At 72.5% G+C, this 49,370-nt stretch carries 52 protein-coding genes and 3 pseudogenes (1 of these 55 cut by a window edge); 36 read left to right on the top strand and 19 right to left on the bottom strand.

Going from position 1 to position 49,370, the window contains the following annotated elements; translation table 11 throughout:
• Nucleotides 1–263 (bottom strand): annotated as a pseudogene (locus ABT057_RS36360) (IS5/IS1182 family transposase); the annotation flags it as partial.
• Between ABT057_RS36360 and ABT057_RS36355 the strand changes: the two are divergent.
• The 4 genes and pseudogenes from ABT057_RS36355 to ABT057_RS36340 form a co-directional block, all read left to right on the top strand.
• Nucleotides 244–698 (top strand): annotated as a pseudogene (locus ABT057_RS36355) (IS1634 family transposase); the annotation flags it as partial. The pseudogenes ABT057_RS36360 and ABT057_RS36355 overlap by 20 nt on opposite strands.
• A gap of 608 nt (nucleotides 699–1,306) precedes the next feature.
• Nucleotides 1,307–1,750 carry an SRPBCC family protein gene (locus ABT057_RS36350; protein ID WP_352348151.1) on the top strand — a complete coding sequence of 148 codons (444 nt, stop codon included), beginning with the start codon at nucleotides 1,307–1,309 and terminating at the stop codon, nucleotides 1,748–1,750.
• 446 nt (nucleotides 1,751–2,196) lie between these two features.
• A complete protein-coding gene (locus tag ABT057_RS36345; protein ID WP_352348150.1) occupies nucleotides 2,197–4,716 on the top strand; it encodes a SpoIIE family protein phosphatase in 2,520 nt (839 codons plus the stop codon).
• A gap of 157 nt (nucleotides 4,717–4,873) precedes the next feature.
• Nucleotides 4,874–5,599 carry a methyltransferase domain-containing protein gene (locus tag ABT057_RS36340; RefSeq protein WP_352348149.1) on the top strand — a complete coding sequence of 242 codons (726 nt, stop codon included), beginning with the start codon at nucleotides 4,874–4,876 and terminating at the stop codon, nucleotides 5,597–5,599.
• Nucleotides 5,600–5,608: 9 nt separating this feature from the next.
• Here ABT057_RS36340 and ABT057_RS36335 read toward each other — a convergent pair whose 3' ends face one another.
• Complete coding sequence (locus tag ABT057_RS36335; protein ID WP_352348148.1) at nucleotides 5,609–6,193, bottom strand: rhodanese-like domain-containing protein; 585 nt, start codon at nucleotides 6,191–6,193, stop codon at nucleotides 5,609–5,611.
• Nucleotides 6,194–6,376: 183 nt separating this feature from the next.
• Here ABT057_RS36335 and ABT057_RS36330 point away from each other — a divergent pair, with 183 nt between their 5' ends.
• Nucleotides 6,377–6,655, top strand: coding sequence for a metal-sensitive transcriptional regulator (locus tag ABT057_RS36330; protein WP_352348147.1), 279 nt, complete (start codon nucleotides 6,377–6,379; stop codon nucleotides 6,653–6,655).
• A gap of 18 nt (nucleotides 6,656–6,673) precedes the next feature.
• Here ABT057_RS36330 and ABT057_RS36325 read toward each other — a convergent pair whose 3' ends face one another.
• The 3 genes from ABT057_RS36325 to ABT057_RS36315 are packed head-to-tail and all read right to left on the bottom strand — an operon-like array spanning nucleotide 6,674 to nucleotide 9,196.
• Nucleotides 6,674–7,417 (bottom strand): sulfite exporter TauE/SafE family protein, encoded by a 744-nt coding sequence (locus ABT057_RS36325; protein ID WP_352348146.1) that lies wholly within the window; start codon nucleotides 7,415–7,417, stop codon nucleotides 6,674–6,676.
• The gene (locus ABT057_RS36320; protein WP_352348145.1) at nucleotides 7,414–7,752 is read right to left on the bottom strand and encodes a rhodanese-like domain-containing protein; all 339 of its coding nucleotides are present in this window, start codon (nucleotides 7,750–7,752) and stop codon (nucleotides 7,414–7,416) included. The genes ABT057_RS36325 and ABT057_RS36320 overlap by 4 nt, the downstream gene beginning before the upstream one ends.
• Nucleotides 7,753–7,792: 40 nt before the next feature.
• Nucleotides 7,793–9,196 carry a rhodanese-like domain-containing protein gene (locus tag ABT057_RS36315; protein WP_352348144.1) on the bottom strand — a complete coding sequence of 468 codons (1,404 nt, stop codon included), beginning with the start codon at nucleotides 9,194–9,196 and terminating at the stop codon, nucleotides 7,793–7,795.
• A 122-nt stretch (nucleotides 9,197–9,318) separates the two neighbouring features.
• Here ABT057_RS36315 and ABT057_RS36310 point away from each other — a divergent pair, with 122 nt between their 5' ends.
• The 7 genes from ABT057_RS36310 to ABT057_RS36280 are packed head-to-tail and all read left to right on the top strand — an operon-like array spanning nucleotide 9,319 to nucleotide 16,426.
• Nucleotides 9,319–10,344, top strand: a complete 1,026-nt coding sequence (locus ABT057_RS36310) for an Lrp/AsnC family transcriptional regulator (protein WP_352348143.1) — start codon at nucleotides 9,319–9,321, stop codon at nucleotides 10,342–10,344.
• A gap of 44 nt (nucleotides 10,345–10,388) precedes the next feature.
• Nucleotides 10,389–11,222 (top strand): M55 family metallopeptidase, encoded by an 834-nt coding sequence (locus ABT057_RS36305; RefSeq protein ID WP_352348142.1) that lies wholly within the window; start codon nucleotides 10,389–10,391, stop codon nucleotides 11,220–11,222.
• 26 nt (nucleotides 11,223–11,248) lie between these two features.
• Nucleotides 11,249–12,562 carry a M20/M25/M40 family metallo-hydrolase gene (locus ABT057_RS36300; protein ID WP_352348141.1) on the top strand — a complete coding sequence of 438 codons (1,314 nt, stop codon included), beginning with the start codon at nucleotides 11,249–11,251 and terminating at the stop codon, nucleotides 12,560–12,562.
• Nucleotides 12,563–12,577: 15 nt separating this feature from the next.
• A complete protein-coding gene (locus ABT057_RS36295; protein ID WP_352348140.1) occupies nucleotides 12,578–14,617 on the top strand; it encodes a S9 family peptidase in 2,040 nt (679 codons plus the stop codon).
• Nucleotides 14,614–15,543 (top strand): S66 peptidase family protein, encoded by a 930-nt coding sequence (locus ABT057_RS36290; protein ID WP_352348139.1) that lies wholly within the window; start codon nucleotides 14,614–14,616, stop codon nucleotides 15,541–15,543. The genes ABT057_RS36295 and ABT057_RS36290 overlap by 4 nt, the downstream gene beginning before the upstream one ends.
• Nucleotides 15,544–15,579: 36 nt before the next feature.
• On the top strand, nucleotides 15,580–15,840 hold the full coding sequence (locus ABT057_RS36285; RefSeq protein ID WP_352348138.1) for a LapA family protein: 261 nt from the start codon (nucleotides 15,580–15,582) through the stop codon (nucleotides 15,838–15,840).
• A gap of 19 nt (nucleotides 15,841–15,859) precedes the next feature.
• Nucleotides 15,860–16,426 carry a GNAT family N-acetyltransferase gene (locus ABT057_RS36280; protein ID WP_352348137.1) on the top strand — a complete coding sequence of 189 codons (567 nt, stop codon included), beginning with the start codon at nucleotides 15,860–15,862 and terminating at the stop codon, nucleotides 16,424–16,426.
• Here the strand turns inward: ABT057_RS36280 and ABT057_RS36275 are convergent.
• Nucleotides 16,383–16,745: a DUF6204 family protein gene (locus ABT057_RS36275; RefSeq protein WP_352348136.1), complete on the bottom strand. Its 363-nt coding sequence runs from the start codon at nucleotides 16,743–16,745 to the stop codon at nucleotides 16,383–16,385. The genes ABT057_RS36280 and ABT057_RS36275 overlap by 44 nt on opposite strands.
• A gap of 126 nt (nucleotides 16,746–16,871) precedes the next feature.
• A complete protein-coding gene (locus tag ABT057_RS36270; RefSeq protein WP_352348135.1) occupies nucleotides 16,872–17,222 on the bottom strand; it encodes a VOC family protein in 351 nt (116 codons plus the stop codon).
• 123 nt (nucleotides 17,223–17,345) lie between these two features.
• Here ABT057_RS36270 and ABT057_RS36265 point away from each other — a divergent pair, with 123 nt between their 5' ends.
• The 14 genes from ABT057_RS36265 (at nucleotide 17,346) to ABT057_RS36200 (ending at nucleotide 27,957) form a co-directional block, all read left to right on the top strand.
• Nucleotides 17,346–17,864, top strand: coding sequence for a phage holin family protein (locus ABT057_RS36265; protein WP_352348134.1), 519 nt, complete (start codon nucleotides 17,346–17,348; stop codon nucleotides 17,862–17,864).
• 149 nt (nucleotides 17,865–18,013) lie between these two features.
• Entirely contained in the window at nucleotides 18,014–19,561 is a 1,548-nt protein-coding gene (locus tag ABT057_RS36260) for an NAD(P)/FAD-dependent oxidoreductase (protein ID WP_352348133.1), read from the top strand.
• Nucleotides 19,562–19,565: 4 nt separating this feature from the next.
• Nucleotides 19,566–21,419, top strand: a complete 1,854-nt coding sequence (locus ABT057_RS36255) for a transketolase (RefSeq protein WP_352348132.1) — start codon at nucleotides 19,566–19,568, stop codon at nucleotides 21,417–21,419.
• A complete protein-coding gene (gene ligD / locus ABT057_RS36250) occupies nucleotides 21,416–22,366 on the top strand; it encodes a non-homologous end-joining DNA ligase (RefSeq protein ID WP_352348131.1) in 951 nt (316 codons plus the stop codon). Before ABT057_RS36255 ends, ligD begins: the two co-directional genes overlap by 4 nt.
• Nucleotides 22,367–22,566: 200 nt before the next feature.
• Nucleotides 22,567–22,854: a gas vesicle protein GvpO gene (locus ABT057_RS36245; protein WP_352348130.1), complete on the top strand. Its 288-nt coding sequence runs from the start codon at nucleotides 22,567–22,569 to the stop codon at nucleotides 22,852–22,854.
• Nucleotides 22,855–22,909: 55 nt separating this feature from the next.
• Nucleotides 22,910–23,350 carry a gas vesicle structural protein GvpA gene (locus ABT057_RS36240; RefSeq protein WP_352348129.1) on the top strand — a complete coding sequence of 147 codons (441 nt, stop codon included), beginning with the start codon at nucleotides 22,910–22,912 and terminating at the stop codon, nucleotides 23,348–23,350.
• Nucleotides 23,347–24,114 carry a GvpL/GvpF family gas vesicle protein gene (locus ABT057_RS36235; protein ID WP_352348128.1) on the top strand — a complete coding sequence of 256 codons (768 nt, stop codon included), beginning with the start codon at nucleotides 23,347–23,349 and terminating at the stop codon, nucleotides 24,112–24,114. Before ABT057_RS36240 ends, ABT057_RS36235 begins: the two co-directional genes overlap by 4 nt.
• Nucleotides 24,115–24,117: 3 nt before the next feature.
• Nucleotides 24,118–24,381 (top strand): gas vesicle protein GvpG, encoded by a 264-nt coding sequence (locus ABT057_RS36230; protein WP_352348127.1) that lies wholly within the window; start codon nucleotides 24,118–24,120, stop codon nucleotides 24,379–24,381.
• Nucleotides 24,378–25,136: a DNA primase gene (locus tag ABT057_RS36225; RefSeq protein WP_352348126.1), complete on the top strand. Its 759-nt coding sequence runs from the start codon at nucleotides 24,378–24,380 to the stop codon at nucleotides 25,134–25,136. The genes ABT057_RS36230 and ABT057_RS36225 overlap by 4 nt, the downstream gene beginning before the upstream one ends.
• Nucleotides 25,133–26,335, top strand: a complete 1,203-nt coding sequence (locus ABT057_RS36220) for an SRPBCC family protein (protein WP_352348125.1) — start codon at nucleotides 25,133–25,135, stop codon at nucleotides 26,333–26,335. The genes ABT057_RS36225 and ABT057_RS36220 overlap by 4 nt, the downstream gene beginning before the upstream one ends.
• A complete protein-coding gene (locus ABT057_RS36215; RefSeq protein WP_352348124.1) occupies nucleotides 26,332–26,700 on the top strand; it encodes a gas vesicle protein in 369 nt (122 codons plus the stop codon). Before ABT057_RS36220 ends, ABT057_RS36215 begins: the two co-directional genes overlap by 4 nt.
• Nucleotides 26,697–27,491, top strand: a complete 795-nt coding sequence (locus ABT057_RS36210; protein ID WP_352348123.1) for a GvpL/GvpF family gas vesicle protein — start codon at nucleotides 26,697–26,699, stop codon at nucleotides 27,489–27,491. Before ABT057_RS36215 ends, ABT057_RS36210 begins: the two co-directional genes overlap by 4 nt.
• On the top strand, nucleotides 27,488–27,676 hold the full coding sequence (locus ABT057_RS36205) for a gas vesicle protein (protein WP_352348122.1): 189 nt from the start codon (nucleotides 27,488–27,490) through the stop codon (nucleotides 27,674–27,676). The genes ABT057_RS36210 and ABT057_RS36205 overlap by 4 nt, the downstream gene beginning before the upstream one ends.
• Complete coding sequence (locus ABT057_RS36200) at nucleotides 27,673–27,957, top strand: gas vesicle protein K (protein WP_352348121.1); 285 nt, start codon at nucleotides 27,673–27,675, stop codon at nucleotides 27,955–27,957. Before ABT057_RS36205 ends, ABT057_RS36200 begins: the two co-directional genes overlap by 4 nt.
• 114 nt (nucleotides 27,958–28,071) lie before the next feature.
• Here the strand turns inward: ABT057_RS36200 and ABT057_RS36195 are convergent, their stop codons facing one another.
• Together ABT057_RS36195 and ABT057_RS36190 are read right to left on the bottom strand one after the other, a co-directional pair.
• The gene (locus ABT057_RS36195; RefSeq protein WP_133913849.1) at nucleotides 28,072–28,242 is read right to left on the bottom strand and encodes a hydrophobic protein; all 171 of its coding nucleotides are present in this window, start codon (nucleotides 28,240–28,242) and stop codon (nucleotides 28,072–28,074) included.
• 53 nt (nucleotides 28,243–28,295) lie between these two features.
• Nucleotides 28,296–29,117 carry a class I SAM-dependent methyltransferase gene (locus tag ABT057_RS36190; RefSeq protein ID WP_352348120.1) on the bottom strand — a complete coding sequence of 274 codons (822 nt, stop codon included), beginning with the start codon at nucleotides 29,115–29,117 and terminating at the stop codon, nucleotides 28,296–28,298.
• Nucleotides 29,118–29,326: 209 nt separating this feature from the next.
• On the opposite strand from ABT057_RS36190, the gene ABT057_RS36185 reads away from it, so the two are divergent.
• Together ABT057_RS36185 and ABT057_RS36180 are read left to right on the top strand one after the other, a co-directional pair.
• Nucleotides 29,327–29,983: a histidine phosphatase family protein gene (locus tag ABT057_RS36185; protein ID WP_352348119.1), complete on the top strand. Its 657-nt coding sequence runs from the start codon at nucleotides 29,327–29,329 to the stop codon at nucleotides 29,981–29,983.
• A gap of 116 nt (nucleotides 29,984–30,099) precedes the next feature.
• Nucleotides 30,100–31,719, top strand: a complete 1,620-nt coding sequence (locus ABT057_RS36180; RefSeq protein WP_352348118.1) for an ABC-F family ATP-binding cassette domain-containing protein — start codon at nucleotides 30,100–30,102, stop codon at nucleotides 31,717–31,719.
• Between the two features lie 109 nt (nucleotides 31,720–31,828).
• Here ABT057_RS36180 and ABT057_RS36175 read toward each other — a convergent pair whose 3' ends face one another.
• A complete protein-coding gene (locus tag ABT057_RS36175; protein ID WP_352348117.1) occupies nucleotides 31,829–32,197 on the bottom strand; it encodes a VOC family protein in 369 nt (122 codons plus the stop codon).
• Nucleotides 32,198–32,260: 63 nt separating this feature from the next.
• Between ABT057_RS36175 and ABT057_RS36170 the strand changes: the two genes are divergently transcribed.
• Nucleotides 32,261–32,719 (top strand): MarR family winged helix-turn-helix transcriptional regulator, encoded by a 459-nt coding sequence (locus ABT057_RS36170; RefSeq protein WP_352348116.1) that lies wholly within the window; start codon nucleotides 32,261–32,263, stop codon nucleotides 32,717–32,719.
• Nucleotides 32,720–32,872: 153 nt separating this feature from the next.
• Here ABT057_RS36170 and ABT057_RS36165 read toward each other — a convergent pair whose 3' ends face one another.
• Nucleotides 32,873–33,982, bottom strand: a complete 1,110-nt coding sequence (locus ABT057_RS36165; protein ID WP_352348115.1) for a baeRF2 domain-containing protein — start codon at nucleotides 33,980–33,982, stop codon at nucleotides 32,873–32,875.
• 65 nt (nucleotides 33,983–34,047) lie between these two features.
• On the opposite strand from ABT057_RS36165, the pseudogene ABT057_RS36160 reads away from it, so the two are divergent.
• A pseudogene (locus ABT057_RS36160) lies at nucleotides 34,048–34,308 on the top strand (DUF6158 family protein); the annotation flags it as partial.
• A gap of 231 nt (nucleotides 34,309–34,539) precedes the next feature.
• On the opposite strand, the gene ABT057_RS36155 reads toward ABT057_RS36160, so the two are convergent.
• On the bottom strand, nucleotides 34,540–35,238 hold the full coding sequence (locus ABT057_RS36155; RefSeq protein WP_352348114.1) for an SDR family NAD(P)-dependent oxidoreductase: 699 nt from the start codon (nucleotides 35,236–35,238) through the stop codon (nucleotides 34,540–34,542).
• A gap of 87 nt (nucleotides 35,239–35,325) precedes the next feature.
• On the opposite strand from ABT057_RS36155, the gene ABT057_RS36150 reads away from it, so the two are divergent.
• The gene (locus ABT057_RS36150) at nucleotides 35,326–36,261 is read left to right on the top strand and encodes a helix-turn-helix transcriptional regulator (protein ID WP_352348155.1); all 936 of its coding nucleotides are present in this window, start codon (nucleotides 35,326–35,328) and stop codon (nucleotides 36,259–36,261) included.
• Between the two features lie 30 nt (nucleotides 36,262–36,291).
• Here the strand turns inward: ABT057_RS36150 and ABT057_RS36145 are convergent, their stop codons facing one another.
• From ABT057_RS36145 to ABT057_RS36125, 5 genes are all read right to left on the bottom strand, one after another.
• Nucleotides 36,292–38,397, bottom strand: a complete 2,106-nt coding sequence (locus ABT057_RS36145; RefSeq protein WP_352348113.1) for a catalase — start codon at nucleotides 38,395–38,397, stop codon at nucleotides 36,292–36,294.
• Nucleotides 38,394–38,939 (bottom strand): type 1 glutamine amidotransferase domain-containing protein, encoded by a 546-nt coding sequence (locus ABT057_RS36140; protein WP_352348112.1) that lies wholly within the window; start codon nucleotides 38,937–38,939, stop codon nucleotides 38,394–38,396. The genes ABT057_RS36145 and ABT057_RS36140 overlap by 4 nt, the downstream gene beginning before the upstream one ends.
• A 6-nt stretch (nucleotides 38,940–38,945) precedes the next feature.
• A complete protein-coding gene (locus ABT057_RS36135; RefSeq protein ID WP_352348111.1) occupies nucleotides 38,946–39,614 on the bottom strand; it encodes a diguanylate cyclase in 669 nt (222 codons plus the stop codon).
• The gene (locus ABT057_RS36130) at nucleotides 39,611–39,991 is read right to left on the bottom strand and encodes a DUF2795 domain-containing protein (RefSeq protein ID WP_352348110.1); all 381 of its coding nucleotides are present in this window, start codon (nucleotides 39,989–39,991) and stop codon (nucleotides 39,611–39,613) included. Before ABT057_RS36130 ends, ABT057_RS36135 begins: the two co-directional genes overlap by 4 nt.
• Nucleotides 39,992–40,157: 166 nt before the next feature.
• Complete coding sequence (locus ABT057_RS36125) at nucleotides 40,158–41,948, bottom strand: thiamine pyrophosphate-requiring protein (RefSeq protein ID WP_352348109.1); 1,791 nt, start codon at nucleotides 41,946–41,948, stop codon at nucleotides 40,158–40,160.
• 327 nt (nucleotides 41,949–42,275) lie between these two features.
• Between ABT057_RS36125 and ABT057_RS36120 the strand changes: the two genes are divergently transcribed.
• The 3 genes from ABT057_RS36120 (at nucleotide 42,276) to ABT057_RS36110 (ending at nucleotide 45,640) form a co-directional block, all read left to right on the top strand.
• Nucleotides 42,276–43,058 carry a hypothetical protein gene (locus ABT057_RS36120; RefSeq protein ID WP_352348108.1) on the top strand — a complete coding sequence of 261 codons (783 nt, stop codon included), beginning with the start codon at nucleotides 42,276–42,278 and terminating at the stop codon, nucleotides 43,056–43,058.
• Between the two features lie 243 nt (nucleotides 43,059–43,301).
• Nucleotides 43,302–44,549, top strand: coding sequence for an aminotransferase class I/II-fold pyridoxal phosphate-dependent enzyme (locus ABT057_RS36115; protein WP_352348107.1), 1,248 nt, complete (start codon nucleotides 43,302–43,304; stop codon nucleotides 44,547–44,549).
• Nucleotides 44,546–45,640 (top strand): MBL fold metallo-hydrolase, encoded by a 1,095-nt coding sequence (locus ABT057_RS36110; RefSeq protein WP_352348106.1) that lies wholly within the window; start codon nucleotides 44,546–44,548, stop codon nucleotides 45,638–45,640. The genes ABT057_RS36115 and ABT057_RS36110 overlap by 4 nt, the downstream gene beginning before the upstream one ends.
• A gap of 12 nt (nucleotides 45,641–45,652) precedes the next feature.
• On the opposite strand, the gene ABT057_RS36105 is transcribed toward ABT057_RS36110, so the two are convergent.
• Nucleotides 45,653–46,294: a DedA family protein gene (locus tag ABT057_RS36105; protein WP_352348105.1), complete on the bottom strand. Its 642-nt coding sequence runs from the start codon at nucleotides 46,292–46,294 to the stop codon at nucleotides 45,653–45,655.
• Nucleotides 46,291–47,064 (bottom strand): MBL fold metallo-hydrolase, encoded by a 774-nt coding sequence (locus ABT057_RS36100; protein WP_352348104.1) that lies wholly within the window; start codon nucleotides 47,062–47,064, stop codon nucleotides 46,291–46,293. The genes ABT057_RS36105 and ABT057_RS36100 overlap by 4 nt, the downstream gene beginning before the upstream one ends.
• Nucleotides 47,065–47,148: 84 nt before the next feature.
• Here ABT057_RS36100 and ABT057_RS36095 point away from each other — a divergent pair, with 84 nt between their 5' ends.
• Both ABT057_RS36095 and ABT057_RS36090 read left to right on the top strand, forming a co-directional pair.
• The gene (locus ABT057_RS36095; RefSeq protein ID WP_352348103.1) at nucleotides 47,149–47,550 is read left to right on the top strand and encodes a hypothetical protein; all 402 of its coding nucleotides are present in this window, start codon (nucleotides 47,149–47,151) and stop codon (nucleotides 47,548–47,550) included.
• Between the two features lie 134 nt (nucleotides 47,551–47,684).
• Nucleotides 47,685–49,370: the 5' portion of a phage holin family protein gene (locus ABT057_RS36090; protein WP_352348154.1), read on the top strand. It continues 342 nt past the right edge of the window; the window shows 1,686 of its 2,028 coding nt (coding positions 1–1,686); it begins with the start codon at nucleotides 47,685–47,687; the stop codon falls past the right edge of the window.

Raw genomic sequence — 49,370 nt, 5'->3', positions numbered from 1 at the left:
CAGGGGCAGTCCGTTCGCGTCCGACAGGATGTGCATCCTGGAACCCGGCCTGCCCCGGTCCACGGGGCTCGGACCTGTGTGTTCGCCCCTTTTTTAGCCCGCACGTGGGCGGTGTCGAGGACGACGCGGGTGACGTCGATGAGGCCGGCGTCGTCGAGCCGGTGCAGGACGGCCTCGTGCAGACGGCCCCAGACGCCGGCTCGGGACCGGATCAGGAACCGGCGATGGGCGGTGGACTTCGATATCCCGAAGCAGGGCGGCAAGAACAAGTCCGGCACGGTCCGGTACCCGCATCTGGCCCACAACGAGTGGGATCCGGTGAAGGGGCGGGCGGTGCCGGGTGCTGTTCTCCTTCGGCCGCGAGGACGACCTGGACCGTGAGGCGATCCGGCGCTTGGTCGCGTCTGTATCGAGGCTGCTGGAGCCGGGTGACGCGCTGGCCGCGACCGCCACGTCGGATCTGGAGTTCACCTCCTCGGTGCCGTACGGCGGCGCCTACATGCTCGACCACCTGTGGCGCCGGCTGCGGATCGACCAGATCGTGGGCCGGGTCGGGCAGCCCAAGCGAGGCCGCCGCCGGGACATGACCGCGACCGAAGCGGGTGCTGTTCGCCCTGGTCGCCAACCGCGCGCTCGCCCCTTCCTCGAAACTCGCGGCGGCGGACTGGATCACCAACGACGTGCACGTCCATGGCCTGGCCTCCATCGGCGAACAGTGTGGCTGCTGCTGGTGCGTCGGTTACGGGCGCTTCGCTGTGCGGTCGCGCAGCAGCAGCCACTGACTCGCGTCGGCGCCGTCTGAGCGCGCGGCCGGTCCATGCAGCAGCACGGCGTAAGCCGTCCTCTCCGCCTTGCTCGGGGCGGCATACTGGCCTGGCGCCTCCGGGGTCGGGAATGACCTCGTCATGCCTTTCCAGGCCTTGTCCGCGTTCGGAGTGCTGAGCATCGGCCCTCCCGGGCTCAATAGGGTCAAGCAGTGAAGTACACGCACGCGTGCGTGCAGCCGCGGTAGGGCGCGTCCGCGCCGAACAGCGCGGTGTCCGCCGCCCGGTCGTGGCGGGACTCCAGGGCGAGGTTCTCCCAGCGCATGACGCCTCCTCGGTAGCAGTGCCCATGCACTGCGCCCACAATAGAACATGTGTTCCCATGATCGTGCGACCGCGCGTTCCGGGTGGCATTCCGATCGTCCGGCGACCGCTTTCGAGCCCCCGATTTGGGCGGCCGTGGAGCGGGGTGGTTGGCTTGCCCCTCCTGAGCAACCTGAGCAACCTGAGCAACCTGAGCAACACGGACCTGGAGGAACTTCATGGCGCAGGTCGAGGCCACCACCGAGCGGGTCGTCGCGGCGGACCCCGAGAAGGTGTTCGACACGCTCGCCGACTACAGCGGCACGCGCGCGAACCTGCTGCCCGAGCACTTCAGCGAGTACGAGGTGCGCGAGGGCGGCGACGGCGAGGGCACCCTCGTCCACTGGAAGCTCCAGGCCACCAGCAAGCGCGTCCGCGACTGCCTCCTGGAGGTCACCGAGCCCACCGACGGCGAGCTCGTCGAGAAGGACCGCAACTCCTCGATGGTCACCGTCTGGCGCGTCACCCCGGCCGGCGAGGGCAGGTCGCGGGTCGTCATCACCACCACCTGGCAGGGCGCCGGCGGCATCGGCGGCTTCTTCGAGAAGACCTTCGCCCCCAAGGGCCTCGGCCGCATCTACGACCTGATCCTCGACAAGCTCGCCACCGAGGTCGAGAAGTAACAACCTCCGGGCGCCGCCCGCCCGTTGCCCCCCTCGCGGGCCAGGTTCCCCGGTTCGAGCGGCCCCCTTCCGCGGCCCGCGCGGCGCCGTGGCTCGTCGCGCCTGCCCGGAGTCGTCTCTTCACGCGGTGACCGCTCGGCAGGTGCGACGAGGGAGCGGCCCGTGCACGGGACCACACGGTGCGGTACGGCCGGGGTGGTGTGCCGCACCGGCGAGGCCTGGTGAGGGCGCCGCGAGCGTCCGGGGCGGCCGGATGGCGGGAGGCGGACGGGGATCACCGAGGGTGACCGGGGTGGTGCGGCCGGTCGCCGGAAAAGGGGCGGCGTACCCCGGCGCGCCCGGGTGAAACCAATTCCAGCATTGCCGCACATCCCGACCGGCGTGCGCCGTACGGTTGTTGCGGCGGACAGATCTTGCAACAGCTCTGGGGAGAGAGGGCCTGGGCCATGGACCGTGGCACCGAGAGGGGCGCACCTCCCAGCCGCGGAGCGGGCAACACGACGGCGGACGCCGCCGCCGAGGCCGGGCGCATCCCGCTGGCCGTGGTCGTCGTCGACCGCGCCGGCCTCGTCTCCCACTGGAGCTCCGGCGCACGCCGGCTCTTCGGTGTCGCCAAGGAGGAGGCGATCGGCGAACCGGCCATCGATCTGCTGCCCGTCTCCGGCGCCCTCCCCGAGCCCGACGACGATCACCTCCCCTACGGCGACTTCGGGGACTACGACGGCTTCGGCGACTACGGCGCCCACGACGGCCCGGGGCCCGGACTGGAGTCCTCCCTCGGCCGCGGACTGGGCTACCCCGCCGCCGGACGCGCCCGCCTCACCGTGCCCGGACAGGGCCGCGCCGACGTCCTGTGGTGGGCCTACCCGCTCGTCGGACCCGGCAGTGGACGCCTCCTCGTGCTCGCCGCCGACGCGGCCGGACTCCACCGGGAACCGCCCGGGAGCACGGCCGACGCCCACATGGTGGAACGCATCGCACCCGGCTTCGCCCTGCACACCGACTTCCCCGGCGCCGAGGAACTCGCCCGCCGACTGCCCGAGATCCTCCCCAGCATGAGCGTCGGCGAAAGCGCCCGCATCGTCGCCCAGGTCCTCGAACTCGGCTACCCCGTACTGGAGTTCAGCCAGAACGACCGGGTGCCGGTCACCCCCGACTGGGGCGTCACCCGGCGCACCGAACGCAGAGCCCGCCGGGAACGCGCCGCCCGCGCCGCCGCCGAGGGCAGCCCGATGCCGCGGGACCTCCTCGACGAGCGCGAGGACCTCGAGTACGCCGCCGTCCGCGAGCGCCTGGAGTTCCTCAACGAGGTCAGCGGAAGGATCGGCACCTCCCTCGACCTGTCCCGCACCATCGTCGAGGTCAGCAAGGCCGTCGTCCCCCGCTTCACCGACGTCGCCGGCACCTATCTGCGCGAACAGGTCGTCGCCGGCGAGGGGTTTCCCGAGGGTGTGCCCGACACCCGGACCATGTGGCACCGGGTGGCCATCGAGCACACCGACGAACCCGGCCGCTGGGACGACGTCGTCCCCGTCGGCGAGGCCATGCCCTTCCCGGCGCACACCCCGTTCTTCCAGTGCATGACCACCGGCGAGCCCGTCCTCGTGCCGCGCATCAGCGAGCAGATGGGCCACGCCATCGCCTCGCAGTTCGAGAAACGCGACATCAGGCCCCTCATCACCGGCCGCTCGATGCTCGTCGTTCCGCTCAAGGCCCGAAACGTCGTCCTCGGCTTCATGATCCTGCTGCGCCACCCCGAGCGCGTCGAGTTCAACGACATGGACCGCGTCACCGGCGCCGAACTCGCCGCCCGCGCGGGCCTCGTGCTCGACAACGCCCGCATGTACACCTACCAGGAGTCCGTCGCCGAGACCCTCCAGGACAGCATGCTGCCGCACATCCCGCCGCGCATGGCGGGCTGCGACATCGCCACCCGATATCTGCCGGGCACCCTGCTGGGCCGGGTCGGCGGCGACTGGTTCGACTCCGTGAAACTCCCCGGCGCCCGCACCGCCCTCGTCGTCGGCGACGTCATGGGACACGGCCTCAACTCGGCAGCCATGATGGGCCAGTTGCGCACCGCAGTGCAGACCATGGCCGCCCTCGACCTGCCGCCCGCCCAACTCCTGCGCAACCTCGACGACCTGGCGCAGCGCCTCGGCGACACCTACCTCGCCACCTGCCTGTACGCGGTCTACGACCCCATCGCGAGCGAACTGCACCTCGCCAACGCGGGCCACATCCCGCCGGTGCTGGTGCGGGCGGCCGACGGCCGCAGCGAGCTGCTCGACCTGCCCACCGGCGCCCCGATCGGCGTCGGCGGGGTGCCCTTCGAGGCGGTACGCGTACGTGTGGAGCCCGGCGACCGGCTCGTGATGTGCACCGACGGCCTGGTGGAGGTGCGCGGCGAGGACATCGGTGTGGGCCTGGCGACGCTGTGCGAGTCCGCCGCCCACCCGGCCGCCTCCATGGACGACGCCTGCGACACCATCATCCGTGCCCTCGCCGTGACGTTCTCGAAAGCGGGCCGGGGCGGCCGCAAGGACGACGTGGCGCTGCTCATGGCCCGCCTCGGCGGCATCGAGCCCGACGACGTCGCCGAGTGGCGCTTCGCCCTCGACCCGGCCGAGGTCGCCCGGGCCCGCGCCGCGGTCCGCGAACAGCTCCACGAATGGGGGCTGGCGAAACTGGCGTACAACGCCGGACTGATGGTCAGCGAGCTGGTCACCAATGCCGTACGGCACTCCCGCCGACGGCCCGTCGCCCTGCGGCTGGTACGCGGCGACACCCTGCTGTGCGAAGTGGACGACGACGACCACGAACTGCCGACCCTGCTGAGCGCCGGCCCCGCCGACGAGGCCGGACGCGGACTGCGTGTCGTCAGCACCCTGGCCCGCGAATGGGGCACCAGCCGCACGGCCGCGGGGAAGTCGGTGTGGTTCGAACTGACGCTGCCCAGACGGTGAAGCCGGGTTTCGTCATGCCTGGTCTCCTCCCGCCGGGGTTTCCCTCGAACGCGGCGTGAAGGATTCGCCCGGCCCGCTTGTAGCCGCGACCCGGGAGCGATAAACCGTACTCGCCCGTCACTCACGGCGGATCGGCGTCGCACCCTGGGGAGCGTGCATGAGCGTGACGATGCGGTACCGGGAGGCCTGGGAGGGCTTCTGGCGCGAGGCCCCCGACGACCCGGGCGCGGTGTTCTGGGACGCGGACCCCAAGGTGACCGCGGCCCTCCATCTCGCCCTCTTCGAACCCCATGTCGTCGACTTCGGGCTGCCGTTGGTGGACCTCGGCTGCGGCAACGGCACCCAGACCCGCTTCCTCGCCGACCGCTTCCGGCACGTCCTCGGCGTCGACCTGGCGGCCGCCGCCCTCGACCACGCCCGCCGCGCCGACCCCGCGGGGCAGGCGTCGTACCGGCTGCTGGACGCGGCCGAGAAGGGCGCCGCCGAGACCCTGCACGCCGAACTCGGCGACACCAACCTCTATATGAGGGGTGTCCTGCACCAGTGCGAGCCGGCCGACCGGCAGCCGCTGGTCGACGGGATAGCCGCGCTCCTGGGGGAGCGGGGCCGGGTCTTCCTCGTCGAACTGTCCGAGGCGGCCCGCCCGGTCCTCGGCGGCCTCGCTCAGGACCCGGCCGGGCCGCCCCCCAAGCTCGCACCCATCCTCCGCCATGGCATCGCCCCCGGCGAGGTCGCCGACGAGGCGGTGCCGGAGTATCTGCGCGCCGCCGGTCTCACCGTCCTCGCCGCCGGCGAACTCCCGCTCACCACCACCGAGTCGGCCCCGAACGGCGCCAGGATCGAGCTGCCGTCGAAGTGGCTGGTGGCGGGTCGGGCCGGGTGATCCGAGCGGTCAGGCGGTGAGCCGCGCCAGCGTCTCCTCGAACGAAACAGCGTCCACGGGCGGCCGGTTGTGCGGCAGCCGGGACAACAGGGTCGCCATGCCGCAGGTGTTGGTGGCGCCGGAGAACACCAGACCGGCGCCGATCAGCCCGGACAGCCGGTGCGCGGGCCGCCAGGCCAGACCGGCGGCGAAGCCGGCGACGACCAACGAGCCTGCGGCCAGCCGCACCTGACGGTCCATCGGCCACACGGAGCGGGCGCCGGCCGGGCGCTCGACGGCGTGCCCGGCCGCAGCCCAGGCACTCGTGCCGCCCTCCAGCGTCGCCGCCAGGATCCCGAGGGCCGCGAGGCGCTCGCAGCCCCGGGCGGACCGGGCTCCCGAGGCGCACACGATCAGCAGGGGGCGCCGCGCCGCTGCCGCCCGCAATGCCGGTGCGGCCTCGTCGAGCCGGTCCAGCGGCACGTTGTGCGCGCCCGGCAGCCGGCCCGCGGCGTACTCGCCGGGCGAGCGCACGTCCACGACGGTGAACCCGCCGGGCCGGACGGCCGCCTCGGCCGGGGTGAGAAGGGAAGGGGTGGTCTGGCGACCGGTCACGGAACAGAACCTTTCGGTGGGGTGTTGTCCCCTACGGGTACGATACCCGTGGGGGTATGGATCGGGCGGGAATGCCCGGTTCGGGTCCGCCCGGTCGAAGAGATCCACGACTTCGACGATGTCCATGAGGTCCATGAGATCCATGAGATCCATAAGGTCCATAAGGTCCACGAGGAGAGAAACGTGCAGCTCGACATGTCGGCCGAGGAGCTGAAGTCGGCGCTCAACCGGCTGCGCCGCGCCCAGGGCCAGCTCGCGGGCGTGATCCGGATGATCGAGGAGGGCCGGGACTGCGAGGACGTGGTCACCCAGCTCGCCGCGGTCTCCCGCGCCCTGGACCGGGCCGGCTTCGCGATCATCGCCACGGGGCTGGAACAGTGCATGACCAGCGAGGACGCCGAGGTCCGGGACTCCGCGCAGATGCGGGCCCGCCTGGAGAAGCTCTTCCTGTCGCTGGCCTGACCCGCCCCGCCGCCCGGGTCACAGCAGGACCGTCAGGCCCATGCCCGCGGCGACGGCCAGCAGGACGGCGCCGAAGACCCGCTGCAGCGTTCCGGCGGACACCCTCGCGGCCAGCCGCCGGCCGTCCCACGCCCCCAGCACGGCGGTCGCCAGGAACGGCATGATCAGGGCCCAGTCGAGACCGGGCGCCGTGTACGCGCGGGCCCCGAGGGCCACCAGCGCGTTGGCGACGATCACCAGCAGGCTGGTGCCCACCGCCGCGCCCATCGGCACGCCCAGCACGCCCACCAGCGCCGGTACGGCGAGGAAGCCGCCGCCGACCCCGAGGAACCCCGTCACCGCGCCCAGGCCCGCCCCGGCGCCCATCGCGCGCATCCCCGAGACCCGGCCGTCCCCCCGCGGCTCCCGGCGGCGCAGCAGCCGCAGGGCGGCCGCGGCGGCCAGGCCCGCGAACATCAGCGTCAGCACCGTCTGGGGGATCCGGGCGGACAGGACACCGGCCGCCGCGGCGGGCAGCGTTCCGGCCGCCGCGAACAACAGCCCTGCCCGCCAGCGCACCGCCCCCACGCGCGCGTGGGCGACCAGCGCGGTCACCGAGGTGACGATCACGATGACCAGACTCGCGGTGGTCGCCGAGGCCGGGGCGAAACCCAGCAGATAGATAAGGGCCGGCACGGTCAGGATGCTGCCGCCCGCCCCCAGCGCGCCGAGAGCCACCCCGACCAGTGCGCCGGCCGGCAGCGCGAGGGCGACCGCGGTCATACGACGGTCCCGGCGGCGCCACGCGCGTCCACGACCGGCAGCCCGCGGGCCGCCCAGTCGAGCAGCCCGCCGATCACGTCCGGCACGGTCACGCCCCGCGCGGCCAGCAGTCCGGCCGCCTGCCGGGAGCGGTTGCCGGAGCGGCAGATCAGGACCGCCTCCCGCCCGGCGGGGAGGACGGCCGTGCCGTCGGCCAGCCGGGACAGGGGCAGGTGCAGCGCGCCCGGCGCGTGACCGGCCGCGAACTCGTCCGGCTCGCGGACATCGACCAGGACGGCCGTACCGTCCCCGACCAGGAGGTGGGCCTCGGTGGCCGTGATGCGGGAGATGGACATCGTGTGAGTTCCTCGGGTCGGAACGGACGGTGGGGCACGGTCAGTTGAGGGTGGCGGGGCGGCTGGGGGCGACATCGCGGCCGGGGACGACGAGGCGAACGCCCGCATCGGATGCCGCGGCGAAGGAGTCGTCGACGGCGACCACGGCGCGGCCGGCGGCGTCGAGCAGGGACGCGGCGATCGCCGCGCGCATCCCGCCCGCGCAGTGCACCCACACCGTGCCCGGCGGCACCTCGGCCAGCCGTCGGCGGAGCTGGTGGAGCGGAATGTGCGTACCGCCCTCGATCCAGCCGGCCGCGTGCTCGACGTCCCGGCGCACATCGAGCACCACCACGTCGTCGCGGCGCTCCCGGGCGGCGGCCAGGCCGGCGAACGTGCCCCGCGGGAACGACGCGGGCACCGCCCCCCGCGGGAGCCAGTCGGCCGGGGAGCCGACCGCCGCCGCGGCCGGGCGGTCGATGCCGACCCTGGCCAGCTCCCGCTGGGCCCGCGCCACGTCCTCCGCGCGCTCGGCGAGCAGTGTCACCGGCCTGCCCCACGGGACCAGCCAGGCCAGATGGGTGGCGAGCTGCCCCTCGACCTCGAAGTTCAACGCACCCGCCACATGGCCGGCGGCGAACGCCACCCGGCCGCGCAGGTCCACCACCCACTCCCCGGCCGCCAGCCGCCGCGCGATCTCGGCCGCGTCGGCCCGCCGGGGCGCAGTCAGGTCCAGCGGAGCCGGGCCGCCCGCGTTCACCGGACCCATGTGCGCGTAGTAGGCGGGCACGTCGTCGAGCCCCGCCAGCAGCTCCTTCGCGAACGTGTCCACGTCCTGCAGCAGCGCCGGGTTGGACGCCTTCTCCGCACCGATCGTGCTGTCCGAGCCCCCGGCCCGGGAGGAGGAGCAGAAACTGCCGAAGCCGTGGGTCGGCAGGACCGCCACCTCGTCCGTCAGACCGGCCGCGAGCCGGTGCGCGGACGCGTGCTGCGCGCGGGCCAGCCCCTCGGTCAGCCGGGGCTCCACCAGATCGGGCCGGCCCACACCCCCGATCAGCAGCGAACCGCCGGTGAACACGGCGACCGCACGGCCGGACTCCTCCAGGACGTAGGAGGTGTGGTGCGGGGTGTGCCCGGGAGTGGCCACCGCGCGCAGCGTCAGCCCCTCGTCGACCAGCTCCACGTCCCCGTCGGCGACCGGCACGCGCGCGTACGCCACCTCCGCCCCGGCCGGCACCAGACAGCGCGCCCCCGTCAGCCGGGCCAGCTCCAGGCCCCCGGTCACATAGTCGTTGTGGACATGGGTCTCGGCGACGGCCACGATCCGCACGCCGCGCCGGGCCGCCGCCGCGATCACCCGGTCGACGTCCCTCGGCGGGTCGACGACCACCGCCGCACGGGCCCCGCCCGCCACGTAACCGCGGTTGCCCAGCCCTTCGGTCTCCAGGATGTCGGCAAAGAACACGGCACTCTCCCTCGCAGAAAAATTACCCCCGGGGGTATCTGATGTCCACCGTAACAGAGATACCCCAGGGGGTATTCCGGTGGCTGTGTTCCGACGGCCGCCGCGCGCAGGAGAATGACCTCGTGAACGATCAGCCGAAGGACAAGCAGGGACCGGGCGCCCTCGACGCCCTCGACCTGAAGCTGCTCCAGGCACTGCAGTTCGACGGACGCGCGCCGTTCAGCCGGATCGCCCAGGTGCTGGGGATCTCCGACCAGACCGTCGCCCGCCGCCTGCGCCGTCTGCGCACCACCGCCGGCCTGCGCGTCCTCGGCATGACCGACGACATCCGGCTCGGCCGCAGCAACTGGATCGTCCGCCTGAGCTGCACCCCCGACGTCGCCGACCGGCTCGCCGGAGCACTCGCCCGCCGCCCCGACACCCTGTACGTCGCCCTGGTCTCCGGCGGCACCGAGGTGATCTGCGCGATGCACCCCCGCAGCCGCCAGGACCGCGACGACCTGCTCCTCGGCCACCTCCGGCGCACCCCGCGCGTCACCTCGGTCAGCGCCCACTGCATCCTGCACTACTTCTACGGCGGCTCCCTCAGCTGGCTCACCAAGATCGACGCGCTCACCGCCGACGAGGCGGCCGCCCTGCGACCGGCCCACCGCGAGCCGGCCGCCGGACCCGTGGCCCTCGACGCGGACGACGAACGCCTGCTCGTCCTGCTCCGCGAGGACGGGCGCGCCGCGCTCACCGAACTCCAGGCCGCCACCGGCCTGACCGAGTCCGTGGTCAAACGCCGCCTCGAGCGCCTGCAGAACACCGGAGTGCTCTACTACGACGTCCAGCACGACTTCGAACCCCTCGGCCAGGAGGTCGAGGCGATGCTCTGGCTGACCGTGGAGCCCGCCGCCCTCGCCGCCGCCGGCCACGCGCTCGCCGCCCACCCCGAGGTCCGCTTCGCCGCCGCGACCACCGGTCCGGCCAACCTCGTCGCCGCCACCCTGCACACCGGACCCGGCGGCCTGTACGGCTACCTCAGCGAGCGGATCGGCGCCCTGGAGGGTGTGCGCAGCGTCGAAACGGTACTGACGCTCCGTCAAGTCAAACAGCTGGCGTACGAACAGAGTCGCTCGCCGGGGAACCGGGGGCACACGTCCTAGGCTCGGGATCCCTGCGGCGAGGCTGGAGAGGACGGGGAGCGGACATGAAGATCCTGATCAGCGCCGACATGGAGGGCGCCACCGGCGTCACCTGGCCGGCCGACGTGCTGCCCGGGACCCCGCAGTGGGAACGCTGCCGGTCGCTGTTCACCTCCGACGTCAACGCGGCCGTCCTCGGCTTCTTCGACGGCGGCGCCGACGACGTCCTCATCAACGAGGCCCACTGGTCGATGCGCAACCTCCTCCTCGAACGGCTCGACGACCGGGCCGAGATGCTCACCGGCAAACACAAGTCCCTGTCCATGGTGGAAGGCGTCCAGCACGGCGACGTCGACGGCATCGCCTTCGTCGGCTACCACGCCGGCGCCGGCATGGAGGGCGTCCTCGCCCACACCTACCTCGCCAACTCGATCACCGGCGTCCGGCTGAACGGGGTGCGCGCCAGCGAAGGCCTGCTCAACGCGCACGTCGCCGCCGAGTACGGCGTCCCGGTCGTGCTGGTCACCGGCGACGACGTGGCCTGCGAGGACGCCCTCGGCTACGCGCCCGAGGCACTGAAGGTCGCCGTCAAGGACCACGTCTCGCGCTATGCCGCCGTATGCCGGACCCCGGCCCGCACCGCGGCCGACATCCGCGCGGCCGCGAAACAGGCGGCCTCACTTGCGGGAAGACGGGATCCGGTCGACGGTGGACCGTATACAGTCGACGTCGAGTTCGATGCCGAACACCTCGCCCTGGCGGCCACCGTAGTCCCCGGCGTGGTCCGTGCGGGCGAACGTAGGATCGCCTACACCAGCGGCACCATGTACGAGGGCATCCGTACCTTCAAGGCGGTCACCACGATCGCCTCGGCCGCGATCGAGGAGCAGTATGGCTGAGCAGCACAGGCGGCGGCGGGGCCGGGATGGCTGACGCCACGGCTCACGACGAGGTCGTCCGCTTCACCTCCGACCTCATCCGCATCGACACCACCAACCGGGGCGGCGGTGACTGCCGCGAACGGCCCGCCGCCGAGTACGCGGCCGCGCTGCTGTCCGACGCGGGCATCGAACCCACCCTCCTCGAACGCACCCCCGGCCGCACCAACGTCGTCGCCCGCATCGAGGGCACCGACCCCGCCGCGGACGCGCTGCTCGTCCACGGCCACCTGGACGTCGTTCCCGCCGAGGCCGCCGACTGGAGCGTGCACCCGTTCTCCGGGGAGGTGCGGGACGGCGTCGTCTGGGGGCGCGGCGCGGTCGACATGAAGAACATGGACGCGATGATCCTCGCCGTCGTGCGCGCCTGGGCACGCCAGGGCGTACGGCCCCGCCGCGACCTCGTCCTCGCGTTCACCGCCGACGAGGAGGCGAGCGCCGAGGACGGCGCCGGTTTCCTCGCCGACCGGCACGCCGCACTCTTCGAGGGCTGCACGGAAGCCGTCGGCGAGTCCGGAGCCTTCACCTTCCACGACGGCGCCGGCCGCGAGATCTACCCGATCGCGGCGGGCGAGCGCGGCACCGCCTGGCTGAAGCTCACCGCACGCGGCCGCGCCGGACACGGCTCCAAGGTCAACCACGAGAACGCGGTCACGCGCCTCGCCGCCGCCGTCACCAGGATCGGCGAACACACCTGGCCGCTGCGCCTCACCCCCACCGTCCGCGCCGCGCTCACCCGGCTCGCCGCGCTCTACGGTCTCGAGGCCGACCTCGACGACCCGGCGCGGGTGGACGCGCTGCTGGAGAAGCTCGGCCCGGCCGCCTCCCTGGTCGAGTCGACGGTCCGCAACAGCGCCAACCCGACCATGCTGGAAGCCGGTTACAAGCTCAACGTGATCCCCGGCGAGGCCGTCGCCCACGTCGACGGACGGTATCTCTGGGGCGCCGAGGACGAGTTCCGCGCCACCCTCGACGAACTCACCGGGCCCGACGTCGACTGGGAGCTGTGCCACCACTCGGTCGCCCTCCAGGCGCCGGTGGACGTCCCCCTGTACGCCCGCATGCGGGCCGCCGTCGAGGAGTTCGCACCCGGGGGGCACGTGGTGCCGTACTGCATGTCCGGCGGCACCGACGCCAAGCAGTTCTCCCGACTCGGTGTCACCGCCTACGGCTTCGCCCCTCTGAAGCTGCCCCAAGGCCTCGATCACCAGGCCCTCTTCCACGGTGTCGACGAACGCGTCCCCGTCGACGCGCTGCGGTTCGGCGTCCGCGTCCTCGACCGTTTCCTGCGCACGGCCTAGACGGGCGGGGACAACGTGCAGATCCTGCCGTACGGTTCCTGGCCCTCACCCATCGACGCCCACCTCACCGCCACGCACGACGGACGCCCCGAGTACGTCGGCTTCGTCGGCGACGAGGTCTGGTGGACGGCGCCGCGCCCCACCGAGGACGGCCGCCGCACCCTGGTCCGCCGGACCGCGGACGGCACCGAGGAACCGGTCCTCCCGCCGCCCTGGAACGTCCGCAGCCGGGTCCTCGAGTACGGCGGACGGCCCTGGGCGGGCGCGCTGCGCGAGGACGGGCCGCTGATTGTCTTCGTGCACTTCCCCGACCAGCGGCTCTACGCCCGCGAACCCGGCGGCGAGCCCCGGCCGCTGACCCCGGTGTCGACGGTCGGCGGCGGACTGCGCTGGGCGGAACCGCAGTTGATCCTCGAACGGGGCGAAGTATGGTGCGTCCTCGAGGAGTTCACCGGCGACGGCCCCACCGACGTACGTCGCGTACTGGCCGCCGTACCCCTGGACGGCTCGGCCGCCGAGGACCGGGCCGCCGTACGCGAACTCACCGACGACAGCCGCCGGTTCGTCACCGGCCCCCGCCTCTCACCCGACGGCCGCCACGCCGCCTGGCTGGCCTGGGACCACCCCGGCATGCCGTGGGACGGGACAGAGGTGATCGTCGCCGAGGTCGCACCGGGCGGCACGCTGAGCGGGGCGCGGGTGGTGGCGGGCGGACCGGACGAGTCGATCGCACAGGTGGACTGGCTGCGGCCGACCGGCGGCGGTATGCAATCCGCAGGCGACGGTGTGCGGTCCACGGGCAGCGGTCTGCTGTATGTGAGCGACCGGTCCGGTTGGTGGAACCTCTACCGTGACCACGAGCCCGTCTGCCCGCGCGAGGAGGAGTTCGGCGGCGCGCTCTGGAAGCTCGGGCACCGCTGGTTCGCGCCGCTCGACAACGGGCTCGTCGCCGTCGTGCACGGCCGGGGCGCGACCGCCCTCGGGATCCTCGATCCGGAGACCGGGGAGCTGGTCGACGCGGCCGGGCCGTGGACCGAGTTCGCCGCCACCCTCGCCGTGCGCGGCGAGCGCAGCGAGAGGGGGGTCGCCCCGCCCGGAGGGTGGGGGAGAGTGGTCACCGTCGCCGCAAGTCCGCGCAGCGCGTACGAGGTGGTGGAGCTGGACGCGCGGACCGGCCGGGCCCGGGTGATCGGGGCCGCGCACGACGACGCCGTGGACCCGGCCCACTATCCGGAGCCGCAGATCCGCACCTTCGCGGGGCCCGACGGCCGTGAGATCCACGCCCATGTGTACCCGCCCCACCATCCGGCCTGCGCGGCCCCCGGCCATGAGCTGCCGCCCTACGTCATCTGGGCGCACGGCGGGCCCACCGACCGGGCACCGCTCGTGCTGGACCTGGAGATCGCCTACTTCACCTCCCGCGGCATCGGGGTCGCCGAGGTCAACTACGGCGGTTCGACCGGATACGGGCGGGAGTACCGCAGCCGGCTGCGGGAGCAGTGGGGTGTGGTCGACGTCGAGGACTGCGCGGCCGTGGCCCTGGCCCTCGCCGACGAGGGCACGGCCGACCGCGGGCGGCTGGCGATCCGGGGCGGCAGCGCGGGCGGCTGGACCGCCGCCGCCTCGCTGACCGGCACCGACGTGTACGCCTGCGGCACGATCCGCTACCCCGTCCTGGACCTGGTGGGCTGGGCGAGCGGCGGGACCCACGACTTCGAGTCGCGCTACCCGGACTCCCTCGTCGGACCGCTCGCCGAGGTACCCGCCCGGTACGCGGAACGCTCACCCGTGGAACACGCCGACCGGATCCGTGTGCCGTTCCTGCTTCTGCAGGGCCTGGACGACGTGATCTGCCCGCCCGCCCAGTGCGAACGGTTCCTGGCCGGGCGGGCCGGGCGGCGGGTGCCGTACGCGTACCTCACCTTCGAGGGGGAGGGGCACGGCTTCCGGCGGGCGGAGACCACCGTGCGCGCCCTGGAGGCAGAACTGTCGTTGTACGCTCAGGTGTTCGGGCTTCATCCGCCCGGCATCCCCACCCTGGAGCTCACGCGGTGAAGGAACTCATGCGGCCGGCGCGGCTGGCCCCCGGCGCCCGGGTGGCCGTCGTCGCCCCCAGCGGACCGGTGGCGGAGGAACGGCTGCAGGCCGGGCTCGACCTGCTGCGCGGCTGGGACCTCGACCCCGTCGTCGCACCGCACGCCCTTGACCGCGACGAGCGCCTCGGCCACCTCGCGGGCACCGACGCCGACCGGGCCGCCGACCTCCAGCGGGCCTGGTGCGACCCGTCCGTCGACGCCGTGCTGTGTGCCCGCGGCGGCTACGGCGCCCAGCGCATGGTCGATCTGCTCGACTGGGAGGCGATGCGGGCGGCCGGACCGAAGGTGTTCGTCGGCTTCAGCGACAGCACCACGCTCCACGAGGCGTTCGCCGTCCGCCTCGGCCTGGTCACGCTGTACGGGCCGGTGGCCGCCGGGATCGACTTCGTCAAGAACGCCCGCGCCCAGGACCACCTCAGGGCCACCCTCTTCGCCCCCGAGACCGTCCGCACCCTCACCTCCACCGGCTCGGGCACGCCCCTCGCCCCCGGGCGCGCGCGAGGCGTCACCCTCGGCGGCTGCCTCGCCCTGCTCGCCACCGGATACGGCACCCCGCACACCCGGACCGGCGCGCGCGGCGGACTGCTGCTGATCGAGGACGTCGGCGAACGACCGTATGCGGTAGACCGTGCGCTCACCCAGCTGCTGCGCACCGGCTGGCTGGACGGCGTCGCCGGGATCGCGCTCGGCTCCTGGGACAGGTGCGGGCCCTACGACGAACTGCGGCCGGTGTTCGTGGACCGCCTGGGCGGGCTCGGCGTGCCCGTCGTCGAGGAACTCGGCTTCGGGCACTGCGAGGGCGCCCTGACCGTTCCCTTCGGGGTGAGCGCGGAACTCGACGCGGACTCGGGCACGCTCACCCTGGACGGGCCCGCCCTGCGCTGACGTGCGGGACAACGGTTTGCGGCCCACCCTGGACGTATGAGCCCGAAGACCTCGAAGTCCTCGAAGAGCTCCGGGGCCCGCCACAGGTCCGGTGGCTGGCGCCAGGCGATGACGCCGGGACGGGTCACCGTTCTGGTGCTCGCCGTGCTCACCCTGATCTTCATCTTCGAGAACACGCAGAAAACCAGGATCAGACTGTTGATCCCCGAAGTGACCATGCCGCTGTGGGCGGCCCTGCTCGCCACGGGGATCGTCGGCGCGCTCTTCGGGGCGTATTTCATGGGCCGCCGTCGCTGACCGGTCGTAGGCTGGCCGGATGCCGCACTCCGCCTCCCCCTACCTCGCCGACGGCCCCCGCGTCGGGATACGCCACTTCACCTACGCCGACGGGGACGAGTTCACCGCCCGGGTCCGCGAGAGCAAGGACCTGCACCACCCGTGGCTGTTCCCGCCGGCCACCCCGGAGGCGTACACCGCCTACGCGGGACGGCTGATCGAGGACTCCACCAAGGCGGGATTCCTGGTCTGCGAGCAGGAACACGGGGCGATCGCCGGGTTCGTCAACATCAACAACATCGTGCACGGCGGGTTCCAGTGCGGAGCGCTGGGCTACGGCGCGTTCGCGCACGCCGCCGGGCGCGGGCTGATGCGCGAGGGGCTCGATCTCGTGGTGGGGTACGCGTTCGGGCCGATGCGGCTGCACCGGCTGGAGATCAACGCGCAGCCCGGCAACGCCGCCTCGATCGGCCTGGCCCGTGCCTGCGGGTTCCGCCTGGAGGGCTTCTCCCCGAAGATGATCCACATCGACGGCGAGTGGCGCGACCACGAGCGGTGGGCGCTCACCGCCGAGATGCGGAGCCCCGGGCGGCCTGCTTCCGGTTGACCTTCATGGTGTCGAGGTCGGTGACCGTCGACCGCAGCCCCGTGAAGCCGTGGCCCAGTTCCCGCAGCGCCGTCTCGGCCCGCTCCTCGGCGAGCGCGCCCGCCATCTCCTCGCCGTCCGCGGCGTCCGACACCACCACGAAGCGCATGGAGAAGTGCTTCAGCGGCGACGGCTCGTACGACAGCGTCCCCTCCTCGGTGAAGCGCATGCTGCTCAGACCGTGGTCGGCCGACTCGGCGAGCAGCCTGGTACGGGCCTCCTGGGTGAGTCCGTCCCACGTGCCCCGGACGATCACCCGGTAGGTGTGCTGCTCACTCACGCTCGCTCCCTCGGTCCTGCGCGTCGCGCTCTTCGCCGGACGGTCGGCCGCATGCCGACGACGATATGCGGACGACGGTTCATCGCATACGGAATTTCGTCGCCCGGACTCCGCCGCCCACCGGTCCTACGCGCGCCGGCGGTCCACGTACTCGTAGACCGAACCGTCCGGGTGACGGGCGATCAGGTTGCGGCCGACCGGAGTCGCCACCGGGCCCGCGATGACGTCGGCGCCCAGTTCGGTGAGGGACTTGTGGGCCTCGTCGACATCGCTGACGGCTATCGTCGCCGCGACTTTGCGCAGCACCTCCAACTCGGCCTCCGGTCCGCTCATCAGCAGGAAGCAGCCGACGGCGGCCACCTGCACGCCGGCGCGTTCGAAGCGCAGTGCTCTGGTGCCCGCGAGCCGTTCGTAGAAGGAGACCGAGGCCTCCAGATCATCGACGCAGACCCGCAGAGTGGCTCCCAGAATGTCCATGCGGCGAGCCTAGTTGGGCCCGGCGGGAGGTGGGGATCCCTTCACCCGATCCTCCCTCCGGCCATGCGCGGCCCGTGCCGTATCGAGGAGTTACGGGTCCCTGACGGCGGGTACCCGGCGGCCATGGATCGCAAGGAACATCTGGATCATCTGGAGCACCTGGACAAGCACCTGGTCGACGAACTGGCTCAGGTGGCCCGCGAGACGATCCGCGACGAGCTGCGCGAACAGACCCGCAGGCAGCGGCGGAAGGCCACGCTGTACGCGGCGTCCGGCGCCGTCGCCCTCTACGCGGGCGCGGCCGTCGCACTCGCCGTGGGCCTGGCCCTCGACATCGGCCTGCCCGGCTGGGCCGCCGCGCTGATCACCGCGGTGATCCTCGGGGTGGCGGCGTACGCCCTGCGCGGCGCCGCCCGGCCGCACGCGTCCACCCGGCCCGAGCACGGGGCAGGGATGAGCCACGCCGCTCAGCACGCCGGGCACGGTCCTGCGGCGGGCGGTATGCCGCCCGCAGGACCGGCCGCCGGTCTCGGCACCCCCTACCCGCCCGTGCCCCCGGCCCCGCCGGCGCAGCCCGGCGGGGCCCGCCCCGCCCAGGGTGTCGCCCCGGAGCCCCCGCAGCCCCCGAACGACCGGGACTGACACCCGGCCGCGACGCCCGTCCTGACCTGTGCCGGACCACCCGGCCGGGTGCCGGGCGCAGGTTTGGCCGTCCTCCCCGGGGGGACGCGGAAGCCCCCGGGGCCCTTCCGTACCGCCCCGCAGACGACCCACCCCGCCGGAGGCGCACCGTGAGCCGACCCCGCATCGTGATCGTCGGAGCCGGCTTCGCCGGGTACCGGGCGGCCCGCACGGTCGCCCGGGCCGCCCGCGGCCGGGCCGACATCACCGTGCTCAACCCCACCGACTACTTCCTCTATGTGCCCCTGCTGCCCCAGGTGGCCGCCGGCATCCTCGAACCGCGCCGGGTCACCGTCTCCCTGGCCGACACCCTGCAACAGACCCGCCTGGTGCTCGGCGAGGCCGGCCGGATCGACCTGGACGCGCGCACCGTCCACTACGACGACCCCGAGGGCAACTCGGGGACCCTGCCCTACGACCGGCTGGTCCTCACCGTCGGCAGTGTCAACAAGCTGCTGCCCATTCCCGGAGTCGCCGAGCACGCGCACGGCTTCCGCGGTCTGCCCGAGGCCCTCTACCTGCGCGACCACATCACCCGTCAGATCGAGTTGGCGGCCTCCGCCGACAACGCGGCGGAATGCGAGGCGCGTTGTACGTTCGTGGTGGTGGGCGCCGGATACACCGGCACCGAGGTCGCCGCACAGGGGCAGCTGTTCACCGACGCGCTGGTGCGCGCCCACCCGCTGCGCACGGGCATGCGGCCGCGCTGGCTGCTGCTCGACGTCGCCGAGCGGGTTCTGCCCGAACTGGACGAACGGCTCTCCCGCACCGCCGGCGGTGTGCTGCGCGAGCGGGGCGTCGAGGTGCGCATGGGGACCTCCGTGCGGGAGGCCACGCACGACGGAGTGGTGCTGACGGACGGCGAGTCCGTCGCCACCCGCACCCTGGCGTGGTGCGTGGGCGTACGGCCGGATCCGCTCACCGAGTCCCTCGGACTGCCCCTGGAACGCGGGCGGCTCGTCGTCGAGCCCAGTCTCCAGGTACCCGGCCGGCCCGAGGTGTTCGCGTGCGGTGACATGGCCGCCGTGCCCGATCTGGAGGACCCCGGGCAGTACACGCCGATGACCGCCCAGCACGCGTGGCGGCAGGGCAGGGTGGCCGGGGACAACGTGGCCGCCTCGCTGAGCCGCGGTGAACTGCGGCCCTACCGGCACAGGGACCTGGGGTTCGTCGTCGACCTGGGCGGGGTGAAGGGCGCCGCGAACCCGCTGGGTGTGCCCCTGTCCGGGCTGCCGGCGGGCCTGGTCACCCGCGGCTACCATCTCGCCGCCATGCCCGGCAACCGCGTCCGGGTGGCCGCCGACTGGCTGCTGGACGCCGTACTGCCGCGTCAGGCCGTCCAGTTGGGCCTCGTACGGTCCTGGTCGGTGCCGCTGGACACGGCGTCGCCGGAGTTGGCCCGGGTGCCGGACGGACGCGAGCCGCAGCCCGTGTCCGGACCAGGGACGGCCGACGCGGGGACGAATCCAGCGGGGACGGACCCGTCGGACACGAATCCCCCGACCCCCGGCCCCACCAGGAAGCACGAGAAGCAGCCGAAGCAGCCGAAGCAGTCGAATCATCCGAAGCAGTCGAAGCAGTCGAAACGGTCGACGCAGCCGGGCGGTGAGCCCGCGCGGCGCGCCGGCCCGGACAACCGCTCCGAAGGAGGTCACTGACCCGATGGACACCGCCGAACTCACCGAACTGGGACAGCAGTTGCGCGTGGACAGCGTGCGCGCCTCCGCAGCCGCGGGCTCCGGGCACCCGACGTCCTCGATGTCGGCCGCGGATCTCATGGCGGTGCTGCTGGCCAACCATCTCCGCTACGACTTCGACCGGCCCGCCCACCCCGCGGCCGACCGTTTCGTCCTCTCCAAGGGCCACGCCTCCCCCCTCCTCTACGCCGCCTACAAGGCGGCCGGCGCGATCGACGACGCCGAACTGCTGACCTTCCGCGAGCTGGGCAGCAGGCTCGAGGGGCATCCCACGCCCCAGCGCCTGCCGTGGGTCGAGACGGCCACCGGTTCGCTCGGCCAGGGCCTGCCCGTCGGCGTCGGCATCGCCCTCGCGGGCAAGCGGCTGGACCGCATCGGGTACCGCGTGTGGGTGGTGTGCGGGGACAGCGAGCTGGCCGAGGGGTCGGTGTGGGAGGCCGCCGAGCACGCGGCGTACGAGCATCTGGACAACCTCACCGCGATCGTCGACGTCAACCGGCTCGGCCAGCGCGGCCCGACCAGGCACGGTCACGACCTCGATGCCTACGCCCGCCGCTTCCAGGCCTTCGGCTGGCACACCGTGGAGATCGACGGACACGACGTGGACGCCGTCGACCGGGCGTACGGCGAGGCGGCTTCCACCAGGGGGCAGCCCACCGTGATCCTCGCCCGCACCCTCAAGGGCAAGGGCGTGGCGAGCGTCCAGGACCGCGAGGGCCTGCACGGCAAGCCGCTGCCCGACGCCGACGAGGCGATCGAGGAGCTGGGCGGGGTCCGTGACCTGCGGGTGACGGTGCACGAGCCGCCCGCCACGCGCATGCTGCACTCCGTCCCGAACGGCCACCTGGACCTGCCCCGCTGGGAGCGGGGCGGCGACAAGGCGGTCGCCACCCGTGACGCCTACGGCCAGGCCCTCGCCGCCCTCGGCACCGCCCGGCCCGACGTCGTCGCGCTCGACGGCGAGGTGAGCGACTCCACGCGCGCCGAGTTCTTCGCCAAGGAACACCCCGACCGGTTCTTCGAGTGCTACATCGCCGAGCAGCAGCTCGTCGCCGCCGCGGTCGGGCTCGCGACACGCGGCTGGGTGCCGTACGCCTCCACGTTCGCGGCCTTCCTGACCCGCGCCCACGACTTCGTACGGATGGCGGCGGTCAGCGGTGCCGGGATCAACCTGGTCGGCTCGCACGCGGGGGTCGCCATCGGGCAGGACGGGCCCTCGCAGATGGGCCTGGAGGACCTGGGGATGTTCCGGTCCGTGCACGGCTCCACCGTGCTCTATCCGTGCGACCCGAACCAGACCGCCCAGCTGGTCGCCGCGATGGCCGGGCTGGACGGCGTGCGCTATCTGCGTACCTCGCGCGGTGGCGGTCCGCCGCTCTACGGGCCCGACGAGGAGTTTCCCGTCGGCGGCAGCAAGGTGCTGCGCGCCTCCGACCGCGACCGGCTGACGATCGTCGCGGCGGGCGTCACCGTCCACGAGGCGCTCGAGGCCGCCGACGCGCTGGCCGGGGAGGGCATCGCCGTCCGCGTCCTCGACCTGTACTCGGTCAAGCCCGTCGACCGCGTCACCCTGCGCCGGGCGGCGGAGGAGACCGGCTGCCTCATGACCGTGGAGGACCACCACCCGGAGGGCGGCCTCGGCGACGCCGTCCTGGAGGCGTTCCTGGACGGGCGGCCCGTACCCCGCCTGGTGCGCCTCGCGGTCCGTACGATGCCGGGTTCCGCGTCGCCGGACGAGCAGCTGCACGCCGCGGGCATCGACGCCGAGTCGATCGCCACGTCGGCCCGGCTGCTGGTGGAGACGGCGGTCGTGCCGTGAGCGGCGGCCAGGTCCGCACGGTTCGCGCGGGACGCCGCAGTGTCGAGGTGCACCGGCCGGGCAAGGTGCTCTTCCCCGACGGCGGCGAGGGCGCGCGGTACACCAAGGAGGACCTGGTCGAGTACTACCGGTCGGTCGCCGTGTTCATGCTGCCGTACCTGCGCGGCCGGCCGCTGATGCTGGAGCGGCACCCCGACGGTGTGGACGGGCCGCGGTTCATGCAGAAGAACACACCCGCGCACTATCCGGAGTGGATCACCCGGGTGGAGGTGGCGAAGGAGGACGGGACCGTCCGCCACACGGTGTGCGACGACTCGGCCACCCTCGCCTTCCTCGCCGACCAGGCCTGTCTCCCCCTGCACCGCTGGCTCTCGCGGACCGGTCGGCTCGACCGGCCGGACCTGATGATCTTCGACCTGGATCCGGCCGATCGCCCGGCCGACGGTTTCGGCGGCGGTTTCGCCGTGGTGCGCGAGGCGGCCCGCAGGGTCCGCGGGCTGCTCGACGAGCTGCGCCTGCCCTCCGCTGCGATGACCACCGGCTCGCGCGGACTGCACGTCGTCGTCCCGCTCGACGGGCGCCACGACTTCGACGAGGTGCGCGCCTTCGCCCGGGACGCCGCCGACGTCCTCGTCGCCGAACATCCCGACCGGTACACCACGGCAGCCCGCAGACAGGACCGCGGCGACCGGCTCTACCTCGACATCGGCCGCAACGCCTACGCGCAGACCGCCGTCGCCCCGTTCACCGTGCGCGCCCTGCCCGGCGCGCCCGTCGCCGTGCCGATCACCTGGGACCAGCTCGACGACCCGGACCTCGGCCCCCGCCGCTGGACGATCGAGAACGCCCTCGGCCAGGCCCGCACCCGCCCCTGGTCCGGGGCGCTCGGCCGCGGCCGCGCTCTGGGGCCCGCCAGGCGCCGGCTCGACGCCCTGCGCGGCGTCTGACGCGGCGCCCGCGGCCAGGGCTGACCGGCGACGGCCGACAGGTTCGTTCGTGAAGGTTTGGCCAAGAGGCTTCAGGCCACCCGGAAGAGGTGGCCAGGTCCGACACGAGCAACACACGGCGAACACGGCCTTCACACGACCCACCGAGTCCGGACGCGCAGGGTCCGGACCGACAGAGTTCGAAGGGCAAGGACGACACCATGGCGGACGACGGGCGGCCGAGCCCCATGGACGTGCTGAACCAGGCACGCGCCCAGCTCTCGGAGCTGACCGGCATGCCGGCCGAGAGCGTCTCGTCCTTCGAGCAGACGGAGGACGGCTGGTCCGTCGAGGTGGAGGTCCTCGAACTCGCCAGGGTGCCCGACACCATGAGCCTGATGGGGAGCTATCAGGTCGACCTCGACCCGCAGGGACAGCTCACCGGCTACCGGCGCGTTCGCCGCTACGAACGCGGGCGGGCCGACGCGCGTCGGCCCGGCGACCGCTAGGTCGCCCGAACATTCATCCGATTATTCATCGCGATACGAAGGAGGCACGGTCGACATGACCGTTGTCCCGGCACAACAGACCGGCGGTGGAGGCGGCAGCAGCGGTCTCTACGACGTGCTGGAACTCGTCCTCGACAGGGGTCTCGTCATCGACGCGTTCATTCGGGTCTCCCTGGTCGGCATCGAGATCCTCAAGATCGACATACGGGTCGTCGTGGCCAGCGTCGACACCTATCTGCGGTTCGCCGAGGCCTGCAACCGCCTCGACCTGGAGGCGGGGCCGCGCAAGGACCCCGGCCTGCCCGACCTGGTCGGCGAGATGACCGAGTCCGGCGCGCGCGGCAAGTCCAAGGGCGCGCTGTCGGGCGCCGCGGAGACCATCTCCGACGCGTTCAAGCAGGCCCGTGACGAGGGCTCCCCGAAGGAGGAGGAGCGTGCGTCCAGGCCGCGGCCGCGCAAGAGCACGACGGCCCGCCGGAAGGAGGAAGAGGCGTGAGCACGTACGTCTACGCCATCACGGCCCGCTCGCACTCCGCCCTCCCCGAAGGCCTGACCGGGGTCGGGGAGCCGCCCCGCCCTGTGCGCGTGCTGGAGGAGGGCGAACTCGCGGCCCTCGTCAGTGACGCGCCCGAGCAACTGCGCCCCAAGCGCCGGGAGTTGCTCGCCCACCAGAACGTGCTCGCCGAGACCGGCGCCACCGGCTGTGTGCTGCCCATGCGGTTCGGCAGCGTCGCCCCCGACGACAAGACGGTCACCGGCGTCCTCGCCGAGCGCGCCGACCACTATCGCGAGCGCCTCGAGGCACTCGAGGGCAAGGTCGAGTACAACGTCAAGGCCTCCCACGTCGAGGAGGCCGTCCTGCACCACGTGATGGCCACCAGCCCCGAACTGCGGGCCCTGGCCGAGGCCAACCGGCAGGCGGGCGGCGGTACTTACGAGCAGCGGCTGCAGCTCGGCGAGATGGTCGCCGCCGCGGTCAAGGCCCGCGAGGCCGAGGACGCGGCCTACATCCAGCAGACCCTGCAGCCGCTGGCCGCCGCCACCAGTGTGGGGCCCGAGTCCACCGGCTGGTTGGCCAACGTCTCCTTCCTGGTGGAACGGGACTCGGCCGCCGGCTTCCTGGAGACGGCCGAGCGGCTGCGCGAGGACCGGCCGCACCTCGACGTGCGCGTCAACGGCCCGCTGCCGCCGTACAGCTTCGTCGAGCCCGGCCCGGCCGCACCCGCGGGCGCGGCCGAGGAGAAGCAAAGGAGCGGATGAGCCGTGGGACTGATCTCGGAGGTACTCATGCTGCCCTTCGCGCCCGTGCGCGGCAGCGCCTGGGTGATCGGAGAGGTGCTGCGGGAAGCGGAGCGCATCTACTACGACCCCGCCACGGTGCGGGCCGAACTCGCCCGGCTGGAAGAGCGGTTGGAGGCCGGCGAGATCACGGAGGACGAGTTCGACCGGATGGAGGACGAGCTTCTCGACCGGTTGGAGATCGCGATGCGCCAAGGCGCGGGAACGAGTGACGGGACAACGCGATGAACCGTATGGGACTGGGCCTCGCCATCGGGGCCGGATATCTCCTCGGACGGACGAGGAAACTGAAACTCGCGCTCGCCGTCGGGTCGTTGGTGGCCGGCAAGAAGCTGAACCTGACCCCGCGCGGCGTCGCGGAGCTGCTGTCGCAGCAGTTGAAGGACAACCCGCAGTTCAAGGAGATCGGCGACGAACTCCGCCAGGACCTGCGGGGTGTGGGCAAGGCCGCCTCCGGCGCCCTGGTCGAACGGCAGATCGGAGCACTCGCCGACCGGCTGCACGGCCGTACCGCCGAGGTGCGTGACCAACTGGCCGGCGGGGTGCCCGGGGGCGCCGACGAGGAGGACACCGCGTCCGACGAGCTCGACGAGTCCGAGGAGGCCGAGGAGGCCGAGGAGGCTGCCGGGACCGACGAGGAGGACGAGGGGCACGAGGACCGGAACGGCGCCGAGCAGGAGGGCGACGGCGAGGAGGCCGAGGGCCGCGACCAGGACGAGGAGCGCGACGAGGACGAGGGCCGCGACCAGGACGAGGAGCGCGCCGAGGCCCCGAGGAAGAAGGCGGCCCGCAAGGCGCCCGCGAAGAAGACGGCCAAGAAGGCGCCCGCGAAGAAGGCACCCGCCAAGAAGACGGCGGCCCGCAGGACGTCGGCCTCCAAGCAGACCGGCGGCGCCCGCAAGCCCGCGCCCCGCACGGCCTCCCGGGCCGGCGGACGCGGTGGCGGCGGTGCCGGAGGACGGAAGGGAGGCGGTGAGCGATGACCGAGAACCTGGGATCCGCCACCTCCGCGGCCCGTGGCGCGACCTCCAAGGCCACGGGCACCGCCGGCAAGGCGGCCGGCGGTGCGACGAACGCGGCGACGGACGGCGGGAACCCTCTCGCCGACCTCGCCCACAGCGAGGCCGCCGACCGCCTGAAGGAAGAGATCCAGGACTACCTCTCCGCGCAGGCCCAGCGGATGCTGACCGGCGTCGGGCGCAAGCTCGGTGAGACGACCGGCAAGCTCAACGACATCGCCGAGGGCAACAGCCCCGGCTTCGCAAAGCTGGCCCTGGACGGCGGACGCAAGCTCGCGGAAGGAAAGGGCCCGCTGCGCTCCGCCCTGGAGCTCGGCGCCACACGGGCCAAGGACAACGTCATGGGCGCTCTGAAGAACCTCGGCGGCAAGGGCAAAGGCAAGGGCAAGGGCCGCTCGGGCGCGAAGCCGACGGTCATCATCGAGCAGATCGACGTCGGCGTGCCGCTGCGCACGGCCTACGACCAGTGGACGCAGTACCAGGACTTCAGCACCTTCGCCAAGGGCGTCAAGAGCGCGAGTCGCGCCGACGACACCCAGTCGGACTGGCAGCTGAAGGTCTTCTGGTCCAACCGCAGCTGGAAGGCGAAGACCGTCGAACAGGTGCCCGACGACAGGATCTCCTGGACGTCGGAGGGTGCCAAGGGCACCACGAAGGGTGTCGTCTCCTTCCACTACATCGCCGACAACCTCACCCGCGTCCTGCTCCTCATCGAGTACTACCCGTCGGGTTTCTTCGAGAAGACCGGCAACATCTGGCGCGCCCAGGGCCGCCGCGCCCGGCTCGACCTGAAGAACTTCGCCCGCTTCATCACCATCAAGGGAGAGGCCGAGGACGGCTGGCGCGGCGAGATCCGCGACGGCGAGCTCGTCATGTCCCACGAGGACGGGGTCGCGCAGGACGAGGGCCCGGAGGACGATGAGGAGGAGTACGAGGAGGACGGCCCGGACGCCGAGGCCGAGGAAGAAGGAGAAGCAAGGGACGAGCCCGAAGGCGAGGAGGAGCCCGCGACCGAGTCCGAGGACGCCTATGAGGACGAGGGCGAGTACGAGGACGAGGAAGAGGAGCCCGAGGGCGAGTACGAGGAGGAACCCGAGGAACCCGAGGAATCCGAGGAATCCGAGGAAGAGGAGGCGTACGACGAGGCCGGGAGCCGGCGATGAGCATGTCGAGCCGGATGCCGGAGCCGTACGGCCAGAGTGGCGGCGCCAACCTCGCCGACATCCTGGAGCGTGTCCTCGACAAGGGCATCGTCATCGCCGGCGACATCCGGATCAATCTGCTCGACATCGAACTGCTCACCATCAAGCTGCGGCTCATCGTCGCCTCCGTCGACAAGGCCAAGGAGATGGGCATCGACTGGTGGGAGGACGACCCGGCCCTCTCCACCCGGGCCCGCCGCGACGTTCTCACGCGGGAGAACGCCGAGTTGCGCGAGCGGCTGGCCCGGCTGGAGGAACTGGAGCCGGGCCGTGCCCACCACGACCGGGAGAACACTCCGCAGGACGTCCGTGAGGAGTCCCCGTGACCGGACTGCGTTACGTATACGCCGTGTGCCGGCCGCTCGGCGCACCGCTGCAGGCGGATCTGACGGGCATCGCCGGCGATCCGCCCAGACTGCTCAGCCACCACGGCCTGATCGCCGTGGTCAGCCATGTGCCGGAGGGGGACTTCGCCGAGGAGCCCCTCCACCGTCATCTGGAGGACCTGGACTGGCTGGCCGCGACCGCCCGCGCCCACCAGCAGGTCGTCGACGCGCTCACGGCCGTCACCACGCCGCTGCCGCTCCGGCTCGCCACCGTGTTCCGGGACGACAGCGGCGTCCGCGTGATGATGGAGCGGCGCGAGGAGTACTTCCTGAGCACCCTCGACCGCCTGGCCGGGCGGGTCGAGTGGGGGGTGAAGGTCTACGTCGAGCCGGAGCCCGAACCGGCCGAGACCGCGCCGCCGGCGGCGAAGCCCGCCTCCGGACGGGACTACCTGCGCCGGCGGCGCAGGCAGGCACAGGAGCACGAGAACACCTGGCAGCGGGCCGAACGGTTCGCGGCCCGGCTGCACACCACGTTGTGCGGACGCGCCGAGGACTCCCGGCTCCACCCGCCGCAGAATTCCACCCTTTCCGCGGCCGCAGGACAGAACGTGCTGAACGCCGCGTATCTCGTCCCTCGCGCACAGTCCGAGGAATTCGTGGAGATCGTGGACAGCACGAAGGGCGAGGAGCCCGGAATACGCGTCGAACTCACCGGCCCGTGGGCCGCCTATTCCTTCGTCGGCGTGGACGTGACGGAAGGCGAGGAAACGGAGGGGTACACAACATGACCGTCGTGGAGCGCCGGGAGGTCGCCCTCGTGGACCTGCTCGACCGGCTGCTGGCCGGCGGGGTCGTCATCACGGGGGACATCACCCTGCGCATCGCGGACGTCGACCTCGTCCGCATCGACCTGAACGCACTGATCAGCTCCGTCAACGAACAGGTGCCGTCGCCCTGGGGTGATGCGCTGTGACCGACCGCCGCAACCGGCTGGACCTCGAGCCCGACACCGTCGAGCGCGATCTCGTCAAACTCGTGCTCACCGTGGTCGAGCTGCTGCGCCAGCTGATGGAACGGCAGGCGTTGCGCCGCTTCGACCAGGGGGACCTGGAGGAGGAGCAGGAGGAACGCATCGGGCTCACCCTGATGCTGCTCGACGACCGTATGGCAGAGCTGTGCGATCGCTACGGACTGCGGCCCGAGGACCTCAATCTGGACCTCGGGCCGCTCGGACCGCTGCTTCCCCGGGAATGACCCGGAACCCCCGCTTTTCGCCCGGACGTTTTTTCGCCCGGTACGGCTCGGGAATTCCCGAGCCGTACCGGGCGAAGGGTTTTAGAACGGACCTTGCGCGGAAACGGGGTTAATTCACCACCTGTACCAGCGGCCCCTGCCTCCCGCCGCAGAAGTCCCGCGGAAGAGGAAGCCCAGGAGCCAGACGACGAGAACCGCGAGCGCGATCCACCACAGCAACTTCACCGCGAACCCGGCGCCGAAAAGAATCAGCACCAGAAGCAGTACCAGCAGAATGGGAACCATAGTGTCAACCTCCTGGAATCCGGGTGTCCCGGATTCCGGGAAATATCCTCGACTCAGGCTTCCTTTCGGCACAGGATCTCCCCGTGCAGCACGGCGAACCAGCCGTCCTCCTGCCGCCCCCACTCCCGCCAGGCCTCCGACACCGCCGCCAGCTGCTCCCCGGTGGCGTGTCCTCCTTCCGTGGCGCGTTCCGCGTACGCGGAGGCCACCGTGCGGTCGGCCCACAGCCCGCTCCACCACGCCCGCTCCTCCGCGGTGGCGAAGGTCCAGCAGGCGGAGGTCGCCGTGACGTCCGTGAATCCCGCCGCCAGTGCCCAGGACCTCAGCCGGCGTCCGGCGTCCGGCTCGCCGCCGTTCGCCCGCGCCACCCTGCGGTACAGGTCCAGCCAATCGTCCATCCCGGCCGATGCGGGATACCAGGTCATCGCCCCGTAGTCGGAGTCCCGCACCGCGACGTACCCGCGCGGCCTGGTCACCCTCCGCATCTCGCGCAGCGCCTGCACCGGATCCCCCACGTGCTGGAGCACCTGGTGGGCGTGGACCACGCAGAACGTGTCGTCCGGGTACTCCAGGGCGTGGACGTCCGCGACCGCGAAGTCGATGTTGCTCAGGCCCCGTCCGGCCGCGGTGGCCCGGGCCTGGTCCAGGATCCCGGGCGCGTGGTCGACGCCGGTGACGTGCCCGTCGGGGACCAGGGCCGCCAGGTCGGCGGTGATGGTGCCCGGCCCGCAGCCGATGTCCAGGATCTTCATATGGGGCTTCAGCGAGCCGAGCAGATAGGCCGCGGAGTTGGCGGCGGTCCGCCAGGTGTGCGAACGCAGCACCGACTCGTGGTGTCCGTGCGTGTAGACGGCGGTCTCCTGCGCTTTCGGCATGGCTCAGCCCCTTCTCGACGAACCGGCCCCCGGGCTCCCGCGAGACCGGGGCGATGCCCGCAACGGTACGCGGAGGACCGTATGCCGAGACAGTATGTTCTGAAATATGGACTGACGGACCGTCAGATGTGGCGGGCGGGCGTCCGGGTACCCTGAGGTGGTCGTCGTCTCCGCACCCGAACGGCATCCGCGACCAGGAGGGTCACCGCATGCGTCTGCTGCTCGTCCGCCACGGCCAGACCCCGGCCAACGTGGACAGCCTCCTGGACACCGCCGTCCCCGGCCCCGGCCTGACGGAACTCGGCGAGCGGCAGGCCGCCGCCCTCCCCGCGGCCCTCGCCGACGAGGACATCGGCGCCCTCTACGTCTCCACCCTCCTGCGCACCAGACTCACCGCCGAGCCGCTGGCCGCCGCCCGAGGACTCGAGATCCGCGTCCGCGACGGCATCCGCGAGATCTTCGCCGGCGACCTGGAGATGCTGCCCGGCGACTCCGAACACGGCGCGCTCTACATGCGCACGGTCTTCGCCTGGGCCGCGGGCGACACGGAACCGCGCATCCCGGGCGGAGAGAACGGCACCGAGTTCCTCGCCCGCTACGACGCCGTGATCGCCGAGGCGGCCGGAAGCGGCGCCGGCACGGTCGCCCTGATCAGCCATGGCGCCGCCATCCGCACCTGGTGCGCCGCCCGCGCCCACAACGTCGACGTCCCCTTCGCGGCCGCCCACCGCCTCGCCAACACCGGCACGGTGATCCTGGAAGGCTCACCGGACGACGGCTGGAAGGCCCTGACCTGGGCGGGCGCCACGGTCGCGCCGACCGGGGAACCCGGACCGACGGGACAGCCGCTGACCGGGAGCGGGTGACGTCGGCCGCGGCCGCCCCAGGCTGCCGCCCCGCCCGGCCGTCCTCGCCGACGATCCGGACGCACAACGGATAACGGTTTGGCGCATCGTGCGGGCGGCCCGCAGAATGCGTCCTCATGGGACATCTGGAAGCCGCACACCTCGAGTACTACCTCCCCGACGGGAGGGCCTTGCTCGGCGACGTGTCCTTCCGGGTGGGCGAAGGAGCCGCGGTCGCCCTCGTCGGACCCAACGGCGCCGGCAAGACCACCCTCCTGCGCCTGATCTCCGGCGAGCTGAAGCCGCACGGCGGCACGGTCACCGTCAGCGGCGGCCTCGGCGTGATGCGCCAGTTCGTGGGCTCCGTACGGGACGAGACGACGGTACGCGACCTGCTCGTGTCCGTGTCCTCGCCCCGCATCCAGGAGGTCGCGAAGGCCGTCGACGAGGCCGAGCACGCGATCATGACCGTCGACGACGAGGCCGCGCAGCTCCAGTACGCGCAGGCACTCTCCGACTGGGCCGAGGTCCGCGGCTACGAGGCCGAGACACTGTGGGACATGTGCACCACGGCCGCGCTCGGGATGCCGTACGACAAGGCGCAGTTCCGGCTCGTACGGACCCTCTCGGGCGGTGAGCAGAAGCGGCTGGTGCTGGAGGCGCTGCTGCGCGGCACCGACGAGGTCCTGCTCCTCGACGAGCCCGACAACTACCTCGACGTACCCGGCAAGCGGTGGCTGGAGGAGCGGCTGAAGGAGACCCGCAAGACCATCCTCTTCGTCTCCCACGACCGCGAACTCCTCTCCCGCGCCGCCGAGAAGATCGTCTCCGTCGAGCCCTCGCCCACCGGCGCCGACGCCTGGGTGCACGGCGGCGGCTTCGCCACCTACCACGAGGCCCGCCGTGAACGCTTCGCCCGCTTCGAGGAGTTGCGCCGCCGCTGGGACGAGAAACACGCCCAGCTGAAGAAACTCGTCCTGAACCTCCGTCAGGCCGCCTCCATCAGCCATGAGCTGGCCTCCCGCTACCAGGCCGCCCAGACCAGGCTGCGCAAGTTCGAGGAAGCCGGCCCGCCGCCTGAGCCGCCGCGCGAGCAGGACATCAAAATGCGGCTGAAGGGCGGCCGGACCGGTGTAAGGGCAGTCACCTGCAAGGGACTTGAGCTGACCGGCCTGATGAAACCCTTCGACCTGGAGGTCTTCTACGGCGAGCGGGTCGCCGTCCTCGGCTCCAACGGCTCCGGCAAATCGCACTTCCTGCGCCTGCTCGCCGGCGAAGACGTGACGCACACCGGGGAGTTCAAGCTCGGCGCACGCGTGGTGCCCGGCCACTTCGCCCAGACCCACGCCCACCCCGAACTCCGGGGCCGCATCCTCCTCGACATCCTGTGGCAGGAACACTCCCAGGACCGGGGTGCCGCCATGTCCCGGCTGCGCCGCTACGAGCTCACCCAGCAGGCCGAGCAGACCTTCGACAAGCTCTCCGGCGGCCAGCAGGCCCGCTTCCAGATCCTGCTGCTGGAACTGGAGGGCGTGACGGCCCTGCTCCTCGACGAGCCGACCGACAACCTCGACCTGGAGTCCGCCGAGGCTCTCCAGGAGGGTCTGGAGGCCTTCGACGGCACGGTCCTCGCCGTCACCCACGACCGCTGGTTCGCCCGCTCCTTCGACCGCTACCTGGTCTTCGGCAGCGACGGCCGGGTCCGCGAGACCCCGGACCCGGTGTGGGACGAGCGACGGGTGGAACGGGCGAGGTAGGGCCGCAGGGCACAGGCCACTGGGCGCAGGGCGCATGGCAGGGCGCGGGGCCCGCAGGACGCGGTGCTCCAGGTGCGCCGGGCGGTGATCGTCGGTGGCGACCGGCTTGTCAGCCGCGGTCGTGGAGAGTGACCTGGTAGCCGTCGGGGTCGGCGAAGGTGAAGGTCCGGCCGAAGGGGCCGTCGATCGGTGCGGAGACGATGGTGTGACCGTCGGCGACGAGCGCGTCGTGGATGGCCTGGACCTCGGTGGCGTGGAGCCAGATCGCGACACCGATGCCGGGCTGAGCGACGGATGCGAGGTCGGTGCCGGGAATGACCTCGCGGAGTGCGAACGCGATCGGCTTCGTCTCGAAGACGACGGCGTGCGGAGGTCCGGCCTGCGAGCGGACGAGGCCGAGGTACTGCTCGTAGAACGCCTGCGAAGCGTCGAGGTCGCGCGCCTGGAGCGAGATGAAGTCGGGGCCGGTGGCGGGCATGATGATGCTCCTTCTCTTCGTGTCAGATTCCTGACACGAGGCAATGTATGTCAGACTTCTGACATGAGTCAAAACGGTGTCGGCGTCGACCTGGACAAATCACTGGGCTACCTGCTGAAAGAGGCTTCGAGCGCCCTGCGCACAGCCATGGAGGAGGTGCTGCGGCCACTCGGGATGAGCGTGACGCAGTACTCCTGCCTGGAGTTGCTGGCCCAACGGCCGGGCTTGTCGAACTCCGAGCTCGCGCGGGGCGCGTTCGTGACACGGCAGTCGATGAACGTGCTGCTCCAGGCCCTGGAACGAGAGGGCTACGTGACCAGGCCCGCGGAGGCGCCCGTGGGGAAGGTTCTTCCCGCGCGGCTCACGCCTCGCGGCCGACGGAGCCTGGAGAAGGCGACCGTGGCGGTCCGGTCCGTCGAGGTCAGAATGCTGGCCGGCATCACCGAGACCGACCAGTCGGCCGCGTTCCGGATCCTGCAGAGCATGATTCATTCCCTGCGCGCCGGCAGCGACGGTGCATAGCTCGTTCCTCGGCGCACGTCTCGCCGCGCCCGGACAGGAGGAGCGGGAGTTGTCGAACCGGGCCCGGTCGACGAGCATCCGGGTGGTGGCGTCCCGCACGGCCGTCCGGGGGCCGTCCGTCCGGGCGAGGGCCTGCGACTGCTGCCCCAGGGGTCACTTCCAGCGCAGCAGCGCGCCGAGCCCCCCGACCGGTGCCTCCTCCGCCGCCTCCGGCGGTACGACCAGCGCGCCGGCGTCCGTGGCGACCGCCGACCGGATCAGCGCGTCGTCCGCGCGCGCCGCCCACGAGCGCTGCTCACCGAGCGTCTTCAGCTCCGTACGGCGTACCGCCACCTGGTCCGCTTCCTCGCCTGTCCACACCTCGCGATGTGCGTCCGGCCCGTCCGGCCGGATCAGCAGTTCGTCGATACGGTGCTCACGCGCCGCCTCCACCAGCGCCGGCACGCCCTCCACGGCCCCGGCGCGCCCCTCGGGATCCGGGACGCGGGCGCTGAGGAAACGTTCAAGCTCGGCTTCGGTGCGCCGCCGGACATGCTCGGCGCGGGCCCTCTCCACGTCCTCGTCCAGCAGCCGGCTGCCCGGGCCGTGCTGCAGTTCGGTCACCCGGTCCTGCAGCCGTCGCGGCAAACGCTCGTGCACGGCCCGCCGCTCCCGGTCGTCCCCGACCAGCACCAGCAGATCGGCCCGGGTCTCCTCCTGGCAGACGGTGAGCGCGTCGGCGATCTCCGCCGCGTTGTGCTCCCAGGTGTTCTCCACCTTCAGCTGGAAGTGCCGCTCGGACCAGTCCGCCGTCGATGTGCGGTGGACCGGATACTGCCGACCGGAGACCGTGTCCACCCGCTCGCGCGCCAACGGCGTCCGCAGCTCGAAGTCCGCGCCCTTGCGGTCGATGTACGCCACCACGCACACCGGGTCCTGGTCCGCCAGGTCCAGCAGCGGCGCGACCCGCGGCAGCGGCGCCCACTCGGCCCGGTCCCCCTGCGGGGGCCGCGCGGCCAGCGGCGGATCGAGAACCACTTCGCCGGCCCGGGCGAACAGCGCCCGTCCATGTGGTTCCGGGGAGTGGCCCAACTCCTCCACCGCGCGTTGCACCGCGCGGCAGGTGCTCTCGTCGGCCCCTTGCCGGTCCAGCTCACGGGCCATCGCGGCGGCCGTCAGGAGACGCTCGTGGGGCGTGTTCTCCGTGTGCCGGGAGGTGTCGACGTACACGGAGGCCCAAGGGCCGGATTGTTCGTACAGTGGATGCAGAAAGGCGAGATCCATGGCTCCCTCCCGGATGCCGCTCGGGGATCGTGCCGACAGTGCTCCCGGGCGGGTACCCGAACCGTATGGACGAACACGACGAGCGGGGCACCACCATGACCGGAGTCGACCCGGACCGGCTGGACGACCAGCAGCTGATGAGAGAGCTGGAGACGATCCACCGCACACGCCACGACACCCTGCTGTACGGCTCGAACGACGCCCTGCGCGCCCACAACGACCGCATGGCCCAGCTCGAGGGCGAGTACCTGCGCCGCAACCCCCGCCGCTTCGTCGCTCCGGGCCGCACCCGTGACGGCGCCCGGGAGCGTGCCGACGCGGAGAACGGCGGTCGCGGCACCCGTCCACGTCGGACCCCGGCCGGTGCGGCGACCGCGGAGCCGCCGGTGGGGAAGTGGGGGCCGGGGGAGCCGGGCGGCGGGGGCAGCGGGGTCTGAACTCGTCGGCGGTCGGCGGTCTGCAGTCGTCGGTCGACTGTCTACTGTCGGTGGCCGGTGACCGGCTGTCTGTGATTCCCGTCGTCCGGCGGCTGTCCGCAGCTGCACCCGCCCTCCGGCTCAGGAGAGGGCGAGTGGGCCGGAGCGGTCGATGAAGCGGCCCGTGCCGGCGCCGGGTTCCTCGGTGGCGAGCCGGACGATCGCGTCGGTGCCCTCGGTGACGGTCTGGGGGCCGCTGTGGCCGTTCAGGTCGGTCGCCGTGTAGCCGGGATCCGCCGCGTTGACGCGGATGCCCTTCAGCCCCTTGGCGTACTGGGTGGTCAACATGATCAGGGCCGCCTTCGAGGCGGTGTAGAGCGGTGCGACGACGGAGGACTCGACCCGTGACGGGTCGTGGGTGATGGCCAGCGACCCCATGCCACTGCTGACGTTGATGACGACCGGGTCCGGCGACCGGCGCAGCAGCGGAAGGAAGGCGGTGGTCGTCCGGACCACACCGAAGACATTGACGTCGAAGACGCCGAGGGCGTCCGCGCCGGTCAGCCCCCCGGGATCGCCGTGCGGACCGTGTACACCGGCGTTGTTGATCAGGACGTCGATCACGCCCTCGTGTTCGGCGACGTCGGCCGCCGCTGCGGCGACGGAGGCGTCGTCCGTCACATCGATCCGGACGAACCGTGCGCCGAGCGCGGCCGCGGCCGCGGCGCCCCGCTCCGGATCACGTGCTCCCAGGATCACGGTGTGGCCGAGCGCGATGAGCCGGCGGGCGGTCTCTTGGCCGAGGCCCTTGTTGGCCCCGGTGATGAACGTGATGGTCATGGAACGATCGTGCAAGCCGCGCCGCTGCCGTACCAGGGACGCTGCGACCGTAGGAACGGCAGTCCCAGGAACGGGCGATGGGGCAGGATGGGCGGCATGGCGGCGAAAGAGGGTGCGGGACTCGGTGCGACGATCCGCGCCTGGCGGGAGCGGCTGACCCCGTCGGCCTTGGAGATGCCGCCCGGCCGGCCCCGCCGGGCGGCCGGACTGCGCCGCGAGGAACTCGCCGAACGTGCCGGAGTGTCGGTCGACTACGTGGTGCGCCTGGAGCAGGGGCGGGCCACGGCACCTTCGGCCCAGGTCGTCACCGCCCTCGCGGGCGCCCTGCGGCTGACCGCCGCCGAGCGTGACCACCTCCACCGCATGGCCGGGCTGGCCCCGCCGAACGACGCCACGGTCCCCGATCACATCCCGCCGGGCGTCCGGCGCGTACTGAACCGGCTCGGAGACGTCGCCGTCGCCGTGTTCGCCGCGGACTGGCAGATGATCTGGTGGAACGCCGGGTGGGCCGCGCTGGTCGGCGACCCCTCGGCAGTGCCGCCGGAACTGCGCAACTTCGCCCGTGAGCGCTTCCCCGTCGGCCGCGACGACGTGCGCATCGCCCTCTGGCCGGTGTCGGTGAACGACCAGGACAGCTCGGACCTCGCCATCGTGTCCGACCTGCGCCGCGCCAGCGGCCGCTTTCCCCACGACGCCCGCCTCGCGGAGCTGATCCGTGTGCTCACCACGGGCAATCCGGCCTTCGCCCGGCTGTGGGCCGGCGGGGTGGTGGCAGCCCACCGTGAGGACGGCAAGACGATCGAGCATCCCGAGGTCGGGCCCGTGAAAGTGGACTGCGACGTCCTGACCGACGGGGACTCCGAGCTCAAGATCGTGATCCTGACCGCGGAGCCGGGCACCGAGGACGAGACGAGGCTGAAGCGTGCCCTGGCCGCCGGTACCGGCACCAGAAGCGACACCGACACCGACACCGGCTCCGGCTCCGGCTCCGCGAGCGAAAGCGCACCCGTGTCCGCCTTTTGAACAAAGGTGGTGAATACGGGTCGCCAAGCGTCAGCCGTGCACCGGCGGCCTGTTCCAGAACCGGTGCGCCGCGATCGCATCCACGAACGCCTGTACGAATTCCGTACTCGCGGTGCCCGGGGAGGTGTCCGTGATCACGCCCTGGTCGGCCACCACCCGGTGGAACTCGGTGGAAAGCCGCACCCCCTCCGGCTGCAGCGCCGACAGCACTCCCACTCCGGAACCCAGCGCGGCGACCGGCTTGCCGTGCTGGTAGGCACCCCGTACGAAGCGCATGGCGTCCGGGTCGGCGGTGACGGGCGGAGTGCCGGTGGGACCGCCGGGCAGCAGCACGGCGTCATACAGCACGGAGGCCACGGTCGGCAGTGCGCGGTCGACTGCATACCGTTCGCCGTCGGCCGTCGCCACGGTGCCGTCCGTCGCCGCCAGCGCCTCCATGACCGCCCCCTGGGCCACCAGCTGCTCCCGCACCGACGCCACCTGCTGTGCGTCCACCCCGTCGGTGAGGAGTACAGCGACCCGCCGGGTGCGGATCGGCCCGTGGCCGCCCAGCGACTCCAGGCTGAGGGCGGGGGTGGAGAGCTTGGACGCGGCCTCCGCCGCCCCGGACGGCTCGGCCACTCCGATGCCGCGCGCCACCTGGGTCGCCAGGCCGCCGTCGACATGGGCGAGCTGCTCGACCGTGCGGGACCGTATCTCCCGGGTCTCGACCTTGCCCAGTTCGAAGCGGAAGGCCTGCACGATGTGCTGCTTCTCCCAGTCCGCCATGCTGTTCCAGAACAGTGCCGGCTGGCTGTAGTGGTCCTGGAAACTGGGGCTGCGGCGGCGGATCTTGGCGCCGTCGACCCGTTCGGCGTAGTGGGTGATCGCCTCGCCGTCGACGCCCGCGTGGGCCGGGCAGCCGCCGCCCAGCGAGTTGGGGAAGTAGTTCGTGCCGCGGTGGACCGTGCTCTGGTGGTAGCCGTCGCGCTGGTTGGTGCGGATCGGCGCGAGCGGCCGGTTCACCGGCAGCTGGCTGAAGTTGGGCCCGCCCAGCCGGATCAACTGGGTGTCCAGATAGGAGAAGTTGCGGGCCTGAAGCAACGGGTCGTTGGTGAAGTCGATGCCGGGGACGACGTTGGCCGTGTGGAAGGCGACCTGTTCGGTCTCGGCGAAGAAATTCTCCGGGTTGCGGTCGAGGACCATGCGGCCGATCGGGCGGACCGGCACCTGCTCCTCCGGGATGATCTTCGTGGCGTCCAGCAGATCGAAGTCGAAGGCGAACTCGTCCTCCTCCGGCACCAGTTGGACGCCCAGCTCCCATTCCGGGTATTCGCCCGCCTCGATCGAGTCCCACAGGTCACGCCGGTTGAAGTCCGGGTCGCGGCCCTGGCACTCCTGTGCCTCGTCCCACACCAGCGAGTGCACGCCGAGCCGTGGCTTCCAGTGGAACTTCACGAACGTGCCACGCCCGTCCGCGTTCACGAACCGGAACGTGTGCACGCCGAACCCCTGCATCATCCGGTAGCTGCGGGGGATCGCCCGGTCGGACATCAGCCACATGATCGCGTGCAGGGTCTCCGGCTGGAGCGACACGAAATCCCACAGCGTGTCGTGCGCGGAGGCGCCCGTCGGGATGTCGTTGTGCGGCTCCGGCTTCACCGCGTGCACGAAGTCCGGGAACTTGATGCCGTCCTGGATGAAGAACACCGGGAAGTTGTTCCCGACGAGGTCGTAATTTCCTTCCGACGTATAGAACTTGGTCGCGAAGCCGCGCACGTCCCGCACCGTGTCCGCGGACCCCCGGGGGCCCTGCACGGTCGAGAAGCGCACGAACACCGGCGTACGCACCGCCGGGTCCTGGAGGAACGCGGCACGCGTGAACTCCGCGCAGGACTCGTACGGTTCGAAGTAGCCGTAGGCCCCCGCGCCTCGCGCGTGCACGACCCGCTCGGGGATGCGTTCGTGGTCGAAGCGGGTGAGCTTCTCCCGGAAGTGGAAGTCCTCCATCAGTGTCGGACCGCGCTCGCCCGCGGCCAGCGAGTCGTCGGTGTGGTCGACCGTCACGCCCTGGTCGGTGGTCAGCGGCCCGGAGGCCGGGTCCTCGGCGCGGAAACCCTCCAGCTGCTGATCCTTGCGGTCGGCCGATGAGCTCATCGGACCGCCTCCCTGGCGAACACGTCGAGATACGCTTCGCAGAACGCCTTCAGATCGTCCGGCTTACGGCTGGTGACCAGCTTGTTCGGACCGTGGTCGCAGATCTTCACCTGCTCGTCGACCCAGGTGCCGCCCGCGTTGCGGATGTCCGTGGCGAGGCTCGGCCACGAGGTCAGCTCACGGCCCCCTACGACGTCCGCCTCGACGAGGGTCCACGGGGCATGGCAGATCGCGGCGACCGGCAGCCCCCGGTCGAAGAACTCCTTCACGAACGCCACGGCCCTGCCGTCGGTCCGCAGGAAGTCCGGGTTGGCGACCCCGCCGGGCAGCACCAGCCCGCCGAACGATCCGGCGGACGCCTCACCGACCACCTCGTCCACCGGGAACGTGTCCGCCTTGTCGAGATGGTCGAAGGCCTGGATCTCCCCGGCCTCGGTCGACACCAGCACGGGCTCGTGGCCCGCGTCCACCGCCGACCGCCAGGGATCGGTGAGTTCCACCTGCTCGACGCCTTCGGGTGCCGTCAGAAAAGCGATGCGCATGATGTTTCAACGTCCTTTCGTGGCATGCCAGTGGGCCGCGTCGCCTCCGGCGCGCCGCTTGTCGTTCTTCCTCGCGCGGGCCGTGCGCCGGCAGCGCAGCAGCTCCTCGCCGTACGGCAGGAGCACGCACGTGCCGATCGCGGCGGCGATGCCCGCGAGATAGCCGGCCGGGAGCGGCCGGCGGCGCGGCACCAGCCGCCATGCGTCCGGATCGCCACGCCCGCGGCGCAGCAGAGACCGCACCTGGTCGGCGTGCAGGCACATCAGCGAGGCCAGGGCGCCGAACGGCAGCGACTCCAGAAAGCTGTGGATGTGCTGCTCGACCGGCTTGACCTCACGTTCGCTGCGCACGGCCGTCCGCACGTCCCACAGCGCCGTCGCCTCGTGCACCGCCGCGCCCGCGCACTGCACCGTCAGCAGCAGCGGGTTCACCTCGTAGCGCAGGGTGAGCGCGATGGGCAGGCCGACCTCGGCCATCATCAGGGAATGGATCAACGATTCCTTGGTCCCCGCGGTGTCCTCGATACGGGTGCGCCGGTGCATCACCCAGTCGGCGAGACCGGGCACGAACCAACTCGGCAGCAGTCCGTAGAGCAGATAGCGGGTGGTCGCGTCGCCGACATCGACGGTGGTGCCGGTACCGGTGATCGCGGTGGACCGGTCCGGCCGGGTCACCCGCCGCTCCCGACCAGTGCCTCGGCCAACTCCTGCGCGTTGGCGTAACGGGCCTTGTGGGGCAGGCTTCGTACGGCCTCCACGAGCGCGTCCGGCGCGTTCCTGCGGCGCAGGACGGTGGACAACTCACCCGGTCCGGCGGGGAAGGAGCCGCGCCCCAGGATCCGGCCCAGCTCCAGCCGGACCGCCGCCAGCGACGCCCGGGACGTGCCCGGCACCACCGGACCGCCCCAGACCTGCGGATCGTCCTCCGCGGACGGCTCCGGGTCGTGCCATTCCTCTGACCGCGTGGGGTGCCCGGACCTGAGCAGGCCCTGCAGTTCGTGCTTCATCTCCTCGTCCCGGTGCACACTCAGCCGGTCGCTGCCTCGCTGCATGTCTCCCTCCAGAGCTTCGGGGTCGGCCCACCGCGTACCCGAGGCACGGAAGCCGACACGACATCCGGGCGACCGATGCCGGTATACGGGCGACCGATGACGGTGTACGGGCGACCGATGACGGTGTACGAGTGACGGACGCCGGTGTACGGGATCCCGAAGACCGTCATCCGTCACCCGGCAGGAACTCCTGCACCTTCGCCTTGAACCCCTGCCTGATCATCGACCCCCGGTCGGCATCGCCCTTGAGGATCGACTCCGCCGTCGCCTCGATCTGCTCCCACGTCGCGTGCGGCGGGATCGGCGGCACGGCGGGGTCGGTGAGGAACTCCACGACCGCGGGCCCGTCCGCAGCCAGGGCCGTACGCCAGCCCGCCGCCACGTCCTCGGGCTTCTCCACCCGAACCCCGGTGAGGCCCAGGGAACGGGCGAACGCGGCGTACCCGACGTCGGGCAACTGCTGCGAGGGCAGGAACGACGGGGCGCCCTCCATGGCGCGCATCTCCCACGTCACCTGGTTGAGATCACGGTTGTTCCACACCGCGACCACCAGCCGCGGATCCTCCCAGCGGTCCTGGTACCTGGCCGCGGTGATCAGCTCCGCCATCCCGTTCATCTGCATCGCCCCGTCCCCGACCAGCGCGATCACCGGCCGGTCCGGATGCGCGAACTTCGCCCCGATCGCGTACGGCACCCCGCAGCCCATCGTCGCCAGCGTGCCGGAGAGGGAGCCGCGCATACCGCGCCGCATGGTGAGGTGCCGGGCGTACCAATTGGCCACCGAGCCCGAGTCGGAGGTCACGATCGCGTCGGCGGGCAGCAGCGGGTCCAGCGCGCGGGCCACGTACTCCGGGTTGACCGGATCGGCGGACAGCGCCGCGCGCCGCCCCATCAACTCGTCCCAGCGCCGTACGTTGTCGCACACCGTCTCGAACCACTCGCGGCCGCGCTCCTCGCCCCGGATCAGCGGGATCAGCCGCCGGAGGGTCTCCTTGGCGTCGCCGACGAGATTCACCTCGTACGGATAGCGCAGCCCCACCATGTGCGGGTCGATGTCGATCTGCACGCCCCGCGCCTTGCCGAACTGCGGCAGGAACTGCGAGTAGGGGAAGGAGGAGCCGATCGTCAGCAGGGTGTCGCAGTCGCGCATCAGCTCGTACGACGGCCGGGTGCCGAGCAGGCCGATCGAGCCGGTGACATAGGGGAGTTCGTCACTGAGGGCATCTTTGCCGAGCAGTGCCTTGGCCACGCCCGCACCCAGCACCTCGGCGATCCGCTCGACCTCCTCACGAGCCCCGGCCGCGCCCTGACCGGCCAGAATCGCCACCTTGTCACCTGAGTTGAGGATCTCGGCCGCCCGCTCCAACGACGCCGGCGAGGGGATCGTCGTCCACTCTCCGCGGTCCAGGCTGGAGGGCACCATCCTGAACTCGTGGGTGGGCGCGGTGTATTCGAGGTCCTGCACGTCGCCGGGGATGATGACCGCCGTGGGGCAGCGGCGGGCGTACGTGGTGCGGATCGCGCGGTCCAGGACGTTCGGCAGTTGCTCGGGGACCGTCACCGTCTCCACGAAGTCCGAGGCGACGTCCTTGAACAGCGTGTGCAGGTCCTCCTCCTGCTGGTAGGAGCCGCCCATCGCCGTACGGTGGGTCTGGCCGACGACCGCCAGCACCGGCACATGGTCGAGCTTCGCGTCGTACAGGCCGTTCAGGAGGTGGATCGCGCCCGGCCCGGACGTCGCCGCGCACACCCCGAGACGGCCGCTGAACTTGGCGTAGCCGACGGCCTCGAACGCGGACATCTCCTCGTGCCTGGACTGCACGAAGCGCGGCCGGTCCTCGGCCCTGCCCCAGGCCGCCAGCAGACCGTTGATGCCGTCGCCCGGATAGCCGAAGACGTGCTCCACACCCCACTCGCGCAGCCGCCGCAGAACGTGGTCGGACACCTTGACGCTCATGGACGCGACCTCCAGGGCCTCGGGCAGGGACGTGGCTCGTGCCCCGCGCCCCGTGCCGAGTCACCCCGGGGGGTGCCGGAAAACCTCCGCGGGTGCCGGGGCGTATGCGGTGGCCGGTGAGCGAGGGGGTGTATGCGATGGGCTGTATCCGGCGAACCGCATCCGGCGAAACGCATCCGGCAGGTCGTATGCGCTGTCACCCGCTTGGCCGCCCGCGTCCCGCCAATGGCCTGCGGCCGCGCGCGCCCCGGGCGCTCCCGGGCTGTGATGGACGCGGGGCGTGAAGGCCGTGCCCCGCACCCGTCCGCCGGCCGAAGGAGCCGTTCCATGCGCCGCACCGCCCCTCTCCTCCTTGCCGCCGCCCTGCTGGCCGTCGGCGGCCCGGTCGCGTCCGCGGATCCGGCGGCGGAAGTCGGCCCGGCCACCGTCGGGCCGGGCGGCAGTGTCACCGTGTCCGTCTCCTGCGACCCGTTGGAGGGCACCGCCCCGCAGACCCTGGAAGCCGTCTCACAGGCCTTCGTCGAGGGCACCGTGCGGCTGAACCGGGTCCCCGGCGACGACGAGTCGGCCTCAGGTCCCGCCTACGAGGGCAGCGCCGCCGTCGCCGCAGACCTCGACAAGAAACTGGACGGGGACGGTCTCGGCCCGGAAACGCCCTGGACCGTCGACGGCACCTGCCCGGCGGCCCCGGGAGCGAAGGGCAGCCCGTGGCGCGCGACGTTCGACGTCACGCGCTCCGACGGCGGCGCCGAGCCGTGCGCCTCGGCCGAAAGGGTGTACGACGGGAGCGAGCCGTTCTGCGACAACGGCCTGGCACCGTACCCCACCGCCCCGGACCACCCAACCGACCCGGACCACTCCACCGCCCCGGACCACTCCACCGACCCCGGACACCCGACCGTCCCCGGACACCCGACCGTCCCCGATCACCCCATCACCCCGGACCACCCCACCACCCCCGCCACCGTCGAGCACGGCGTTCGGGCCGGCACCGGAGGGTCGCTCGGCGGGTCGGTGCCCGCGCTCGTCGCCGGCGGCCTGCTGATCGCCCTGGCGGGCGCCGGGGCCGTGCACCGGCTGCTCCGCCGCAGGCCCTCCGCGGGCGCCTGACCACCGCCTGTTCCGCCCGGCGGCCGCCCAGGCCCGCACTGTGACCGGTGCAACGCGCACGGACGGCCATGGAGCGGGGCCCGGCCGGGTACTCAGATCCCGGGAGCACGACCTGCCCCGTACGCGTCGCCCCGCACCACCGGCACGCCGTACACCACCGGTCGACCCCACGAGGAGCACGGCTGCACGCGGCCCCGCCGGCCGCCGGGACAGGGCACAGGGACGGACTGCACGGAGGACCCCATGCGGTGGACGGAACCGGAAGGCCACGGGCCCGTCCGCTACGGCCCGCCGCTCCCGCCGGACGGACTGCCCGTGCTGCCCGAACTGGCCTCCGTCCTCGCCGCGGCCGCCACGCGCGCGTACGGCGACCCCGTCGGCGGCGGCCCCGCTCTCCTGGATGCCGCCCGCGGCTACTGGGCTCGGCGCGGCACCCCCGCCGACCCCGGCCGGGTGGTCGCCGGGCCGGGCGCCCCCGCCCTGCTGCTCGCGCTGACCGCCGCGCTCGGCGGGGACGTCCTGGTGCCCCGGCCGTGCGCGGCCTGGTGGGCGCCGTACGCCCGGCTGCTGGGACGCCCCGTCTTCCATGTGGCGACGCCCGCCGAGTGCGGCGGCGTACCGGACCCGTACGCCCTGCTGGAGACCGTGCGCCGGGTGCGTGCCGAGGGCGGGGAGCCCCGGCTGCTGGTGCTGTCGGTCGCCGACGACCCCACCGCCACGGTCGCTCCGCCCGAGGTGCTGCACGAGGCGGTGGAGGCGGCCGCGGGGGAGGGGTTGCACCTGGTCAGCGACGAGACCTGGCGCGACACCCTGCACACCCCGCAGGACACCGTGATGGTCAGCCCGGCGGAGATGCTGCCCGAGCAGGTCACCGTGGTCACCGACCTGGCCGGCGCGCTGCTGCCCGTCGCCTGGCCGGCGGCTGTCGCCCGCTTCCCCGCCTCGGACGCCGGCGACGCCCTGCACGCGCGCGTGCTCGACGTCCTCACCGCCCTCGACGCGCGTGTGGCCGCACCGGTCGCCGCCGCTGCCGCCCACGCGCTGACCGAGCCCGAGCCGGTGACCGCGCGGGTGACGGCCGCCGTGCGGCTGCACGCGCGCGTGGCGCGGGCGGTGCACGCCACCGTGGTCGCCGCCGGTGCCTTCGCCCCGCCGCCGCGGGCGGGCCGGCACGTGTACGCCGACCTCGAGCCCCTGCGCGGCGCGCTGTCCGCGCACGGGGTCGGCGACGCGCAGGACCTGGAGGACTTCCTCGCTGCCCGGCTGGATCTGCCCGCGCCCGGCGGCCACCGTTTCGGAGACGACCTCGGAGCCCTGCGCGTGCGCCTGTCCACCGGCGCCCTGCTGGGCGGCACGGACGCCGAGCGCTCGGAATGCCTCACCTCGCCCTCGCCGTTGGAACTGCCACACGTGCAACGCGCGTTGACCCTTCTGAGGTCGGTCTTCGACGATCTCCGTGACGAAGCTCAGCGATGGGAGCCTCCTCGATGACGCAGCAGTCCGAGTCGACCACCCCCACGGCCGCGGTGACCACCCGGGCCGCCGACACCCCGTCAGCCCGGTCCGCGCCCCTTCTCCCGCCCCTCGCCGAGCCCGGCCCCCTCGCCGAGCCCGGCCCCCTCGCCGAGCCCCGCCCCCTGGGCGAGCGGCGGGTGTGGCCGCGTACGTTCCACGACCGGCTGACCGCTCCGCTGCCCGGCCTCAAGGCCATCGCCCGGTTCGCCCGCGAGGGCTCCGTACGGCCCGGCAAGGAGGGCCTCGCCGGTATCCCCCGGCTGCCGTTCGCGCCCGCCCCGCTGCCGCGCGTGGACGCCCGCACCGTCGCCGTCAGCTGGGCGGGACACGCCAGTTGGGTGGTCCGTATCGGCGGCCTGACCGTCCTCACCGACCCCGTGTGGTCCCGCCGTATCCTCGGCACCCCGGCCCGCATCACACCCGTCGGCGTCCCCTGGGAGGACCTGCCGCCGGTCGACGCGGTCGTCATCAGCCACAACCACTACGACCACCTGGACGCGCCCACGCTGCGCCGGCTCCCACGCGACACACCCGTGTTCGCGCCGGCCGGGCTCGGCCGCTGGTTCCAGCGCCGCCGCTTCACGCGCGTGACCGAATTGGACTGGTGGGAGGCGGCCGAACTGTCGGGGGTCCGCTTCGACTTCGTCCCCGCCCACCACTGGTCCAAGCGCACCCTCACCGACACCTGCCGCTCCCTGTGGGGCGGCTGGGTGCTCACCGCCTCCGACGGACAGCGTGTGTACTTCGCCGGCGACACCGGCTACGGCCACTGGTTCTCCCGCATCGGGCAGCGCTATCCCGGCATCGACCTCGCCCTGCTGCCCATCGGGGCCTACGATCCCCGCTGGTGGCTCAGCGACGTCCACTGCGACCCGGAGGAGGCCGTCCGGGCCGCCCTCGACCTGGGCGCCCGCCGTATGGCCCCCATGCACTGGGCCACGTTCGTCCTGTCCGCCGAGCCCGTCCTGGAACCCCTGGAGCGGGTGCGGGCGGCCTGGGAGAAGGCGGGCCTGGACCGTGCCGACCTGTGGGACCTGCCCATCGGAGGCTCACGGACACTGGAGTGACCCGCGTCGGGGTCAGGCGGGGCGGGGCCGGCGGATCCGCCGCCACACGCTCGGGGCCGCGCTGACCGCCACGGTCAGCGCGACCGCCGTCACCACGCCCTGCCACGGCTCCGGGAAGAGCGAGCCGCCGAGGATCCCGATCAACTGGTAGGTCAGCGCCCACGCCAGACAGGCCGGCAGATTGCCCCGGACGAAGCGGCTCAGCGGCCACTTCGCCATCAGACAGGCCAGCATCACCGGGATCCGCCCCGCCGGCACCAGCCGGGACAGCACCAGCACCGCCGTACCGTGCCCGGCGAGCTTCTCCTGCGCCTGCGCGAGCCGCTCCTCCGGCGCGCGCGAGCGGATCGCCTCCAGCCAGCGCGAGCCGTTCTTCGACCGCATCCCGCGCCGCCCCAGCCAGTACAGCGCCGCGTCTCCGAGGAACGCCGCCAGCGAGGCCGTCACGAACACCATCGCCAGCGCGAACGGCGCCGTCTGATGGAACGCCACCACCGCAGCGGAACTCACCAGCGCCCCCGTCGGCACCACCGGCACCAGCGCCCCGATCAGCACCAGCAGGAACAGCGACGGATAGCCGATCGCCTGCTGCGTGGACTGCGTCGGTACGGCCGTCACGGCCGCGGCGTACGTGCACGCGGTGCACCAGTTCACCGCACGGCCTCCAGCCGTACGCTCTCCCCGTGTCCCAGCCGGTGCACGGTCACGCCCGGCGCACACCGCGCCGCATGGCGCACGAACTCCTCACCCGGCGCATGGAACTCATGGGGGCGCACGGCGTCCATACCGATCGGCCAGTACGTGCCGTAGTGCACCGGCACCGCGCTCCCCGGCGCGAGCCGGGCCAGCGCCTCCGCCGCCCGCCCCGCGTCCAGGTGCCCCTCGCCGAGAAACGGCCCCCAGCCGCCGACCGGCAGCAGCGCCACGTCCAGCGGCCCGACCTCCTCGGCCATCTCGTCGAACAGCCCGGTGTCCCCGGCGAAGTACGTGCGCGCCTCGCCCTCGACGACGTACCCGAGAGCGGGGGAGCGGTGCGGGCCCACCGGCAGCCGCCGTCCGTCGTGCCGCGCGGGCACGGCCCGTATCCGCAGTCCGCCCACCGAGGTCACATCACCCGGTTCCACCTCGCTGACCCGCAGCTGCGTCAGACGGAGCAGCCCGGGAACGGCGCGCGACGCGCCCCGGGGCACCAGCAGGCGCGTGCCCGGCGCGAGGCGCGCCAGCGAGGGCACGTGGAGGTGGTCGGCGTGCAGATGGGAGACCAGCGCCACGTCCGCGCGCGCGGCGTCCGCCGGGGGTGGCGCGCCCCGGCGGCGGCGCAGATGCGCGAGCCGTCTGGCGAACAGAGGGTCGGTCAGCACGCGCACGTTCGAATCCTCGAGCGTGCAGGTCGCATGACCCCACCAGGTGATCTCCACCGGCACCTCTTTGCCTCCTTCGCGCGACTCCCCCGAAGCCTACGGGCAGGAGTAGGGTCGGCGGCGAAACCCGGAGGTGAGGGGGACGCCATGGGACCGATGCGGGTCACGGCGATCGCGAGTCTGACGCCGCTGGAGGAACTGGACGACGATCCCTTCCTGGTCGACTCCCGCAGCCAGCACGCCATGTGCGCGCGCTGGGCCGCACAGCGCGGCTACGTCGTCAGCCGCGAGCTGCTGGTGCGCGGGCTGCGCGCCGACCACTGTGTGCTGTGGGACGGCGTACGGCCCGGAGTCGACCTGTTCGTCGCCCCCAGCCGCCGCGTCCTGGAGAGCGCGCTGTCGGACGTCGAGGAGTTCACCGAGGAGTGCACCCGCCGCGGGGTGCGGGTGGAGACGGTCGGATACGCCGAGCCCGCCTACGACGCCCAGATGAAGGCCCGGGTGCACCGGCGCCTGTCGATGCCGACGGCCGGGTACGACGGACGGTGACCGGGGTGACTGTCAGTCCCGTGTGACAGGGTGGATGACGGCCCCTCACGGAGCCGGGGCCGGAAGACGAGGTGGACGGGGTGCACGGGGTGCGGTGGCGGCGGGCCGTCAGCCAGGCGGGGCGGAGTCTCACGGTGTGGGCCGTGTCGACCCTGACGATGCTGGTGCTGGCGGGGATCCTGCCCGACTTCCGGCTGCAGTCCGCCGACGGCGACAGCGCCACCACCATCGCCGTCACCGCGGCCGTCGGCGCCGGCGTCTTCGGTGTCCTGTCGGCCCTGGCCTGGCCACTCCTCGTCCGCCTCCTGCTGCTCGTCCCGGCGCTCGTCCTCGGTCTGCTGGTGTTCTTCCTCAACGGATCGCTGCTGCTCATAGCCCTGCGGCTGACCCCGTCAGGGCAGACCGAGGCCGCCCCCGAGACCGCCGTCATCGTCGCCGCCGCGATGTCCGCGGTCGCCTCCGCGACGGGCGGCGCGCTGGCCGTCCGTGACGACGACGCCTACCGCCGCCGCCTCTACCGCCTCGCCGACCGCCGCCGCAGGGGCGGCCCGCCCTGTCCCGCCGCCCCCGGCACGGTCTTCCTCCAGCTCGACGGCGTCGGCCACGACGTCCTGGCCGCGGCCGTCCGCAAGGGGCTGATGCCGACCGTCGCCCGCTGGCTGGGCGAGGCCCCGGGCGGCGGACCCACCACCCACCGCCTCACCCCCTGGCACACCGACTGGTCCAGCCAGACCGGCGCCAGCCAGCTCGGCATCCTGCACGGCAGCAACCACGACGTGCCCGCCTTCCGCTGGTACGAGAAGGACACCGGCGAGGTGATGGTCTGCAACCGCCCCACCAGCGCCGCCGAACTCCAGCGCCGCGCCGTCGCCCGCACCGGCGACGGCGGACTGCTCGCGGCCGACGGCGCCAGCCGCGGCAACCTCTTCAGCGGCGGCGCCGACGAACAGGCCCTCGTGCTGTCCATAGCGGCCCGCCGGCGCAGCCGGGAGACCCGCTCCCGCGCCGGGTACTTCGCCTATTTCTCCGACCCGGCCAACGCCGTGCGCACCGCCCTGTCCTTCGCCGCCGAAGTGTTCCGCGAGATCGCCCAGTCCACCCGGGCCCGGCTGCGCCAGGAGCGCCCGCGCGTCGGACGCGGCGGGCTCTACCCGTTCATCCGCGCCTTCGCGACCGTCGTCGAGCGGGACGTGGTGGTGGCCGCCGTCATGGGTGACATGCTCGCTGGCCGCACCGCCGTCTACGCCGACCTCGTCGCCTACGACGAGGTGGCGCACCACTCCGGACCCCTCGGCCGGGACACCGAGCAGGTCCTCGCCCGCCTCGACCGGGCGCTCGCGCTGATCGAGAAGGCCGGCGAGCACGCCCCCCGCCCCTACCGGATCGTCGTCCTGTCCGACCACGGCCAGAGCCCCGGTGAGACGTTCCACGCCCGCTACGGCCTCACCCTCGGCGACCTGGTCAGGGCGGGCTGCGGGCTGCCCGTCCCGCGCCGGGCCGAGCGCACCCACAGCGGCGCCGAGGCCCGCGCCGCGGTCCGCGCCGCCCTGCACAGACCGGAGGCGGACGGCGACGCGGAGTGCGGCCCGTCCGGCCGCCGCTCCGAGCCGGTGGTCCTGGCCTCCGGCAACCTGGGTCTGATCACCTTCCCCGACGTGCCGCACCGGATGAGCAAGGAGGAGATCGACGCCCGCCACCCCGGCCTGCTCACCACGCTCGCCAACCACCCCGGCGTCGGCTTCCTCCTGGTCCGCAGCGAGGAGCACGGGGGCGTCGTGCTCGGCGCGTACGGTGTCGAGACACCCCTCGACCGGCTCGAC

Origin of the sequence: Streptomyces sp. NPDC002588 (genome assembly GCF_040295925.1) — a bacterium.
Taxonomy (GTDB): Bacteria; Actinomycetota; Actinomycetes; order Streptomycetales; family Streptomycetaceae; genus Streptomyces.
This window is presented reverse-complemented; position numbering and strand designations above follow the sequence as displayed.

Coding starts and splice junctions, on each gene's coding strand:
- ABT057_RS36350 (WP_352348151.1), top strand. CDS start 1,307: ATGGCGCAGGTCGAGGCCACCACCGAGCGGGTCGTCGCGGCGGACCCC.
- ABT057_RS36345 (WP_352348150.1), top strand. CDS start 2,197: ATGGACCGTGGCACCGAGAGGGGCGCACCTCCCAGCCGCGGAGCGGGC.
- ABT057_RS36340 (WP_352348149.1), top strand. CDS start 4,874: ATGAGCGTGACGATGCGGTACCGGGAGGCCTGGGAGGGCTTCTGGCGC.
- ABT057_RS36325 (WP_352348146.1), bottom strand. CDS start 7,417: ATGACCGCGGTCGCCCTCGCGCTGCCGGCCGGCGCACTGGTCGGGGTG.
- ABT057_RS36320 (WP_352348145.1), bottom strand. CDS start 7,752: ATGTCCATCTCCCGCATCACGGCCACCGAGGCCCACCTCCTGGTCGGG.
- ABT057_RS36305 (WP_352348142.1), top strand. CDS start 10,389: ATGAAGATCCTGATCAGCGCCGACATGGAGGGCGCCACCGGCGTCACC.
- ABT057_RS36300 (WP_352348141.1), top strand. CDS start 11,249: ATGGCTGACGCCACGGCTCACGACGAGGTCGTCCGCTTCACCTCCGAC.
- ABT057_RS36285 (WP_352348138.1), top strand. CDS start 15,580: ATGAGCCCGAAGACCTCGAAGTCCTCGAAGAGCTCCGGGGCCCGCCAC.
- ABT057_RS36280 (WP_352348137.1), top strand. CDS start 15,860: ATGCCGCACTCCGCCTCCCCCTACCTCGCCGACGGCCCCCGCGTCGGG.
- ABT057_RS36270 (WP_352348135.1), bottom strand. CDS start 17,222: ATGGACATTCTGGGAGCCACTCTGCGGGTCTGCGTCGATGATCTGGAG.
- ABT057_RS36265 (WP_352348134.1), top strand. CDS start 17,346: ATGGATCGCAAGGAACATCTGGATCATCTGGAGCACCTGGACAAGCAC.
- ABT057_RS36255 (WP_352348132.1), top strand. CDS start 19,566: ATGGACACCGCCGAACTCACCGAACTGGGACAGCAGTTGCGCGTGGAC.
- ABT057_RS36245 (WP_352348130.1), top strand. CDS start 22,567: ATGGCGGACGACGGGCGGCCGAGCCCCATGGACGTGCTGAACCAGGCA.
- ABT057_RS36240 (WP_352348129.1), top strand. CDS start 22,910: ATGACCGTTGTCCCGGCACAACAGACCGGCGGTGGAGGCGGCAGCAGC.
- ABT057_RS36225 (WP_352348126.1), top strand. CDS start 24,378: ATGAACCGTATGGGACTGGGCCTCGCCATCGGGGCCGGATATCTCCTC.
- ABT057_RS36220 (WP_352348125.1), top strand. CDS start 25,133: ATGACCGAGAACCTGGGATCCGCCACCTCCGCGGCCCGTGGCGCGACC.
- ABT057_RS36215 (WP_352348124.1), top strand. CDS start 26,332: ATGAGCATGTCGAGCCGGATGCCGGAGCCGTACGGCCAGAGTGGCGGC.
- ABT057_RS36205 (WP_352348122.1), top strand. CDS start 27,488: ATGACCGTCGTGGAGCGCCGGGAGGTCGCCCTCGTGGACCTGCTCGAC.
- ABT057_RS36195 (WP_133913849.1), bottom strand. CDS start 28,242: ATGGTTCCCATTCTGCTGGTACTGCTTCTGGTGCTGATTCTTTTCGGC.
- ABT057_RS36190 (WP_352348120.1), bottom strand. CDS start 29,117: ATGCCGAAAGCGCAGGAGACCGCCGTCTACACGCACGGACACCACGAG.
- ABT057_RS36185 (WP_352348119.1), top strand. CDS start 29,327: ATGCGTCTGCTGCTCGTCCGCCACGGCCAGACCCCGGCCAACGTGGAC.
- ABT057_RS36180 (WP_352348118.1), top strand. CDS start 30,100: ATGGGACATCTGGAAGCCGCACACCTCGAGTACTACCTCCCCGACGGG.
- ABT057_RS36175 (WP_352348117.1), bottom strand. CDS start 32,197: ATGCCCGCCACCGGCCCCGACTTCATCTCGCTCCAGGCGCGCGACCTC.
- ABT057_RS36170 (WP_352348116.1), top strand. CDS start 32,261: ATGAGTCAAAACGGTGTCGGCGTCGACCTGGACAAATCACTGGGCTAC.
- ABT057_RS36165 (WP_352348115.1), bottom strand. CDS start 33,982: ATGGATCTCGCCTTTCTGCATCCACTGTACGAACAATCCGGCCCTTGG.
- ABT057_RS36155 (WP_352348114.1), bottom strand. CDS start 35,238: ATGACCATCACGTTCATCACCGGGGCCAACAAGGGCCTCGGCCAAGAG.
- ABT057_RS36150 (WP_352348155.1), top strand. CDS start 35,326: ATGGGCGGCATGGCGGCGAAAGAGGGTGCGGGACTCGGTGCGACGATC.
- ABT057_RS36145 (WP_352348113.1), bottom strand. CDS start 38,397: ATGAGCTCATCGGCCGACCGCAAGGATCAGCAGCTGGAGGGTTTCCGC.
- ABT057_RS36140 (WP_352348112.1), bottom strand. CDS start 38,939: ATGCGCATCGCTTTTCTGACGGCACCCGAAGGCGTCGAGCAGGTGGAA.
- ABT057_RS36130 (WP_352348110.1), bottom strand. CDS start 39,991: ATGCAGCGAGGCAGCGACCGGCTGAGTGTGCACCGGGACGAGGAGATG.
- ABT057_RS36125 (WP_352348109.1), bottom strand. CDS start 41,948: ATGAGCGTCAAGGTGTCCGACCACGTTCTGCGGCGGCTGCGCGAGTGG.
- ABT057_RS36120 (WP_352348108.1), top strand. CDS start 42,276: ATGCGCCGCACCGCCCCTCTCCTCCTTGCCGCCGCCCTGCTGGCCGTC.
- ABT057_RS36115 (WP_352348107.1), top strand. CDS start 43,302: ATGCGGTGGACGGAACCGGAAGGCCACGGGCCCGTCCGCTACGGCCCG.
- ABT057_RS36110 (WP_352348106.1), top strand. CDS start 44,546: ATGACGCAGCAGTCCGAGTCGACCACCCCCACGGCCGCGGTGACCACC.
- ABT057_RS36095 (WP_352348103.1), top strand. CDS start 47,149: ATGGGACCGATGCGGGTCACGGCGATCGCGAGTCTGACGCCGCTGGAG.